Raw genomic sequence first — 56,307 nt, 5'->3', positions numbered from 1 at the left:
CCCTAATGCAATCCTGATGCGAGGGGTGCTACGCTGTCTGCATCATGGACCGACAACCGATTCCTGCCTCATCCTTCGCTAGGCGTTGGGGTGTGGTCTGCGCGCTGCTCTCGCTGGCCACGGTTGCCGGTCTGTTGCTGGAGCCGTACATCTCGCTGACCAGCCAGGCCATGATCTATGTCCTGGTCGTGGTGTTGGCCTCCTACAAGCTGGAATGGATCGAGTCGGCGGTCTGTGCGGTCGGGGCGGTCACAGCCCTGAACTTCTTCTTCGTACCACCGCGCTGGACGTTTGAGGTCGAGAGCCAGGAGCACTTCATCGCGCTGACCACCATGCTGGTGGTCGCCCTGGTCATCAGCCGCCTGGCCAGCGGGCTGCGGCGCGAGACCGAGATTGCCCGCCTGAACGAGCGGCGTGCGCGGCAACTGCAGACGCTGGCCGCCGAGCTGTCCGATGCCACCACGCCCCAGCAGGTGTTGGCATTGGGCCGCGCAGCCTTGGCGGCCGCTTTTGCAGGGCCTAACACGCTGGTGCTGGCAGACGACGCCGAAGCCCTGGTGGCCGAAGGGCCTGCGCCTGCCGTGCTCGACGGCATGCGCTGTTGCATGAACGAAGACGCGGTGCTGGGCCCGGGCACCGGGCGCTGGCCCGGCCTGGACGCCTGGTACCTGCCCCTGGGCCGCAAGGGGCAGATGTCGGGGGCCGCCTGTGTCCGCCCGGCGCTGGCCACGGATGAAGAGGGACGGGAGCATGCGCAGGCGCTGTGTGCCCTGCTGGCGCAAGCGCTGTGGCGTCTGAAGCTGGCCGCGTCCATGCTGGCGGCGCAAGGCGAGGTGCAGCGCCAGCAGTTGCAAAGCACGCTGCTGGCCGCCATCTCGCATGACCTGCGCACACCGCTGTCGGTCATCCTGGGTGCGGCCTCGTCGTTGCAGTCGCAGCGCGACAAGCTGAGTGCCGCCGAGCAGCAACGCCTGCTGGCCATTCTCGTCAGCGAGGCGTCCTACCTTGCCACGGTGACCGAGAACACCTTGCAGCTGGTGCGCCTGGAGAGCCCCGGGCTGGTCCTGCAGCGTGACTGGGAATCGATGGAGGAAATCATCGGCACTGTCCTGGCGCTTGTGCGCCAGAGCGACCCCGGCCGACGCATCAAGTCCAGGGTGGCCGAAGGCCTGCCGCTGGTCAAGGCCGATCCGGTGTTGTTGTCGCAGTTGCTGGGCAATCTGCTGGACAACGCGCTGAAATACAGCGATGGCGAGATCGACCTGACGGCCAGCGCCAGCCCGCAGGCCATCGAAGTGTGCGTGGCGGACCGCGGGCCCGGCATCCCCGAGGCCGAGCAGCAGTCGGTTTTCCAGCCCTACAGCCGCGGCGACCGGGCCGGGCACCACGGCGCAGGGCTGGGCCTGGCGGTGTGCCGCGCCGTGGCCCAGGCGCATGGCGGCCAGCTGGTGCTCAGGCCGCGTGCCGGCGGCGGCAGCCTCTTTTGCCTGACGCTGCCGCTGGATGAGGCGCCACCGTCGATGGAGGAGGTGTTGCCATGAGCCCCGCCCGGCCGTCCGAAGGGGCTCGCACCGCAGTGCGCTGCACGGAGGTGTTCATGAATCCCGCCCGGCCGTCCGAAGGGGCTCGCACCGCAGTGCGCTGCACGGAGGTGTTGCCATGACCTTGCGTGTCCTGGTGGTCGAGGACGACCGTGAGATCCGCGCGCTGATCCAGGCGACCCTGAGCGTCGAAGGCTTCGAGGTGCAGACCGCGGTCACGCTGAGCGAGGCCATGGCGCTGCTGCAGCACAGCCCGCCCGATGTCATCGTGCTCGACCTGGGCCTGCCTGACGGCGAAGGCCTGCAGCTGGTGCACGCGGTGCGCCGGCAACTGAACGTGCCCATCATCGTGGTCTCGGCACGCCACCAGGAGGCGCAGAAGATCCAGCTGCTTGATGCCGGGGCCGACGACTACCTGACCAAACCCTTCAACGTGGGGGAACTGCTGGCCCGCATCCGGGTGGCGCTGCGCCACCGCGGCACGGCGCTGGCGGCCGCCGTGACGGAGCATGCGCTGGACGACTTGCGCATCGATCTGGCGACACACGCGGTGCAGCGCAACGGCGAGCCGGTGCACCTCACGCCCACCGAGTTCAAGCTGCTGGCGCGCCTGGTGCGCAGCGCCGGCAAGGTGGTGACCCACCGGCAACTGCTGGCCGATGTGTGGGGCCCCGAGTACACCGAGCACACGCACTACCTGCGCCTGTACATGGCGCAGCTGCGCGCCAAGATCGAGCGCGACCCGGCCGAGCCGCGCCACCTGCTGACCGAGACCGGGGTCGGCTACCGGCTGGCGGTGGAGTGACCCGGACCATCCTTATGCGTTCCTGATGCAAGGCGCGTGACAGTGCGGCCATCGTCACTTTGAACGCTTTGCGATGGACACGACACACGACAAGGAAAAACTCGCGGTACTGGCGCTGGGCGCGCTGGGGGTGGTGTACGGCGACATTGGCACCAGCCCGCTGTACACCATGAAGGAAATCTTCGGTGCCGCGGGCGTGCCGCTGGACACACCCCATGTCATCGGCGCCGTCTCGGTGATCCTCTGGGGACTGTTGGCCATTGTCACCCTGAAGTACGTGATGCTGATCCTGCGCGCCAGCAACCGTGGCGAAGGCGGCATCCTGGCGCTGACGGCGCTGGCCGCCCAGGCGGCGGGCAAGACGCCGGGGCGGCGCATTGCGCTGCTGCTGACCGGCGTTTCGGGGGCGGCCCTGTTTTATGGCGACAGCGTCATCACGCCGGCCATCTCCGTCCTGAGTGCGGTCGAGGGGCTGGAGGTGGTGACGCCGGCGCTCAAGCCCTACGTGCTGCCGGTGTCGGCCGCGGTGCTGGTCGGCCTGTTCATGGTGCAGCGTTTCGGCACTGGCCTGGTCGGCCGGCTGTTCGGCCCCGTCATCATGCTGTGGTTTGCGGTGCTGGCCCTGACCGGTCTGCTGGAGATCGTGCGCGAGCCCGCCATTCTGGCGGCCCTGAACCCGCTGCATGCGCTGGCCTTCCTGCGGGCGCAGGGCTGGCACGTGTTCGTGGCGGTGGGGGCCATCGTGCTGGCCTTCACCGGCGCCGAGGCGCTGTATGCCGACATGGGGCACTTCGGCAAGCGCCCGGTGCAACTGGCCTGGCTGGGCTACGTGCTGCCGGCGCTGGCGATCAACTACATGGGGCAGGGCGCCCTGCTCATGCGCGATCCGAGCGCGGTCGACAACCCGTTCTACCGCATGTTCCCCACCGCCTGGCTGGTGCCGGCCGTGGTGCTGGCCACGCTGGCCACCATCATTGCCTCGCAGGCGGTGATCTCGGGTGCCTATTCGGTCACCAAGCAGGCCATCCAGCTCGGCCTGCTGCCGCGCATGCGCGTGCTGTACACCTCGGCCAAGGAGGTCGGACAGATCTACATGCCGGAGGTCAACTGGCTGCTGCTGACGGCCGTGCTGCTGGCGGTGTTCGGCTTCGGCAGTTCGTCGGCGCTGGCGTCGGCCTACGGCATTGCGGTTACCTTGACCATGTTCATCACCACGCTGCTGACGTTCTTCGTCATCCGCCATGGCTGGGCGTATCCCTTGCCGCTGGCCCTCGCCGCGACGGGGGCTTTCCTGCTGCTGGACGCGGCGCTGGTGGTGTCCTGTGCCATCAAGTTCCTGGAAGGCGGCTGGTTCCCGCTGGCCGCCGGCATTGCCATCTTTGCCGTCATGGCGACCTGGCGGCGCGGCCGCGAACTGCTGATCGAGAACATCCGGCAGGGCGATCCGGAACTGCTGCCCTTCATCACGACCTTGGCTGCCGAGTCCCTGCACCGGGTGCCGCGCACCGCGGTCTACGCAGTGGCCAACCCCGACACCGTGCCGCAGGCGCTGATGCACAACCTCAAGCACAACCAAGTGCTGCATGAACGCAACCTGATTCTCACGGTGGTGTTCCATGACGTGCCGTGGATTGCTGCCGGGGAACAGGTGCAGGTGACCGCCCTGGTACCCGGGTTCTGGAAGGTGCAGGTCAACTACGGCTTCATGAACACGCCCGACATCCCGCAGGCACTCGAACGCTGCCAGGCCCAGGGGCTGCCGATCAACCTGTTCGAAACCTCCTATTTCCTCAGCCGTGAAATCGTGGTGCCGACCCGGGGCACCGGCATGGCCCACTGGCGCGAAGCCCTGTTCTCGCTCATGTCGCGCAACGCCGGCAACGTGGCGGACTTCTTCCGCCTGCCGAACAACTGCGTCATCGAGCTGGGCACACGGGTGCAGATATGAGGTGGTGAGGCGCGGACTTCCTACAATGGCGGCATGTTTTCCTGGTCGCCCCCCTCTGGTCTTCGTGGTTTCCGAGGTCGTCTGACGCTCTGGTTTGGTGGCCTGACGCTGCTGACCTTGCTGAGTGTGGGACTGTATGTCGGACATATGGCAACGCAGCAGCTGGCCGCCGCCAGCGGTGAAGCGCTGCACAGCACGGCTCAGTCGGCGGCCGATCTGCTCGGGGCCAACCTGCGTGAACGCGAGCAGGAAATCATCCTGATGAGCCAGTTGCCCGAATTCACCGGTGGCCATCTGGATCAACCCGAGGTGCTACGCTCACTGGAGCGACGCCAAGCCATGCATGGCGAGTACGCCTGGTTGGGCGTGGCCGATGAGGCCGGCGTGGTGCGCCAGGCCACCGGCGGCATGCTGGTGCAGCAGTCGGTGCTGCAGCGGCCGTGGTTCCAGGCGGCCAGCCGTGGCGTTTACACGGGTGATGTCCACGAAGCCGTCTTACTGGCCAAGCTACTGCCTGGCAATGCCTCCGGTGAGCCGCTGCGCTTCATCGACTTTGCCGCACCGATTCGTGGCGCCGACGGCCGGCTGTTGGGTGTGCTTGGCGCTCACGCTCATTGGAGCTGGGTGGCTCAGACCGTTGAGTCGGTGGTCCAGCACCAGGGGCGGCGACCGGAGGTGGAGGTGCTCATCCTGAACCGTGCCGGTGACATTCTCTATCCGGAACGCTTGGTAGGAACCCTGCGTGTACCCAAGCGAATTACCGCTGATCGCTATTACGACATGGTCCGCTGGCCGGGCGGGATGGAATACCTCACCAGCGAGGTGGCTGTGGCGACCAGGACGGCAAACGATCTGGGCTGGCGGGTCTTGGTTCGTCTGCCAACGCAGATTGCTTTGCAGCCGGTGACCGCACTGCGCCAGCAGTTGCTGGTGCTGGGCCTGCTGGCCGCCCTGTTGTTCGCTTTCGTCGCCTACCGGCTGGCTTCGCGCATGAGCTATCCGATCGAACGCCTGGCGCAGGCCGTACGCCGGGTGGAGATGCGCGAGGGTGTGCCGGACTTTCCTGATGAGCAGGATGCCCGTGAGGTTGCGCAGCTCAGCCAGTCGATCCAGTCCATGACACGATCACTGCTGGCCAAGGAGCAAGAACTGGAGGCGGTCAACGCCTCACTGGAGACCGCCGTCACCCAGCGCACGGAGGCGCTCACGCGCGCCAACGAGGAACTGGCCCGGCTGGCAACGCGCGATCCGCTGACCGGGCTGTACAACCGCCGCCGCTTCGACGAGCGGCTGGATGAGTGTTTCCAGACGTTCCGCCGCACTGGGCGCCCTTTTGCGTTGCTTGCCATGGATGTCGATCTTTTCAAGCGTATCAATGACACCCATGGCCATTCGGCCGGAGACACGGTGTTGCACCAACTGGCACAGTTGCTGAGCGACCAGGTTCGTGCGGCGGACTTTGTGGCACGTTTTGGCGGCGAGGAGTTTGTCGTGCTGCTGCCGGAAACCGGCAAGGTTGTCGATGCCATGACCGTGGCTGAGAAAATCCGCACCGCCGTGGACGCCGCCGTGTTCCCCGCTGTCAGGCAGGTCACAATCAGCATCGGCCTGAGCCTGAGTGACGTATCCGATGCTGATGCCAGTGCCGTGATGCGGCGGGCGGATGATGCGCTTTACCAAGCCAAGGCAGCTGGCCGAAACCGGGTGACAAGTATCGTGCTTGAGTCGCAGAACGACTGATACGTCTGCCTCAGGGAGTCGGGCGTTGCCCAGCTTTCTACAATGGCGGCATGTCCTCTGTTTTGCCGCCCTCCGGTTCCTCTTCCCTGTTTTCCGCCCCTGCCGACTCCCCGTTGATCGCGAGTCTGAATGAGGAGCAGCGTGCCGCCGTCACGCTACCGCCCGAGCATGCGCTGATCCTGGCCGGCGCCGGTTCGGGCAAGACGCGGGTGCTGACCACGCGCATCGCCTGGCTGCTGCAGACCGGGCAGGTGTCGCCCGGCGGTGTGCTGGCGGTGACCTTCACCAACAAGGCGGCACGCGAGATGATGACGCGCCTGCAGGCCATGCTGCCGGTCAATGTGCGCGGCATGTGGATCGGCACCTTCCACGGCCTGTGCAACCGCCTGCTGCGGGCCCACTACAAGGCGGCCAACCTGCCGCAGACTTTCCAGATCCTGGACACGCAGGACCAGCTCAGTGCCATCAAGCGCCTGTGCAAGCAGTTCAATGTGGACGACGAGCGTTTTCCGCCGAAACAGCTGGCCTGGTTCATTGCCGGCTGCAAGGAAGACGGCCTGCGCCCCAACATGGTGGAGGCGCGCGACGAGGACACACGCAAGAAGGTGGAGCTGTACCAGCTGTACGAAGAGCAGTGCCAGCGCGAGGGCGTGGTCGATTTCGGCGAGCTGCTGCTGCGTTCCTACGAACTGCTGCGCGACAACGACCCGGTGCGCGAGCACTACCAGCGGCGCTTTCGCCACATCCTGATCGACGAGTTCCAGGACACCAACAAGCTGCAGTACGCCTGGATCAAGCTGCTGGCGGGGCAGGACGACAGCGGCACGCTGCGCCCGGACGGCGGGGCCGTGCTGGCGGTGGGCGACGACGACCAGAGCATCTACGCCTTCCGCGGGGCGCGGGTGGGCAACATGGCCGACTTCGTGCGCGAGTTCAAGGTGCAGCACCAGATCAAGCTGGAGCAGAACTACCGCAGCTACAGCAACATCCTGGATGCCGCCAACGAGCTCATCAGCCACAATAAGCACCGCCTGGGCAAGAACCTGCGCACTGACCAGGGGCCGGGCGAGCCGGTGCGGGTATACGAGTCCACCAGCGATTTCGCCGAGGCGCAGTGGATGGTGGACGAGATGAAGCAGCTGGTGCGCGAAGGACACGATCGCAAGGAGATTGCCGTGCTGTACCGCTCCAACGCGCAGAGCCGGGTGATCGAGACCGCGCTGTTCAATGCCGCCATCCCCTACAAGGTGTACGGTGGCCTGCGCTTCTTCGAGCGTGCCGAAATCAAGCACGCGCTGGCTTACCTGCGCCTGCTGGAGAACGCGAACGACGACACCAGCTTCCTGCGTGTGGTCAACTTCCCGCCGCGCGGCATCGGCGCGCGCAGCCTGGAGCAGCTGCAGGACGCGGCGCGCGCGGCCGGCTGTTCGCTGCACGATGCGGTGAGCACGGTCAGCGGCAAGGCCGGCGCCAACCTGGGTGCCTTCGTCGCCAAGATCGACGTGCTGCGCGAGCAGACGCAGGGCCTGACGCTGCGCGAGATCATCGAGCTGGTGCTGGAACACAGCGGCCTGGTCGAGCATTACCGGAGCGAGCGCGAAGGCGCCGACCGCATTGAGAACCTGGAAGAACTGGTCAATGCCGCCGAGAGCTTTGTCTCGCTCGAAGGCTTTGGCCGCGATGCCGAGGCGTTGCCGCAGGAAAACGCCGCACCAACGCCCACTGAGCCTGGCGCACCCGACGAGACCGGCGAGGTCATGTCGCCCTTGGCCGCCTTCCTCACCCACGCCGCGCTGGAGGCCGGTGACAACCAGGCGCAAGACGGGCAGGACGCGATCCAGCTGATGACGGTGCACGCCAGCAAGGGGCTGGAGTTCAACTGCGTTTTCATCACCGGGCTGGAGGAAGGCCTTTTCCCGCATGAGAACTCGATGAGCGACTTCGACGGGCTGGAGGAAGAACGGCGCCTTATGTACGTCGCCATCACGCGTGCGCGCCAGCGCCTGTACCTGAGCCACTCGCAGACGCGCATGCTGCATGGCCAGACGCGCTACAACATCCGCAGCCGCTTTTTCGACGAATTGCCGGAAGAGGCGCTGAAGTGGATCACGCCGAAGCACCAAGGCTTTGGCTCCGGTTTCGAGGGTGCTATCAATTCAGGAGCTGGTCGCGCAGCGTGGTCGGGGGTTAGAGGTAAATTTGGCTCTGATTTTTCGGGCAGCCGCAGCTCGCCAGAGCCGGTGTCGAAGGCCAGCGAGAGCACGGGCCTGAAGGTCGGCATGAAGGTGTTCCACACCAAGTTTGGCGAAGGCACGGTGATGACGCTCGAAGGCGCGGGTGACGACGCCCGGGCCCAGGTCAACTTCCCGCGCCACGGCGTCAAGTGGCTGGCGCTGTCGGTGGCCAAACTGACGCCGGTGCCCTGAGGCACACGCGGGTTTGCGTCCTCAGACGCCGGAGGGGCTGGTTTCAGCCTCGTCGGTGACGAAGCTGTCGCGGAAGCTGAAATAGATCGAGCAGAAGAACATGGCGGCCAGCAGCAGGGAGGCCGGGAACATCAGCATGCCCATCAGCTCGGGCTGGCCCAGGGCCATGCTCAGCACCAGCAGCACGGCGCCGACGAGCGAGAAGACGCCCAGCCAGCCGAGCAGGAAAAGCGTCATGGCGCCGAAGTTGCGCAGACAGGCCACACCGCTGAAAAACAGGCTTTTCACCGGCGAGACGCCATGCCAGTGCACCAGCGCCGGGGCGTGCCAGAACAGCAGCGACAGCGGCAGGTACAGCGCCATGGCCGCCCACATGGCGTTCTGGAACGCCGGGCTTTCCACCATCTCGCGTGTGAGCGAACCGCCTACCAGATACAGGCGGGCGAAGTCACCGCCGTCGAACAGGGCCGAGAGGCCCAGCACCGCCAGAAAACCCAGCGCATAGATCACACCCAGCACCGTCATGGCACGCGCTTGCTGGCGGCCGGCCCGGAAGGCGCTGACCAGGATGGACGGCATGGGGAACTTGCCTTGGGCCGCCTCACGCGTGGCCGCCATCAGCCCCAGGGTGGCCGCCGGCAGCAGGCCCAGGGCCAGGGCGTTGCCGAGGTAGGGCACCAGGCTGGCCACCGACATGACGGTGATGAACAGGAAGAACAGACCCGAGAGCGCCAGCGGCTGTTGCCAGAAGGTGCGCAGGCCGGCCTTGACCCAGAGCCAACCGGTACGCGCAGGGACGATGTTGAGTTTCATGCCGCTTGCAGCACCGGGCCGGTCAGAAAGTCGGCCGCATGCACCGGTTGCTCAATGCGCTGGCGCAGCACGCGCTCGAAATGCGCCGGGTCATGCGGCTGCAGCATCGAGGCTTCGCGCGGCAGGTGGAAGTCCCACAGGCGCGAGGTCCAGAAGCGCAGGGCACCGGCGCGCAGCATGGCGGGCATCAGCTCCCGCTCTGCGGCGCTGAACGGCCGCACGGCGGCATAGGCCTGCAGGAAGGCCGCGGTGCGTTCGGCATCGGTTTCGCCAGTGGCCAGGTCAATGCACCAGTCGTTCAGGCACACCGCGACGTCGAACAGCCAGCTGTCGACGCCGGCAAAGTAGAAGTCGAAGAAGCCGGTCAGCTCGGGCGCCTCGGCCGGGCCGTCGAACATCACGTTGTCGCGGAACAGGTCGGCATGGATGGGGCCGCGCGGCAGGGCGCCGTACACCGGCTGCGCCGCCACATGGTTCTGGTAGGCCAGCTCGCTGCGGATCAGTGTGGCCTGCTCGGGCGTCAGGTGCGGCAGCACCACCGGCACGGTTTCGTTCCACCAGGCCAGGCCACGCAGATTGGGCTGCTGGCGGTCGTAGTCGCGTCCGGCCAGGTGCATCCTGGCCAGCATGTCGCCCACGGCCGCGCAGTGCGCCGGGGTGGGCGACAACTCGCTCTTGCCACGCAGGCGGTTGACCACCGCTGCCGGCTTGCCCTTCAGCGTGTGCAGGATGTCGCCGTCACGGTCGGCGGCCGGGTCGGGCACCGGGATGCCCTTGAGCGCCAGATGCTTCATCAGGCGCAGGTAGAAGGGCAGCTGCTCGAAGCTCAGGCGCTCGAACAGGGTCAGCACATAGGCGCCCTGGTCGGTGGTGACGAAGTAGTTGGTGTTCTCGATGCCGCTCTGGATGCCGCGCAGATCCTGCAGCTGGCCCAGGTTCAGTGCTTGCAGCAGGGCGCCGGCCTCATCGAATGAGACTTCCGTGAAAACCGCCATGGATCAGAAACTCTTGATTTTCCAGCCACCCGAGCCGCCGGCGCCGCGTTCGCGGTCGGCTGCGGCCGGATTGCGGTTGTTGCTTTCCGGTCCCACCTCATAGGCCGGGGCATCACCCTTGGGCTTGACGGTGATGCTCTTGGTTTCACCGCCCACGCGCAGCTCGTCAATGCGCGAGCCGGCATCCTCGTGGCGGATGTTCTCGACGCGCGGTTCGGTCCGCTCGGCCTTGTCGGCCTGTTCGGCGGGGCTCGGGGTGGCAGTTTGAGCCTGAACCAGACCGGTAGCCAGGCAGACCAGAAGAAGGGGGAGGTGGGCGGCGCGCATCCGGCCATTGTAAAACGTCCGGTGCCCCGGCCATCACGGGCACAATTGGCCTTATGAACGAGATTCCGAGCGAGAAGAAAACCCTGCTGCTGGTCGACGGTTCCAGCTACCTGTACCGCGCCTTCCACGCCATGCCGGACCTGCGCGCCGTGCCGGGCGACCCGACCAGCGCGCCCACCGGGGCCATCCGCGGCATGATCAACATGCTGCAAAGCCTGCGCAAGGAGGTGCACGCCGAGTACGCGGCCTGCGTGTTCGACGCCAAGGGGCCGACTTTCCGCGATGCGATCTACCCCGATTACAAGGCGCACCGTTCGCCGATGCCGGACGACCTGCGGGCCCAGATCGAGCCGATCCACGAGGTGGTGCGCCTGATGGGCTGGAAGGTGCTGGATGTGCCGGGGGTGGAGGCCGACGACGTGATCGGCACCCTGGCCGTCACCGCCGCGCAGCAAGGCATTGAGGTCATCATCAGCAGCGGCGACAAGGACCTGGCGCAGCTGGTCAACCCACACATCACCATCATCGACACCATGAACGGCAAGCGGCGCGACGTGGCCGGCGTGGAAGCCGAGTTCGGTGTGCCGCCGCACCTGATGATCGACTTCCAGACCCTGGTCGGCGACGTCATTGACAACGTGCCGGGCGTGGCCAAGGTCGGCCCCAAGACCGCCGCCAAGTGGCTGCAGGAATACGGCTCGCTCGAAGGCGTGGTGGCCAACGCCGATGCCATCAAGGGCGTGGCCGGCGAGAACCTGAAAAAGGCGCTGGACTGGCTGCCGACCGGCCGCCAGCTGCTGACCATCAAGACCGACTGCGATCTCAATGGCTGGGTGCCGGACCTGCCTGCTATCGATTCGATAGCTATCGGCGCAGAAGATACGGCGTCTTTGCGCGATTTTTATGAGAAGTACGGCTTCAAGGGCCTGGCCAGGGCACTGGGCGGCGACGTGCCGGCACCGGCGCCACGCAAGGCGAAGAGCGCCGAGCCGGGCCTGTTTGACGAGCCGGAGGAGCCGGTGGTTGCGACGGCGTCCAAGGTCAGTTCGGTGTCCTACGAAACCATTCTGGATTGGGAGGCATTCAACCGTTGGCTGGCGCGCATCGAGGCGGCCGAGCTGGTGGCGCTGGACACCGAGACCACCTCGCTGGACGAGATGGTGGCCGAGATCGTCGGCCTGTCCTTCAGCATCCAGCCGGGTGAGGCGATCTACATCCCGCTGGCGCACAACTATGCCGATGTGCCGGCGCAGTTGCCGCGCGACGAGGTGCTGGCGCGGCTCAAGCCCTGGCTGGAAAACCCGGCGGCCAAGAAGCTCGGCCAGCACATCAAGTACGACCGCCATGTGTTTGCCAACCACGGCATCGAGGTGCAGGGTTACGCGCACGACACCATGCTGCAAAGTTATGTGCTGGAAGTGCACAAGCCGCACGGCCTGGCCAGCTTGGCCGAGAGGCACCTCGGGCGCAGCGGAATCAACTACGAAGACCTGTGTGGCAAGGGCGCGCACCAGATTCCGTTCAGCCAGGTGGACATCGCCCGCGCGGCCGAATACTCGTGCGAAGACTCCGACCAGACGCTGGACGTGCACGGGGTGCTGTGGCCGCAGCTGCAGGCCGATGAGAAACTGAAGTTCATCTACGAACTGGAGATCGCCAGCTCCGAGGCACTGTACCGCATCGAGCGCAACGGCGTGCTGATCGACGGCCCCACGCTGGCGGCGCAGAGCCACGAGCTGGGCCAGCGCATCCTGCAGCTGGAGCAGGAGGCACACGAGCTGGCCGGGCAACCGTTCAACCTGAGTTCGCCGAAGCAGATCGGCGAGATCTTTTTCACCAAGCTCGGCCTGCCAGTGGTGAAGAAAACCGCCACCGGGGCGCCCAGCACCGACGAAGAGGTGCTGGAGAAACTGGCGGAGGACTTCCCGCTGCCGGCCAAGATCCTGGAGCACCGCGGCCTGTCCAAGCTCAAGGGCACCTACACCGACAAGCTGGCGCAGATGGCCAACCCGCGTACCGGCCGTGTGCACACGCACTACGCGCAGGCGGTGGCGGTGACAGGGCGCCTCTCCAGCAACGACCCGAACCTGCAGAACATCCCGATCCGAACGCCGGAAGGCCGGCGCGTGCGCGAGGCCTTTGTTGCGCCGCCCGGCTGCGTGATTGCCAGCGCCGACTACTCGCAGATCGAGCTGCGCATCATGGCGCACATCAGCGGCGACGCCGCGCTGCTGCTGGCCTTCCATGACGGCATGGACGTGCACCGCGCCACCGCGGCCGAGGTGTTCGGCATTCCGACCAGCGCCGTCTCCAGCGAGCAGCGGCGTTACGCCAAGGTCATCAACTTCGGCCTGATCTACGGCATGAGCGCCTATGGCCTGGCCAAGAGCCTGGGCATCGACAATACGGCGGCCAAGAACTACATCGAGCGCTACTTCCAGCGTTTCTCCGGCGTCAAGCAGTACATGGACGACACGCGCGCCAGCGCCAAGGCCAAGGGGTATGTGGAAACCGTGTTCGGCCGCCGGCTTTACCTGCCGGAGATCAACTCACCCAACGGCCCGCGCCGCAGCGGTGCCGAGCGCGCCGCCATCAACGCGCCCATGCAGGGCACGGCGGCCGATCTGATCAAGCTCAGCATGGTCAAGGTTCAGGAAGTGCTGGATGCCGAGCAGCGTGGCACCAAGATCATCATGCAGGTGCACGACGAACTGGTGTTCGAGGTGCCCGAGGCCGAGGTGGACTGGGTTCGCCATGAAGTCCCGCGCCTGATGGCGGGTGTGGCGCACCTCAAGGTGCCGCTGCTGGCCGAGGTGGGCGTGGGGCCGAACTGGGATAAGGCGCATTGACATGCGCGTGGGCCAAGGCGCACCAAGCGCCTTGGCACCATCCGGTGCAGGCCATGCCCCGGATGGTGTGGGTGTGACCCGAACCGGGGCGGTGCTTACTGCTTGCCGGGGTCCTTGAAGTTGGGTACCTCGTCGAACTCAACATTTTGCAGCTTGCCGCCGACCCTTTCCACTTTGCGGATGTAGATGGTCTGGATGATGTCGCGGGTCTGGGGGTCGATGCTGATGGGGCCGCGCGGGCTGGTCCAGCTCATCCCCTTGGCGGCGGCGACGAACTTGTCGCCGCTGGCGTCGCCACCGGTTTTCTCCAGTGTCTTGGCAATCAGCTGCATGCCGTCGTAGCCGCTGACCGACATGAAGTTCGGGCGGTAGCCAGGATAGGCCTTGTAGTAGGCCTGGACGTAGGCCTTGTTCTCAGGCGAGTTGTGTGCTTCCGAGTAATGGAAGGAGTTCACCACGCCCAGCGCGTTGTTGCCCATGGCGTCGATCAGGTCTTCAGAGGTCAGATCGCCGGTGGCGATGATGCGGATGCCGGCTTTCCCCATGCCGCGCTCTTCGAAGCCCTTCATGAAGGCAATGGTCTGTTCGCCCGGGGGCAGGAACAGGAACACGGCTTCGGGTTTGGCATCCCTGATCCGCTGCAGGAAAGGCGCGAAGTCCGGGTTCTTGACCGGTGTGCGGACCTCGCCGATGACTTCACCGCCGGCGGCCGTGAACGTTTTCTTGAACTGCGCTTCGGCATCATGCCCGGGCCCGAAGTCGGCCACCAGCGTGTAGACCTTCTTGATCTTGTTCTGGGCGGCCCAGCTGGCAATCGGGGCGGTGTCCTGGGGCAGGGTGTGCGAGACCCGCAGGATGTAGTCGGACTTGGTGGTGATCGAGGACGTGGCCGCGTTCATGATGATCATGGGGGTCTTGGCCTGGGTCGCAATCGGTGCGACCGCGAAGGCCGAGGGTGTCAGGCCGAAGCCGGCGAGCACGTCGACCTTGTCCTTGACGATCAACTCCTGCGCGGCACGCTTGCTGATTTCCGGTGCTACGCCGGTGTCGTCCTTGATGATGAGTTCGACCTTGCGGCCGGAGAAGACGCCGCCGGTCTGCTGGAGGTAGAGGCGCGCACCGTTCTCGATGTGTTTGCCGTAGGACGAGAACGGCCCCGACATCGGCAGCACCAGCCCGACCTTCAGGGGTTCGGCTGCCACGGCCAGGGTGGCCGTCAGGCTCAAGGTGCAGGCAGCCAGGACGGCTGACCAGCGTGCGAGGTTCTTGGGTTTCATGATTTGTCTCCTTCTTGCTTGCGGTTGCCGGCGGAGCAGGATTACCCCGCCAGCTGAAAACACGGCTGATGTTTTTTCACTGCGCGTCCGGCTGCTGCAGCGGTGCGGCGCGCCGGAAGGCCTCCAGTTCTGCACAGGCCTGGTCGACGGCCACGATATTCGGGTACGGTGCCAGGTCCACCTTGAAGCGGCGGGCGCTTTCCACTTGTGGGATCAGGTAGACATCGGCCACGGTGGGTGTCTCCCCAAAGCTGTAGCGGCCCCGTGTCTTGTCGGCGGCCAGCAGCGCCTCGTAGGCCTCCAAGCCGGCGCTGATCCAGGTGGCGCACCAGGCGTTCACGGCCGCCTCATCACAGCCAAGTTGCTTGCGCAGGTATTCCAGGATGCGGCGGTTGTTGATGGGGTGGATGTCGCAGCCCACGATGGCTGCCAGCGCGCGCACGTGCGCGCGTGCTTCGGGGTCGGCAGGCAGCAGCGCCGGCGTGGGATGGCGCTCCTCCAGCCATTCGATGATGGCGGGGGACTGGATCAACACCGGCCCGGGTTGGCCCGCAGCGCCCGGCAGCGCCAGGGCAGGCACCAGGCCCTGGGGATTGAGCGTCTTGAATTCGGCCTTCAGGTGCTGTTCGGTGCGCAGGTCCACTGGCACATACTCGGTCTGCAGGCCCTTGAGGTTCAGCGCAATGCGAAGCCGGTGCGAGGTGCCGCTGCGAAAGAAGTTGTAGAGCTTCATGGCCGCCTCTCTCACGCAGCAGGACCGACGTTGAGTGCGATCTCGCCTACGCCTTCGACATGGCCAGTGATGCGGTCGCCGCTGACGACCGGGCCGACGCCTTCGGGGGTGCCGGTGTAAATCAGGTCGCCGGGTTGCAGGTGGTAGAACAAGGACAGATCGGCAATGAGTTCACGGATGTTCCAGATCAGCTTGTTCAGGTCCGACTTCTGCTTGACCTGCCCATTGACGCTGAGTTCGATCTCGCCCTGCTCCAGCACCACACCGGGCATCGGCATGATCTCGGAGCAGACCGAGGACTCTTCGACGTCCTTTCCCAGGTCCCACGGGCGGCCCTGGTCGCGCGCCACCAGCTGCAGGTCGCGGCGTGTCATGTCCAGGCCGCAGGCGTAGCCGTAGATGAGCTGGTGCGCCGCTTCGGCCTTGACGCGAAAGCCCGGTGCACCGATGGCCAGCACCAGTTCCATTTCAAACTGGTAGTTGCTGGTCTCCGGGGGGTAAGCCACGGTGGCACCGGATGCCACCAGCGTGGACGGAGTCTTGGTGAAATAGAACGGGCGAGCGCTCGTCTTGTCCACCGGGCGCCCCATCTCAACGGCGTGCGCATGGTAGTTGCGGCCGACGAAAAACAGGCGGTTGACGGGCAGGCGTTCGGACTGGCCGCGCACGGGTAACGAGGGGGGGCGGGCGGGGTCCAGAGGTAGGTCGGGTTCATGGCGGGTCTGTTTTCAAAAGGGGGGCCTGCGGTCTGGTCGGCAAGATGGCTGCCAGCGTCTCAGCCCCGGTTCTCGAACACGCCGAGCTTTTGATGCAAGGGCGTTTCGTCGGCGATGAACAGGAAGGCCGGCTGCTCGGCCGACAGGTTGCGCAGCGTCACGGCCGTGTAGCCGGGGGCGCAGCAGGTGTCGGCCTCGTTCAGGGTGAAGGTGCTGTCCTCGATCCGGGCTTCCGCCCGGCCTTCGATCTGGTGGAAGACCATGGCCGGCGAGCGCGCGGGCAGGCGCAGCGTCTGGCCGGGGCGCAGCATCAGGGCGTAGAAGCCCAGGATGTTCTGCGCCGCCTGGCCCGTCTCCGGGTTGACGTAGCTCACCTGCACGGCTTCCTGGTCCGGGCGGTCCGCGGCCAGCGCGACCAGGGCCGCACGTGCGTCGACCCACGGGTAGCGCAGCATCGGATAGGCCTTGTGGCTGCGCTCGAACACCGGCGTCGGCATCACGCCGCCACTGCGGTAGGCCTGCTCGCCATGGCCGGGCTGGACCGGCTGGCGCTGCCCTTCGATGGCGTACGAGGTCTCGGTGTAGTAGACCAGCGGCAGGTCCAGCACATCGAGCCAGACCACCGGTTCCGTGCCGTCGTGGCCGTGTTCGTGCCACAGGCCGGTGGGGGTCAGGATCAGGTCGCCGCGGCGCATGGGGCATTTCTCGCCATCGACCGTGGTGTAGGCGCCTTCGCCCTCCACGATCATGCGCACCGCATTCGGCGTGTGCCGATGGGACGGCGCCCATTCGCCGGGCAGCAGCAGTTGCATGCCCAGGTACATGGCGGCGCTGGCCTGCATCTTCTCCAGGCCGTGGCCGGGGTTGGCCAGCACCAGCACGCGGCGTTCGGCCTTCTCCATCGGGGTCAGCTCGCCTGCGCGCAGCAGCAGAGGGCGCAGCAACTGGTAGGACCAGCAGGTGGGCCGGGTCTTGCGCGTCGGTACCTTGGGCGGCAACACGGCACGCAGGCTGGGCCACAGCGGCACCAGGTTGAGTTGGGTCAGCTCGTCGCGGTAGTCTTGCGGCAGGTCTTCGAGTCGGCCGAGTTCGTGGCTCATGTTCATGTCCTGAAGTGGGGGCGGTGTGGGGGCTGAGGCGGTGGACACTGCAGCGCCGGTTGTGCCGGGTCACTGGCGTCGCTCCTTTGAGCAGGAACTCTCAGGCTGCTTGGTTAGTGGGTGTTATTGGGGCAAGACAGCGTTGCCCAGGTTCCCACCGTTCAACCCGTTCACCCATGTTTTCACCGGCGACGAGAACGGTGCTTGGTGGTTGTCCGGAAAGGGGCACGGCGAAGTCCTTGAATTCAAGCGGTCTGAATAAGAAGCATGCATATGGTACGTATGCTTACTATCAGTGTAGATTTAGAATCCATCCGATCAACCCCGTAAAAACCCTAGCGCTGTCACGATGAGTCGTTCGAACGTCGAACTGGAAAACCTGCCCGGCTTCCATATCCGCCGCCTGCAGCAGATTGCTGTCGCTGTTTTCCTGGAAGAGACGCAAGCCTTTGGCGTGACGCCGGTTCAATACGCGGCCATGGCGGCCATTCAGCGTCAGCCGGGTGTTGACCAGCGCACGCTGGCACGCAGCATCGGCTTTGATGCCGCCACCATCGGCAGCGTGATCGACCGGCTGGAGGTGCGCGGGCTGATGCAGCGCCAAGCCAATCCGGACGATCGGCGCGCCCGCCTGTTGACCTTGACCCCTGACGGCACCAGGCTGCTGCGCAAGATTGAACCCAGCATGCTGCGCGCCCAGGAGCGCATGCTGGAACCCTTGCCCGCAGGGCAGCGCGGCCTGTTCATGGCGATGTTGCGCCAGCTGGTGGAAGGCAACAACGACTTGAGCCGTGCGCCTAGCGCAACCGTGGCGCCTCCCGCCGCCACGACGCGAGAGGTGGCTCCAACAACCCGGAAAAAACCTTCCGGTACCGCACCCGGCAAGCCCGCCCGAGCGGCGGCTCGGGCCGCGTAGCCGGTCGCCATGCGCGCAAGACAACCGCCGCCGGCGGGTGTCTGTCAGGCCACGTCCAGCAGCCGCACCTTCACGCTCTTGCCTTTGACCTTGCCGGCATTGAGCCGGGCCGCGGCTTCGCGGGCGACGCGGCGATCCACCGCGACAAAGGTGCAGAACTCGGTGACGTTGATCTTGCCGATCTGCTCGCGCGTGTAGCCGGCCTCACCCGTCAGGGCGCCCAGCACGTCGCCGGCGCGGATCTTCTCCTTGCGCCCGCCCAGGATCTGCAGCGTCATCATGGGCGGCAGCAGCGGCTCCTGGCTGGCCGGGGTGAGCTCGTCGAGCTTGTGCCAGACCGATGCCTGCTGCTGGTATTGGTCGATCTTGCCGACATACCCCATCTCGTCCATGCTGGCCAGGCTCAGGGCCAGGCCGGTTTCACCGGCGCGGCCGGTGCGGCCGATGCGGTGCACGTGCACTTCGGGGTCGGGTGAGATGTCGACGTTGATCACCGCTTCCAGCTGCGTGATGTCCAGCCCGCGCGATGCGACGTCGGTGGCCACCAGCACCGAACAGCTGCGGTTGGCGAACTGCGCCAGCACCTGGTCACGTTCGCGCTGCTCCAGCTCGCCGTACAGCGCCAGCGCACTGAAGCCCTGTGCCTGCAGCAGCTCCACCAGTTCCTTGCAGCGCTGCTTGGTATTGCAGAAGGCCAGGGTGCTGACCGGGCGGAAGTGCTGCAGGAGCTGCGCCACGGCCTGCAGCCGGTTGGCGCGCGTGACTTCGTAAAAGCGCTGCTCGATCAGCGAGGCGTTGTGCTGCGCCTCGACCTTCACCTGCTGCGGCTCGCGCAGGAATTGTTTGGCGATCTTGTCGATGCCTTCCGGGTAAGTGGCCGAGAACAGCAGCGTTTGCCGCTCGGGCGGGCACTGGCGTGCCACGGTGGCAATGTCGTCGAAAAAGCCCATGTCGAGCATGCGGTCGGCCTCGTCGAGCACCAGCGTGTTGAGCGCCGACAGGTCCAGCGTGCCGCGTTGCAGGTGGTCCATGATGCGGCCCGGCGTGCCCACCGCGATGTGAGCACCGTGCTCCAGCGAGGCGTTCTGCATGCGCATCGGCACGCCGCCACACAGGGTGACGATCTTGATGTTGTCCTGGGCCCGTGCCAGGCGGCGCAACTCCACCGTCACCTGGTCGGCCAGTTCGCGCGTGGGGCACAGCACCAGCGCCTGCACCGCAAAACGGCGCGGGTTCAGGTTGGCCAGCACCGCCAGCGCAAAGGCGGCGGTCTTGCCGCTGCCGGTCTTGGCCTGGGCGATCAGATCCTTACCCAGCAGGGCAATCGGCAGGCTGGCGGCCTGGATCGGGGTCATCTCGGTGTAGCCCAGCTGTCGCAGGTTGTCGAGCATGGCGGGGCTCAGAGGCAGGGTGCTGAAGCTGGCTTGGGGGGAGGCCGCCGTGCGGGACGGCTGGCCGGGTGTGGGGGTGGTCATGCCCCGATTATCCGGACTCGCTGTCGGTGCCCCGGTTGTGGGTGATTACGGCGGGCGTGTGCAGCGCTCCGGCCTTGCCCCTAGACTCGCTACTTCCGCCAAACCAGAACCAGGAGCAACAGATGATGAACCGCGACCTCAAGACCGAATTCAATGCCCTGCTGCCGGGCAAGAGCACCGAAGCGGGCGCCACACGCCGTACCGCGCTCAAGACCGCGCTGGGCGTGGGTTATGCCGCCTCGGTCATGCCCATCATGGCGCAGACGGCCATCAAGACACCGACCGACGGCTTGACGGCAGGCGAGGTGAGCATTGACGTCAAGGGCTTCAAGATGCCGGCCTACCGTGCCATGCCGGCGGGCAAGAAAAACCTGCCGGTGGTGCTGGTGCTGTCGGAAATCTTCGGCGTGCACGAGCACATTGCCGACGTGGCCAACCGCTTTGCCCGCGCCGGTTACCTGGCCATTGCCCCCGAGTTGTTCGTGCGCCAGGGCGATGCGCAAAGCTACGGCGAGATGGCCAAGCTGATCGCCGAAGTCATCTCGAAGGTGCCGGACGCCCAGGTGATGGGCGACCTCGATGCCACCGTGGCCTGGGCTGGCGCCAACGGCGGCGACCTGGCGCGCGTGGGCATCACCGGTTTCTGCTGGGGTGGCCGACAGACCTGGCTCTACGCCGCGCACAGCAAACACATCAAGGCCGGTGTGGCCTGGTATGGTCGCCTCGTCGGCGACCGCACGGAGCTGACACCGAAGAACCCGATCGACATCGCCGGCCAGCTCCATGGTCAGGTGCTGGGGCTGTACGGCGGCGCCGACACCGGCATTCCGCTCGACAGCGTGGAGAAGATGAAGGCCGCGCTGGCCACCGGCAACGCAAGTTCGAAGGCCTCGCAGTTCGTGGTCTACCCGGAGGCGCCGCACGCTTTCCATGCCGACTACCGGCCCAGCTACCGCAAGGAAGCCGCGGAAGACGGCTGGAAGCGTTGCCTGGCCTGGTTCAAGCAGCACGGCGTGGCCTGAGTCTTGCGTGGTGTCCGACCATGCACCGGCAATCAGCCGCCTGCGGGCGGCTTTTTTGACCGCGCCCGGGCCGCGCCCTGAATTGGATGCGAAAATCGGCCCCTACCCTTGATGAAAAAGCGCAAGCAGCTATGGTTTTGATAGCAATTCTGGCCGGTACCCTGGCCGCCGGCATCGGCAGCGTGTGGCTGGCCGCGGCCCTGAGTTTCGGCGTGCTGTCACGCTACACCCAGCACATGCTGAGCCTGGCCGCGGGGGCCTTGATGGGCACCGCCTTTTTGCACCTGCTGCCCGAAGCCTTCGAGAGCGAGGTCGCGCCGCACCGCCTGTTCATGACGCTGCTGGTCGGCCTGGTGTTCTTCTTCCTGCTCGACAAGGCCGAACTCTGGCACCATGGCCATGAACACCACCACGCGGCGGACAACGGACATGAGCATGACCATGAACACGCGGCACATCACCCGCATGGCCACGGCCATGTGCACACCTCGGGCGGCTGGACCGTGCTGGCCGGCGACAGCGTGCACTGTTTCGGCGACGGCATCCTGATCGCCTCCGCCTTCATCGCCGACCTGCGCCTGGGTGTGGTTGCGGCCCTGGCCGTGCTGGCGCACGAGGTGCCACACCACATGGGTGACCTGCTGGTGCTGCGGCAAAGCACGGGCGACCGCAAGGCTGCGCTGCTCAAGGTCACGCTGGCCGGCGCCATCACGGCACTGGGCGGGCTGATCGGCTACTGGCTGGTGGACCAGCTGCACGATTACCTGACCTACTTCCTGGTGGTGGCCTCCAGCAGCTTCATCTACGTGGCGCTGGCCGACCTGATTCCGCAACTGCAAAAGCGCCTGAGTCTGCGCGAGACGCTGGCCCAGATCGCCTGGCTGCTGGTGGGCATCGGGCTGGTGACGCTGGTCAGCAGCGTGGCGCACGGGCACTGAGCGCATCCCCTGGCCCGCCGGCGCAAGAGGCCGGAAACCTGCAATCCCACGCCTGGGTGTCCGTGCAGGCCGGGTGGTGTGCCTTGGCACAAACCTCTGTTGCACGGCTTTACAGAAGATTTACCGGATGGTCAGTATCCGGTCAACCTGTTGCCATTAAGTTTCATCTCCGTATGAAACTGATTTATGTGGTGCGTCGTTTTGGCCCGGTGGGTGGCATGGAACGCTATGTCTGGGAAACGGCGTGCGAGATGCGCCTGCTGGGGCATGAGGTCAAGGTCCTGTGTGAAACACGTGAGGCCGAACCGCCGCCCGGCATGGTCGTGCATGAATTGGGAACATCGCCGGCGCGTCCCCGCTGGAAAGCGCTCTGGCGCTTTGGCAACAAGGTGGCGCATTGGCTGGAGGCGCATCCGCACCCCGGCTGGTTGATCCACAGCCATGAGCGATTGGGGTGCCATCACATCACGACCTACCACGGCCAGCCCTTTGCCACGGTGTTCGAGAAGCACTGGACCCGCTGGTTGTCCCTGCGGGTCGTGATGCAGCTGTACATGGAACGGCGCGAGCTGGCCAGGGCCCAATGGATCGTTCCGGTGTCCCAGCTCAACCGGCAGCAACTGGCGCATTACTACCCGAAGTTCGCCCACAAGCTGACGCAAGCAATCGAACCCGGTGTTGCCGGCAGTACGCATCGTTTGCCACACAGCGTGCCTGGTGATGGCGGTGTGGTCGGCTTTGTCGGCAAGGAGTGGCAGCGCAAGGGCCTGGAGTTTGCGGTCGCCGTGGTCGAGCGCTTGCGCCGGTGGCGGCCCCATCTGGTTTTCATGGTGCTGGGGCCGGTGGCGGCCGAAGTGCAGCCGCTGTTTGCCCATTGGCAGGAGGGGTATGAACTGATGGGGTGGTCGCTTCCGGACTACGCCCGCTTTGACGTCCTGCTGCATCCGGCCAAAGCCGAACCGTATGGCATGGTCATTGCCGAAGCCATGGCGGCCCAGGTACCGGTGGTGGTGTCGAACCACTGTGGTGCCGCTGCCCATGTCAAGCCGGAGGCCGGCGCGGTGCTGGCATTGACCGATCCGGTCGATGCCTGGGCCGCGGCCATTGAGCAGCAACTAGAGCGGCAGACCTCGGTGCCTTCTTTTGTGCGGACCTGGCGCCAGGTCGCCCAGGCGTACGAAACCCTCTACCAGTCAACGGGCGGCGAGGTTGGGGCCAGCCCGTTCAAGGCGCCAGGCGATCGCGCCGATTCGGGGTCGGTCCCGGTCTTGCATTCAAGGCCGTAGGCCTCACCTGTCGCTGGCATAAAGGAGTTTAGGCGTGGATGATGTGATCCGGGGTTTATTCAAGCTGTTGCTGCGGGCCGTCCTGCTGATGATGGGGCTGGTGTTTCTGGCCAGTCTGGCGGTGGCGGCCGTGCTGGTAGGGGCCTTGTGGCTGGTGCGCGCCTTGTGGGCGCGCCTGACGGGTCGACCGGTGCAGCCGCTGGCGTTCACGCTCATCCGCCGTGCCCAGTGGGCGCGGTTTTATCGCCCGGGCAGCGCGGCGCGTGCCGATGACGCAGAGGTGATCGATGTGCCGTCACGGCAGGTGTCTCCCGCGCCCGAACCGCCGGGCCGGCTCGACCACTGAGCCGAGCCCGGCCTAGCGTAGCGTCAAGCGCGGTAGGGGCTGTTGGCCTCAGCGTGCCGCCGTGCCGCGCAGCTGCTGCACGTCCAGCGCACTCACCGGTGCGGCCTGGTTGCCCCATTGCGTGCGGATGTAGGTCAGCAGGGTGGCCACATCGCTGTCGCTGAGCTGGAGCACGAAGGGCGGCATGCCGAAGGGGCGTGGGTGGCCCGCGGTGGCCGGCGCAAAGCCGCCGTTCAGCACGATCTGCACCAGGTTGGCCGGTGAGGCCAGGGTGACAGCGCGGTTGCCTGCCAGCGGCGGGTAGGCCAGGCGGCCATCGGTGCCGCGGCGGCCTTCGCCGTGTTCGCCGTGGCATTGCGCACAGCGCTTGTCATAAAGCTGTTCGCCCGCGCCCTTCAGGCGCGCGCTGGGCGCTGCCGCGGTGCTGGCCACCGGTGTTTCGGTGCGGGGCAGTTGCTTCAGGTACAGCGCCATGGCGCGCAGGTCGGCGGCGCTCCAGTGCTGCGTGCTGTGCTGCACCACCTCGGCCATGGGACCAGTCACCAGGGCATTGCCGGCACGGCCGCTCTGGAACAGCGCCACGATGTCGTCCAGCGTCCAGTCCTGCACGCCAGCTTCGGTCGGGTTGGTCAGCGAGGGCGCATACCAGTTCTGCACCGGGATCAGGCCGCCTGCGAGGTCCAGCATGTTGCTGCTGGCGCCCAGCGCATTGCGCGGCGCATGGCAGGCGCTGCAGTGCCCGAGACCGCGCACCAGGTAGGCGCCGCGTTGCACCTCCAGGTTGCTGTCATTCGCTGCCGCTGGCGCGGCGGCACCTTCCTCGAAATACAGGGCGCGCCAGACTTTGAGCGCAGCCTGGGTGTTGTAGGGCCAGTCGAGCTGGTGCGCCGGGGCAGGCGTCGCATCCGGCGGCAGGCTGCGCAGGTAGGCGTAGAGCGCGTCGCTGTCGGTGCGCGTGATGTGGGTGGTGTTGTTGTAGGGGAAGGCCGGGTACAGCCAGCGCCCGTCGCGCGACTGGCCGTGGTGCAGCGCGCGCCAGAAGTCGTCCGCGCTCCAGGCGCCCAGGCCGGCGGGGCTGGGCGTGAGGTTGCTGCTGAAGACGGTGCCGAACGGCGTGGCGATGCCGCGTCCGCCGGCGTAAGGCACGCCGCCGCGCGCGGTGTGGCAGACCTGACAGTTGCCCAGCGTGGCCAGGTAGCGCCCACGCTCGACCGTGGCGGTGTCGGTTGCCGGGTTGGTGGCTGAAGCCTTCACGGCCAGCGGCGCTGTTGGCCACATCAGCCAAGCGAGCACGCTGCCGAGCAGCAGGAGCAGGGCCAGCACGGGCAGCAGCCGGCCTTGATGGGCATGGCGCCCGGTGGGGTGTTTGCGTGCGTTCATGGCCGGCCTCCTGTGGCTGCGGCGGCTGAGGGCGCATAAGCGCTGCCGCATTCCAGGGGCAAAGGCGCCGGCAGCGCCCGGGCCGGTTTGGGATTGGCCGGCAGCGGCTGGCTGGCCAGCCAGCCGCTCACCGCCGACACGTCGCTGTCGCTCAAGCGCCGGGCGATGCTGGCCATGCAGTCTGGGGTATGGGCGCGACGTTGGCCGCTGCGCCAGGCGCCCATCTGCGAATTCAGGTAGTCGCGCGGCAGGCCCAGCAAGCCGGGAATGCCAGGTTGCACGCCGGTCAAGGCGCTGCCGTGGCATTGCACGCAGGCCGGCACCTGGCGGGTGGCATCGCCTTGCAAGGCCAGTTGCCGGCCGCGTTGGAGTTCCTGTGCCGTGGCCGAGACCGGGCTGGGGGCGGGGTAGGGCAGGTCCAGAGTTGCAAAGTGTTCGGCCATTTCGCGCAGGTAGCTGTCGCTCAAGGGTTCCACCATGTGCGTCATCAGGCGGTAGCTGCGGCGGCCCTCGCGGAAATGCAGCAGCTGGTTGTACAGATAACCCGCCGGCTTGCCGGCGATGCGGGGGTAGTAGCCATCGGGTGCTGCGCGGCCTTGGGCGCCGTGGCATGCCGTGCAGGCCAGGGTGCGCTGGGCGATCGTGTCTTCAAACGCGGGCGGGGCGGCCAGGGTAGGCAGCGCCAGCCAGCCAGCCAGCGCACTGAAGAGTGTGCCCAGCAGGCGGCGGTAACGGGTGCGGAACATGGTGATGAGGGACATCAGAAAAACAAAAATCAAATGGGTGATGCATCGGCGCGGACGGTGACACAACCTGGGCTCATTCCGGCGCGAGCCACTGGGGATTGAAGACCACCTCCCAGAGATGGCCGTCGGGGTCCTGGAAGTAACCGGCATAACCGCCCCAGAAAGTGGCCTGCGCCGGCTTGACGATGAGCGCTCCCGCCGCCTGCGCCTGCGCCATGACGGCATCGACTTCCGCCTCGGAGGCAACGTTGTGCCCGAGGCTGAGTTCGGTCGGGCTGGGCGTACCCAAAGGCAGACCGGTATCCCGCGCCAGGCTCTTGCGTGGCCAGAGCGCGAGTTTCAGGCCGGCTTGCAGGTCGATGAAGACCACCGCACCCTGTTCGAACTCGGTTCCGACGATGCCTTCGGTCGGCAGACCCAGGCCATCGCGGTAGAAACGCAGTGCGCGTGTCAGGTCGTCGACGCCGAGGGTGATGACGGTGATGCGTGGTTGCATGGTGTTGTGTCCGGCTCAGCCTTGCGCCATCGGCCGGGCCGGGTCGCTGCACCACTCGCTCCAGCTGCCGGCATACAGGGCGCCACGGCCCAGGCCGGCCACTTCCATCGCCAGCAGATTGGGCACGGCGCTGACCCCGCTGCCGCAGTGGTGCACCACACTGGCCGGGTCGCGTCCGGCGAGCAAGGCCGTGAATTCGGCGCGCAGTTCCTCGGCCGGCTTGAACCTGCCGTCGGGGCCGAGGTTCAGATTGAACGGACGGTTCAGGGCGCCGGGGATATGGCCGGCCACCGGGTCGAGCGGTTCCACCTCGCCGCGGAAGCGCGGCGTGCCACGCGCATCCACCAAGGTCTGGGTCGGCCGGCCGAGTTGCTGCAGCACCGTGTCGGTGGTGGCGAGTTGCGCCTTGGGTGTGCTGGCGTGAAAGGCCGATGCCACGCGCGGCAGGGCGGTGCCGGTCTCGATGGCACCGTTGGCAGCCTCCCACGCCTGCAGGCCGCCGTCGAGCACCGCCACTGCCTCATGGCCAACCCACTTGAGCATCCACCACAGCCGGCCGCAGTAGTTGGCGCCCTGGCGGTCATACACCACGGCCTGCATGTCGGCTGTGAAACCGAGGCTGGCCAGCCAGGCAGCGAAGGCCTCGCGCGTCGGCAGCGGGTGACGCCCGCCGTTGACCGCGTCAGCAGGATGCTTGGCGCTGAGGTGGCGGTCCAGGTCGGCACGCTGCGCGCCGGCAATGTGCGCGCGCAGGTACTGCTGTTCGCCTTCGGTGGGCTGCATCAGCTCGAAGCTGCAGTCGAACACCATCAGAGGCTTGCTACTTTGTTGCAGGGTCAGCAGTTGCTCGGCAGTGATCAGGGTGGCGTACATGAAGAATCCTTGCGGAAAGTCAGGGGGACTTTCGCGGACTGCCTGGCGGAAAAAATGGCTTCAACCCAAGGCACCCGCGGAACCGGCTTTGCCGGGCCGCTGGGTGCGCCCCCTGGAAGGGGGGATGCGAGCCACACGCAGTGGGCGAGAGTCGGGGGTGATCTTAATGCTCTTCCGCCGGCGTATCCGGGATGGCACGTTCACGCAGGAAGGTGGCGGCCACGCCGCTGGTGACGATGAGGCCGATGCCCAACCAGCCGGAAAGCGGAATCTGGTCGCCGAACAGCAGCAGGCTGTAGAGCGCGGCAAACACGATGCCCGAGTACTGCAGGCTGGCCACCACCAGGGTGTGGCCGCGGCTGTAGGCGCGCGTCATGCACCACTGGCCGAGCGAGGCCAGCACGCCGATGGGGATCAGCCAGACGGCGGCCTGCCAGGTGATCTGCGACCAGGGCGTGAAGCCGGCAAACAGCGTGCCCACCGCGCCGGTGGCCGTGGTGCCGACGGCGAAATAAAACACCGTGCGACCCACCGGTTCGCCCGCGCGGCCCAACGCCGTGACCTGCATGTAGGCCAGCGCCGCACTCATGCCCGAGAGCAGGCCGATCAGGCCGGCAAACAGCTGGTTCTGGTCGATGGTGGGGCGCAGTGTCAGCACCACACCGGCAAAACCCAGCAGCACGGTGGCCAGCAGCGGCCCCTGGCGCTCGGCCTTGCCGTAGAGCAGGGCGCCGCCGATGATGAAGGCCGCCACCCAGATGCCGCTCATGTAGTTCAATGTCATGGCCGTGGCCAGCGGCAGGTGGGCGATGGCGTAGAACCAGGCCGTCAGGGCCGCACCGCCGACCACCGTGCGCCAGGCGTGCATGAAAGGCACCGGCGTGCGCAGCGCCACACCGCCAGTGCGCAGCACGGCTGCCATGAAGGCGATGCTGATGAGGCCGCGGTAGAACACCAGCTCGAAGGTGTTGAAGGAGGCCGAGGCCAGCTTGACCCCCACGCCCATGGTGGCAAAGAAAAAGGCGCCGAGGACCATCCAGAGTGCTTGCATGACTCAATCTTGAAGAGGCGGGTGGGAGTCACCCGTGTTGTGGCGGATCAGCCGCATGGGGCGGCTGTCTGACGTGCAGGGTGTCAGTACGGCTGCCATTTTAGGATTCACCTTGACGGGGCAGGCTGTTGGCGTGAAATGATTCGAGCGCTGCCAGCGCCGAGCGGATCAGGGGTGACAGGGCCGGGTCGCTGGCCAGGGCTTCGGCATTCAGCTCGCAGGCCGTGACCGGGATGCGCAGGCAGGCCTCGGGGATGAGCTGTGCGTTCATCGTGCGCAGGATCTCGCGCAGGGCGTCGTCGGCGTGCTGGGCGCGGTGCGACGGATTGAGCACGGCAACGGGTTTGTCGGTGAACGGGACGAGGCCGACCAGCCAGTCGAGCGTATTCTTGATCGTGCCGGTGACACCGTGGGCGTATTCCGGGCTGGCGATGACCAGTGCATCCGCCTGGGTGACCGCGCTCCACAGGGCTTGCACGGGGCTGGGGGCGCAGGGCTCGAGATCAGGGTTGAACAGCGGCAACTCACCCAGGCCGGTGAAGAGGGTGAAGTCCAGCCTGCCCGGGGCCAGGGTGCGCATGGCCTGCAACAGGGCCAGGCTTCTCGACTGTTGCCGCAGGCTGCCGCACAGGGCGAGCACATGCATGCCGGATGCCCGCGTGGACGGACTCACATCCCCATCTGCCGCCGGTACCACTCGTGGAAGTGCTGCATGCCGTCTTCCATCGGGCTCTGGTAGGGGCCGACTTCGTTGTCACCGCGGTCGAACAGGGCACGGCGGCCGGCGTCCATGCGTTCGCCGATTTCGTCGTCCTCGATGCAGGTTTCCATGTAGGCCGCCTGCTGGGCTTCGACGAACTCGCGCTCGAAGGCGGTGATCTCTTCCGGGTAGTAGAACTCCACCATGTTGAGCGTCTTGGTGGTGCTGATGGGGTGCAGCGTGGAGACAGTCAGCACGTGCGGGTACCACTCGACCATGATGTGCGGGTAATAGGTCAGCCAGATGGCGCCGCGCTCGGGCAGTTGGCCGTTGCGGTACTTCAGCAGGGCGTCGTGCCAGCGTTGGTAGACCTTGGAGCCGGGACGGCCGAAGGCACTGGACACGCCCACGGTCTGCACCGAGTAGTTGTCCTTGAATTCCCAGTTCAGGTCGTCGCAGGTGACGAAGTGGCCCAGGCCAGGGTGGAAGGGGCCGACGTGGTAGTCCTCCAGATAGACCTCGATGAAGGTCTTCCAGTTGTAGTTGCACTCGTGAAGTTCGACGCGGTCGAGCGTGAAGCCGGTGAAGTCGAGTTCGGCGCGCGGCCCCATGCCAGCCAGGTCGGTCTCGATGTCGCGGCCGTTGTCCTCGAACAGCAGGCCATTCCACTCGCGCAGCTTGTAGTTGTTCAGGTTCAGGCAGGGGTCGTGCGCAAAATGCGGTGCGCCGATGAGCTGCCCCTGGGCCGAGTAGGTCCAGCGGTGCAAGGGGCTCACGATGTTGCCGCCGGCGCTGCCCGACTGGGTGTGGTTGAGCGAACCACGGCCCTTGAGCATCACCGCCTGGCGATGCCGGCAGACGTTGGAGATCAATTCCACGCCGGTAGGCGTGCGCACCAGGGCACGGCCCTCGTTCTCCTGCGGCAGGGCATAGTAGTCGCCCACCTCGGGAACACTGGCGGCGTGCCCCACATAGCGGGGCCCGCGCTGAAAAATCTGTGCCATCTCGCGCTGGAACAGCGCCTCGTCAAAGTAGCTTGAAACTGGTAGTTGGCTGTGCGCCTGCTGCAGTTGAAGACTTAAATCAGACATGGGTGACCTGACCTAAAGACTCCCCACAGGGAGGTACGCCCTCGGGCGTGAAAAACGGAAATGGCCTTGCCGATGCGGCAGGCCGGGGGAGGACCTGGGATTGTACCCCGGGGCTGCTGCACGCCACACCGAAGGGTTGATTCCGTATGCCCGTTGCCGGATTTCGAGGACTTTTACAGGTCCGCTGACCCGGGCGGGCAGGTGGCAGCCTAAAATTGCAGGTTTTCACCCCTCTCGCTTCCATGCCCAAGGCCACCCCTTCCTCGTCCGCATCCAGCCTGCCCGCCAGCTACGAGGCTGCACTCGCAGAACTCGAGCAACTGGTCAGTCGGCTCGAATCCGGCGACATGCCGCTGGAACAGCTGCTGTCGGGCTACCAGCGCGGCGCGGAACTGCTGAAGTACTGCCGCGACAAGCTCGAAGCGGTGGAGGCCCAAATCAAGGTGCTGGACGAAGGCACGCTCAAGACATGGACACCCGAGTGACTCAGCTGGCTGAATTGGATCTGCGCGCCTGGAGCGCCGAGCGGCTGGGCCGCGTCGAACTGGCACTTTCGACTTGGGTGGCATCCGATGCCCCGGCCGGCCTGGGACAGGCGATGCGCTACGCCGTGCTGGATGGCGGCAAGCGTCTGCGCCCGCTGCTGGTACTGGCTGCCGCCGAGGCGGTGGGCGGCAACATGCAGGCCGCGCTGCGCGCCGCCTGCGCGGTGGAGCTGATCCATGCCTATTCGCTGGTGCATGACGACATGCCTTGCATGGACAACGACGTGCTGCGCCGCGGCAAGCCGACCGTGCATGTGCAGTACGGCGAGGCCAGTGCCTTGCTGGCCGGCGACGCGCTGCAGGCGCTGGCCTTCGAGTTGCTCACGCCGGACGACGGCAGCGTGCCCGAGGCCATGCAGGCCCAGCTGTGCCGGCTGCTGGCGCGCGCGGCCGGCAGCGCCGGCATGGCCGGCGGCCAGGCCATTGACCTGGCCAGCGTCGGCGTCAGGCTGGACGAGGCGCAACTGCGTGAGATGCACCGCCTGAAGACGGGCGCCCTGCTGCAGGGCAGCGTGCTGATGGGGGCAAGTTGCGGTGCCTTGACGACCGCTGAACGCGATGCCCTGTCGACCTATGGCGCCGCCATCGGCCTGGCCTTCCAGGTGGTGGACGACATCCTCGACGTGACGGCCGACTCCGCTACCCTGGGCAAGACCGCCGGCAAGGATGCCGAGCAGGACAAGCCGACCTATGTCTCCATCCTCGGGCTGGAGCGCTCGCAGCGTTATGCGCAGGAGCTGCTGGCACAGGCGTTGGCAGCACTTGATGCCAGCGGCCTGGCCGACACGCGCGCGCTGCGTGCCTTGGCCGACATGGTGGTCAACCGTGCCAGTTGAGTATCAAATCGGCATCAAGCCCTTGTCAATATTGCGCAACCAGCTATCAAAAACATAGCGTATGTCGAACACCACCTATCCCTTGCTGCAGACCGTCAACGATCCGGCGGATCTGCGCAAGCTTTCGCGTCTCCAGTTGCGCACGCTGGCGGATGAACTGCGCGCCTACCTGCTGGAGAGTGTGGCCAAAACCGGCGGCCACCTCAGTTCCAACCTCGGCACGGTGGAGCTCACCGTGGCGCTGCATTACGTCTTCAATACACCGCATGACCGCCTGGTGTGGGACGTGGGCCACCAGACCTACCCGCACAAGATCCTGACCGGTCGGCGTGAACGCATGGCCTCGCTGCGCCAGCTCGGTGGCCTCTCGGGCTTCCCGCAGCGCACCGAAAGCGAATACGACGCCTTCGGCACCGCCCACTCCAGCACATCGATCTCCGCCGCCTTGGGCATGGCGTTGGCGGCGCGGCAAAAGGGCGAAGACCGCCATGCCATCGCCGTCATCGGCGACGGTGCCATGACGGCCGGCATGGCCTTTGAGGCGCTCAACCACGGCGGCGTGGAAGACTGCCGCTTGCTGGTCATCCTGAATGACAACGACATGAGCATCAGCCCGCCGGTGGGGGCGCTCAACCGCTACCTGGCGCAGTTGATGAGCGGCCAGTTCTATGCCGCCGCCAAGAACGTTGGCAAGACGGTGCTCAAGGGCGCGCCGCCGCTGTTCGAGCTGGCCAAGCGCATCGAGGAGCACGCCAAGGGCATGGTGGTGCCGGCGACTCTGTTCGAGAAGTTCGGCTTCAACTACATCGGCCCGATCGACGGCCACGACCTCGAATCGCTCATTCCCACGCTGGAGAACATCAAGCACCTCAAGGGGCCGCAGTTCCTGCACGTGGTCACGAAGAAGGGCCAGGGCTACAAGCTGGCCGAGGCCGACCCGGTGGCCTACCACGGCCCGGGCAAGTTCGACCCGGCGGTCGGTCTGCAGAAACCGGCCACGCCGCCGAAACAGACCTTTACCCAGGTGTTTGGCCACTGGCTGTGCGACATGGCTGAGAAGGATCCGCGCCTGGTTGGCATCACGCCGGCCATGCGCGAGGGTTCCGGCATGGTGGAGTTCCACCAGCGTTTCCCCGATCGTTATTACGACGTCGGCATCGCCGAGCAGCACGCGGTCACGTTCGCCGCCGGCCTGGCCTGCGAAGGGCTGAAGCCGGTGGTGGCGATCTACTCCACCTTCCTGCAGCGCGCCTACGACCAGCTGATCCACGACGTGGCGCTGCAGAACCTGCCGGTGGTGTTCGCGCTCGACCGTGCGGGCCTGGTCGGCGCCGACGGGGCCACACACGCCGGTGCCTACGACATTCCCTACCTGCGCTGCATTCCGAATGTGAGCGTGGCCTGCCCGGCCGATGAGCGCGAGTGCCGTCAGCTGTTGAGTACCGCCTTCGAGCAGAACCACCCGGTGGCGGTGCGTTACCCGCGCGGTGCGGGTGTCGGTGTCGCCCCCGAGGCCGGCTTGTCAGGCTTGCCGTTTGCCAAGGGTGAGGTCCGGCGTCAGGGCAAAGGCATTGCCATCCTGGCCTTCGGCACGCTGCTTTACCCCGCGCTGGACGTGGCCGAGAAGCTCGGCGCCACTGTGGTCAACATGCGTTGGGTCAAGCCGCTCGATACCGAGTTGCTGCTTCAGGTAGCGGCCGAACACGAGGCACTGGTCAGCGTGGAAGAGGGCGCTGTCATGGGTGGCGCCGGCAGTGCGGTGAGTGAGGCCCTGCAGGCTGCAGGGGTACTCAAGCCGCTGCTGCAACTGGGGCTGCCCGATGTCTTCATCGAGCACGGCGACCCGGCCAAGCTGCTGAGTTTGCAGGGGCTGGATGCCGCGGGCATGCAGGCCAGCATCGAGAAGCGTTTCCCTGATCTGGTGGCGCAGGCACGCCCTGCGTTCAAGGTCGTGGCCTAGGGATAACCATTGCCGTCCATCAGCCTGAACACACCTGTTTCGGTTTAGACTTCGCAGCCTGTACTCCGTGCGTTCATGAGACGCATGGTCAGTTTTTCAACCCAAAATCTGGAGATCGCCCCATGGATCGTCGTTCCATCATCAAGCAGGCCGGTATTGCTGGCGTGCTCGCCGCCGGTGTCGCCCCTGCCGTGCATGCTCAAGCTGCCGTGCGTTGGCGCCTTGCTTCGAGCTTCCCCAAGTCGCTTGCGACTATCTTCGGCAGCGCTGAAATGCTGGCCAAGACCGTCAAGGCCATGTCGGGCGGCAAGTTCGAAATCTCGGTTCACCCGGCCGGCGAGTTGATGCCCGCTTTCGGCGTGGTGGATGCGCTGCAGGGCGACACGATCGAAATGGCGCAGTCTGCGTCCTACTACTTCACGGGCAAGGATCCCATTTTTGCCTTCAGCTGCGCCGTGCCCTTTGGCCTGACCGCACGCCAGAATGAAGCCTGGAAGCAATACGGCAATGGCCGCAAGTTGCTGGACGCCTTCTTTGCCAAGTACAACTTCCGTACCGCCACCGCAGGCAACACCGGCACCCAGATGGGTGGCTGGTACCGCAAGGAGATCAAGTCCGTGGCCGACCTCAAGGGCCTGAAGATGCGCCTGGGCGGCGGCCTGTTCGGCGAAGCCATGGCCAAGCTGGGCGTGGTGGCGCAGAACATGCCTGCCGGTGACGTGTACCAGGCACTGGAAAAAGGCACGCTGGACGCGAGCGAGTTTGTCGGCCCGTACGACGACCAGAAACTGGGCTTCAACAAGGTGGCTCCGTTCTACTACTACCCCGGCTGGTGGGAAGGCGGCGCCGACCTCGAGTTCTTCATCAACAACAAGGCCTATGCCAAGCTGTCGGATGAGAACAAGGCCATCCTCGACGCTGCAACCGTTGTGGCAGCACGCGACATGACCGCCAAGTACGATGCCTGGAACCCGATCGCCCTCAAGCAACTGGTGGCTGAAAAGACCCAGCTCAAGGCCTTCCCGAAGGCTGTGATGGACGCCGGCTTCAAGGCCTCGATGGAAGTGTTCGCCGAGCACGAAGCCAAGTCGCCCGAGTTCAAGAAGATCCACCAGGACATGCGTGCGTTCCAGCGCGACCAGATCCTGTGGAACCGCTTCTCCGAATTCCCGTTCAACCAGTACATGAACGCGGTGAAGATCTAAATCTTCCCGCACCTGCCACGCTGTGGCAGGCACAAAAAAGCCGCGCAATGCGCGGCTTTTTTTCATGGGTCTGGCAGCGTGGCTCTCTGCAGCTGGCACGCGCGGTGTCGGTCCGCCGTGCCAGCGTGCCGTCCCGCTATTTCTTCTTGTCGGCCTTGAGGGCGTCCTGCATGGCCTTGAGCGGATCGTCTTCAGTGCTTGCACCGGCAGCTTCCGGTGCGGGGGCTGTTGCGTCCGGTTTTTCATCGGCACCATAACCTGGATCTGCGTTGTCGTTGCTGTCTTCTGTGGACAGACTGTCGCGCATCTGGTCGCTGATGCTCTCCATGTTGACTTCCACTTTCTTGTCCAGGCTGCCGGTCACCAGCTGCGGGAAGGCGATCAGGATGCCGACCATGGTCAGCTGGATGATCAGGAAGGGAATGGCGCCCTTGTAGATCTGCATGGTGGTCACCGGCTCCATGACCTTCTTGGTCACGCGATCCACATAGGGTTTTTCCGGCGCGACCGAGCGCAGGAAGAACAATGCGAAGCCGAACGGCGGGTGCATGAACGAAGTCTGCATGTTGACGGCCAGCAGCACGCCGAACCAGATCAGGTCGATGCCCAGTTTCTCGGCCACCGGCGCCAGCAGCGGCACCACGATGAACGACAGCTCGAAGTAGTCGAGGAAGAACGCCAGGAAGAAGATCATGACGTTGACCAGGATCAGGAAGCCGACCTGACCGCCGGGCAGATTGGCCATCAGGTGTTCCACCCACTTCGGGCCGTCCGCGGCCTGGAACACCAGGCTGAACACGGTCGCGCCGATCAGGATGAACATCACGAAGCTGGCCAGCTTGGTGGTCGATGCCAGGGCCTGCTTGAGCAGCTTGAGGTCCAGACGCTTGCGCATCCAGCCCATGATCAGCGCACCCAGGGCGCCCATGGCGCCGCCTTCGGTCGGTGTGGCCACGCCCAGGAAGATGGTGCCCAGCACCAGGAAGATCAGCAGCAGCGGCGGAATCAGCACGAACGTCACGCGTTCCGCCAGACGCGACAGCAGGCCCAGCTTGGTGGCGCGATTCACCAGCGCGATGATGAGTGCCAGGAAGACGCCGCCGCACATGGCGACCACGATCTTCTCGTCCGTGGCAACGAAGCTCACTTCTTCGCCCAGCCACCAGGTGTGCACCGCTTCCATGTTGCGTGCGAGGAAGACCGACACCGTGGCCGACAGCGCGGTCAGCACAGCCAGCGAGGTGTAGCCGCTGCTGCCATCGGCTTCGCGGAACGTGCGTGCCTCGGGCGGCAGAGCCGGTACGCGCTCCGGCTTGAAGACGGCCAGGAACAGGACATAGGCGACATACAGGCCCATCAGCATGAAGCCGGGGATGAAGGCACCCTTGTACATGTCACCCACGCTGCGGCCGAGCTGGTCGGCCATGATGATCAGCACCAGCGAGGGCGGGATGATCTGTGCCAAGGTACCGGAGGCAGCGATCACGCCGCTGGTCAGGCGCCGGTCATAGCCGTAGCGCAGCATGATGGGCAGGGAGATCAGACCCATGGAGATGACGGAAGCCGCCACCACGCCGGTGGTGGCCGCCAGCAGCGCGCCGACGAAGACCACCGCCAGTGCCAGACCGCCACGCATCGGGCCAAAGACCTGACCGACGGTTTCAAGCAAGTCCTCGGCCATGCCGCTGCGTTCAAGTACCAGCCCCATCAAGGTGAAGAAGGGCACGGCCAGCAGGGTGTAGTTGGCCATGATGCCGATCAGGCGCTGTGGCAGCCAGGCCATCACGGAAGAGGGAAACACGCCGAGCTCGATGCCGATGAAACTGAAGAACAGGCCGCAGGCACCAAGGCTGAATGCCACCGGGAAGCCCAGCAGCAAGAACATGATCAGCCCCGCGAACATGATCGGGGCGAAATTGGTGGTGATGAATTCCATATTGAGTAGCTCCAGCCGCTTAGCGTTGGGGGGCAGCGCCGGTCGCGGGGCTGGCTTCAAAGTTTTCGGCGGCGGCCTGGGCACGCAGGGCTTCGGCCAGTTCCTCCTCGGCCGATTTGTCGCTCAGGCGGCCCATCGGGTCAGGTCCCTGACCGCGCAGGAAGGCGATGCGCTTGATCAGTTCCGACCAGCCCTGCAGCAGTAGCAAAACAAAACCGAAAGGCAGCGCCGCCCAGACCGGCCAGCGGATCAGACCGCCGGGGTTGGGTGATGTTTCGCCGGTCTGGAACATCTGGATCACCAGCGGAATGCCGAGGTAGAGGACCACGAGGCACAGCGGTGTCAGGAAGAAAGCAAAACCGATGATGTCGATCCACACCTGCGCGCGCTTGGGCAGGCGGCTGTTCAGCACGTCGATGCGCACATGTTCGCGGTGCAGCAGGGTGTAGCCGGCCGCGGCCAGGAACGACCAGGCGAACAGGTACCACTGTGCTTCGAGGTAGGCATTGGAGCTGGTGTCGAAGACCTTGCGCACGATGGCGTTGAGGGCACTGATGGTGGTGGCTGCAAAGATGAGCCAGATCACGTATTTGCCGACTTGGGCGTTCAGCCAGTCCACGGCATTGGAGAACTTCAGTAAAGCGCGCATTGAGTTGGTCCCATGGCATGCAAAAGGAGGAGGGTGTCTGAAGACACGATTGACAGATAAAGAAACACGCAGCAGTTGCCTACTAGCAAGTGCTGCGTGTCAAATTATTGGCAGGTGCGAAATTGTAGGGCGCCTCGCCCGGAGGAGGGTCGGGTGAGAAATAGGGGTAAATACGTACATCATCTTGGCGGGAAATCACCCGGAACCGGCGCACCGATAAATAATGGTGCGCATGAGCACCGTCCCTTTGTCTGCCAGGCCAGGCACCATCGATTCACCGGCCATGCGGCAGGCGGGGCGCGACCTGCTGTCCCTGGCCCTGATGGATGCGCGCAACCACACGCTGCACCTGATCTCGCAGTACGAGCAGGCACTTGGTGCCGAGGGCTTTCGCGTGCCGTTGCGGGCCGAACTCAACCCGCCTTTGTGGGAACTCGGCCATATCGGCTGGTTCCAGGAGCGCTGGATCGGCCGTAACCTGCAGCGCCACCAGGGGCCGCGCTGTGACCCGCAGGCAACCCAACTGGCCTCGCTGCTTCCTTATGCCGATCGGTGGTGGGACTCCAGCCGGGTGCCGCACGACAGCCGCTGGCAGCTGGCGTTGCCTTCCTTGGGCGAACTCAAGGACTACCTGCTGGCAACGCTGGAGTCCACCCTCGACCTGCTGGCCAAGACGCCGGATGAGGATGATGCGCTTTATTTCTACCGCCTGGCCTTGTTTCACGAAGACATGCACGGTGAGGCCTTCATCTACATGGCCCAGACACTGGGCCTGCCGCTGGCGTTGACCTTGCCGGCCCCGTCGCCGGCGCGTGAACCCTTGTGGGTACCGGCCGCACGCTGGCGCCTCGGGCTCGATGCTGGCAACGGCTTTACCTTCGACAACGAACGCCCGGCACATGAGGTGGCGGTGCCGGAATTCGAGATCGATGCCCAGCCTGTCAGCTGGATGCAGTACGTCGAATTCGTGGCCGACGGCGGCTACGACCGGCCGGAATTCTGGCAGCCGGCCGGTTGGGACTGGCTGCAGGAGAAAGCGCGCGGCGAGGGCCGGCGTGCGCCGCGCCATGTGGAGCAGATCGGGGTGGCCCGTTCGGAGGGACGGGGCGGCGGCCAGGGCGCAGTACTGCAGACCCTGTTCGGCCAGACCCAGCGCCGCGCGGGTGACCAGCCAGCCATGCACCTGAGCTGGTGGGAGGCTGATGCCTGGTGCCGCTGGGCCGGCCGGCGACTGCCAACCGAGGTGGAGTGGGAACTGGCAGCCCACAGCGCAGCGCGGCTCGGTTTCCGCTGGGGCATGGTGTGGGAATGGACTGCCAGCAGCTTCTTCGGCTACCCCGGCTTTGCCGCGGATCCTTACCGCGACTACTCCGAACCCTGGTTCGGCACGCACAAGGTGCTGCGCGGGGCCTCGTTTGCGACGCGTGCCCGGCTGAAGTCGCCGAAGTACCGCAACTACTATTTGCCGGGGCGCGACGACATCTTCTGCGGTTTCCGCTCCTGCACCCTCTGAGAGGCCGGCTTCGGTCTGGCACCGGACGGCGACTTCTCGGTCCGGTAGTTCCACCACGGTAGCGTGCGGCGCAGCGACAGCACCTGACCGGCCTGATCGGCCAGGTGGTAGCCTGGCAACTGGTGCAGCACCTCCTGCCAACCCTGGCTTTGCAGCACGCTGCACAAGGCCTGCACCGCGGGTTCGTCCAAAGCCGACTTGAGGCAGACCAGGTGGTAGTTCTCCTCCACCAGCGGCACGAAGTCCAGACCGCGAGTCCGCGCGGCAGCCTCAATGCCGAGGCCTGCATCGGCCTGGCCGGCCGCCACGGCCTGGGCCACGGCGGTGTGCGAGGGCTCGGTATGGTCGTAACCCTTGATCTTGCTGGCGCTGATGCCAGCCTGGGCCAGCAGCTCGTCGAACAGCACGCGTGTGCCCGTGCCCAGGGCACGGTTCACGAATCGTGCACCGCTGCGCGGCAGGTCGTGCAGGGAGCGCAGGCCGATTGGATTGCCTTTGGCCACCATCAGGCCCTGGCTGCGTTTCGCGAAGCCGATGATCTTGTGCAGGCCGGGTTTGAGCAGCGGTTTGTAGGTGTGCTCGGCCAGTGAACCCTGGCCCGGCTGGTGCAGCGTATGAAAGCCCGCCATCACGCAGCGGCCCTCGTTGAGGGCGCGAATGGCGTCCACGCTGCCGGTGAAGCGCACATCCAGATGCAGCTGGTGCTGGCTGGCGGCATGCATGCGCAGGGCGCTCAGGGCATCGTCGTGGCTGGCGTACAGCGTCACCACATGCACCGAGTCGTCGAAAGCCACGGCAAAGGCGCGCTCCAGGTCGGCACGCAAGGCTTCGATCTGCGGCGACAAGCGTGCCTGTGCCTGTCGTTCGGCCCACAACAGCTTGTTGCCAAATTCGGTCAGCCGGGCCGACTGGCCTTTTTCCCAGACGATGAGCTCATGTCCCAGCTCACCTTCCCAGCGCTTGAGCTCGCCCCAGACGTGACGGTACGACAGCTGCAGCGTGCGCGCAGCACCCGAGATCGAACCGGACTCCTGCACGGCGTACAGCAGATCGAACAGCGGGTTGCGGATCAATCCCGCGCGGTCCTGTGGCTGGGAGCCGAATGTGTAGTGGAATTGCAACCTATGCACGGCGGTTCATATCGTGGGGAATTGATCGAGTCCGTACGATAACCCAGCCATGTCGACATTCACCGAAAGCGCGGTCACAGCGCTGCAACTCATCACCTCCCTCGATCCCGTCCTGCTGGCCATCGTCGGCCGCTCGCTTGCTGTCAGTGCCACCGCCTGCGCGCTGGCCTGCAGCGCGGGCTTGGTGCTCGGCGCCTGGCTTGGTGTGGCCCGCTTCGCCGGGCGCAATGCCATCCTGACTCTGCTCAACACATTGCTGGCCATCCCCTCGGTGGTGGTCGGCTTGGTGGTTTATCTGCTGCTGTCGCGTTCCGGGCCGCTGGGGCATCTGGGCTGGCTGTTCAATTTCCAGGCCATGGTGCTGGCACAGGCCGTGCTGGTGCTGCCAATGGCCACCGCCTTGACGCGCCAGGTCATCGAGGATGCGGAAAACCAGCATGGCGAGCAACTGCGTTCGCTCGGGGCCGGCTCCTTGCTGCGCAGCCTGCTGCTGGCCTGGGACGAGCGCTATGCCTTGCTCACCATGCTGATGGCTTCCTTCGGCCGCGCCATCTCGGAGGTTGGTGCGGTGATGATCGTTGGAGGCAACATCGATGGTTTCACCCGCGTCATGACCACCGCCATTGCGCTGGAAACGAGCAAGGGCGACTTGCCGCTGGCGTTGGCACTGGGTCTTCTGCTGCTGGGCGTGGTGCTGATGCTCAATACCCTGATTTCCCTGGTGCGGCGCTGGCGGGAACGCGTTGAAGGCCATGCCAACGGCATCGCGGCGGGCGTGGAGGCCGTGGCATGACCGCCATTTTTGATTTGCAATCGGCCGGTGTGTCGTTTGGTCCGGTGCATGCGCTGGTGGATGTGACGCTGCGCATCGGGCATGGCGAGTCGGTGGCGCTGGTGGGGGCCAACGGCAGTGGCAAGAGCACGCTGCTGCGCCTGCTGCACGGCTTGCAGCGGCCTACGGCCGGCCAGTGCGTCAGCCATGCGGCTGCGCGGCAGGCCATGCTGTTTCAGCGGCCCTTCATGCTGCGCACCTCGGCGCGCAACAACGTGGCGCTAGCCCTGTGGCTGCGCGGCACGCCTTGGCAGGTCGCCAAGGACAAGGCGTTGGAGGCACTTGAACGCGTCGAACTGGCCGACAAGGCGGGCCGACCGGCACGCACACTGTCCGGCGGTCAGCAGCAGCGCCTGGCCATGGCGCGCGCCTGGGCTCTGCAGCCCGATGTGCTGATGCTCGACGAGCCCACCGCCAGCCTTGACCCGCACGCCAAGCGCGAGGTGGAGCAGCTGATGGCGGAATTCGCCAGTGGCGCCCAGCGCCAGGACGGCCGCCCGGTGACCGTGATCTTCGCCAGCCACAACCTGGGCCAGGTCAAGCGCCTGGCCACCCGGGTGATCTACCTGGAGCAGGGGCGGGTGCAGGCCGACCTGCCGGTGCAGGCGTTTTTCGATATCGAGCGGCTGCGTGCCGTCTCGTCAACTGCCCATTTATTCGTCAAAGGAGAACAGGTATGAGCGCTTTCAAATCTTCATGGTCTTTTGGGGCTTCCACCCTCGTCAAGGCTGCGCTAGCAGCTACGATTTCGATAGCATCTCTGGCGGTGTCGGCTCAGACCATCGTCATGTCGTCGACCACCTCCACCGAGCAGTCGGGCCTGTTCTCCTACCTGCTGCCCGAATTCAAGAAGGCCAGCGGCATCGACATCAAGGTGGTGGCCCTGGGCACCGGCCAGGCGCTGGACATGGCGCGCCGCGGTGATGCCGACGTGGTGTTCGTGCACGATCAGGTGGCAGAAGAGAAATTCGTCGCCGAGGGCTTTGGCCTCAAGCGCCTGCCCGTCATGTACAACGACTTCGTGCTGATCGGCCCCAAGGCTGATCCGCTGGGTACCAAAGGCAATGACATCGCGGTGGCACTGAAGAAGATCAGTGCGACCAATGGCTCCTTCATCTCGCGCGGTGACAAGAGCGGCACGCATGCCGCCGAACTGCGCTTCTGGAAGCTGGCCGATCTGGCCGATAAAAAAGGCAGCGGCTACAAGGAATGCGGCTGCGGCATGGGCCCGGCGCTCAACATTGCCGCCAGCAGCGGCGCCTACGTGCTGGCCGACCGCGGAACCTGGCTCAACTTCAAGAACCGTGCTGACCTGGCGGTGCTGGTGGAAGGCGACAAGCGTCTGTTCAATCAATACGGCGTGATGGTGGTCAACCCGGCCAGGCACCCGCAGGTCAAACTGGCCGAGGCGCAGAAGTTCGTTGACTGGGTGGTTTCGCCCGCCGGCCAGAACGCCATTGCCGCCTACAAGATCGGCGGCGAGCAGCTGTTCTTCCCCAACGCCGCCAGGTAGATAAAACATGCCGTCGGTCTGCCTGAGCCGCTGGCCTGACCGGCTGGGCAGTACCATCGCGGCATGCTGAAAACGACATGCCGACCGGGAGCAAGGGCTTGAACGACAAGTCGGGTCAGCGCACGTCGCCAGGCAGCCACTTATCGGGTGCCGTGCTGCAGGCCGAGAACCAGCGCCTGCGCGCCCAGCTCGACGCCATGATGCGCGAGGCACGCCTCAACCAGGAAAAGATGAGGCGCTTCGACCTGCTGGAGCGCAAGGTGATTGGTGCGGCCAGCCTGGCTGAACTGATCCGGACGCTGCTGCAGGATTACAGGACGTTGTTCGAACTTGACACGGTCTCCCTCGTGCTGGTGGACCCGCAGCACGAGGTGGCTCAGATCCTGGCCAGCCAGGCGGCCAGCGTGCCGGAGGATGGACTGATCTTTCTGGACAGCGACCAAGCCCTGCAGGCGCTGTACGCCCACGCGGGCCGGCCCATCCTGACCCCCAACGGGCCAGCCCACACCTTCCTCTTCGAGACCGAAGTGCCGGGGGTGGTCTCGCTCGCCTTGCTGCCCCTGGTGCACCACGGCCGTTTCATCGGCAGCCTGAACCTGGGCAGCAAGGACCGCCAACGTTTCCTGTCCGGCAGCAGCACCGATTTTCTGGAGCGGCTGGCCGCGCTGGTGGCCGTGTGCCTGGACAGTGCCCTGGCCACCGAGCGCCTCAAGCTCGCAGGGCTGACCGACGCCCTCACTGGTGTGCACAACCGCCGTTATTTCGAATCGCGTTGCCTGGAAGAGGTGGTTGCGGCGCGCCGCAGCGGCGCACCGCTGGTCTGCATGTTTCTGGATGTGGACCACTTCAAGAAGCTCAACGACACGCTGGGGCACCAGGCCGGTGATGAAGTGCTCGGTTACGTGGCCCGGCTGATCAAGGCGCAACTGCGCGGCAGCGATGTGGTGGCGCGCTACGGTGGCGAGGAGTTCGTGGTGCTGCTGCCCGCAACGCCGTTGCAGGCCGGACTGGAAACGGCAGAACGCATCCGGCGCATCGTGGCGGCCCAAAGCGTACCGGCCAAGACGCAAGAGACCATCCGCGTGACGGTCTCCCTCGGCGTTTCGATGCTGGACACCACCGCGACGGCCGAGGAGCCTTCTGCTCTCGTGGCCGACATGGTGTCACGGGCCGACAAGGCCCTGTACGAAGCCAAGGCCACGGGACGCAATCGCGTGATGTCGACACCCGAAGCCTGACACCACGCTGCAGTAGCCTCAGTCCCGCGCCGGCAGCAGTGTGCCTTCGCACACGCCAAAGCCGATGCGTGCAGCCCCGGCCTGGCTGCAGTGGCCGCGCAGCAGCACGGTGTCACCGTCCTGCAAGAAGGTGCGCGTCTCGCCATGGGGCAGGCTGATGGGATGCTTGCCACCGGCAGTCAGCTCCAGCAGGGCGCCGGCCTGCTCCAGTGTTGGCCCCGACAGTGTGCCGCTGCCAAACAGATCACCCGGCTGCAGGTTGCAGCCGTTGACGGTGTGGTGCGTCACCAGTTGGGCCATGGTCCAGTAGGCGTGGCGGTAGCTGGTCTGCACCAGGCGGTGTGGCGCCAGGCCGGCCTGTTTCATCTTTGGGGTCTGGATCAGCACTTCGAGCTGGATGTCCAAGGCGCCATGCTCACGGTTGGCTTGGGAGTCCAGGTAGGGCAGGGGCTGCGGGTCTTCGGCCGGGCGGAACGGCGCGGTGCGGTACGGTGCCAGCGCTTCGAGTGTCACCACCCAGGGCGAGACGGTGGTGGCGAAGTTCTTCGCCAGAAACGGCCCCAGCGGCTGGTATTCCCAGGCCTGGATGTCGCGCGCCGACCAGTCGTTGAGTAGGCACAGGCCGAACACATGGTCCTCGGCCTGCAGCATTGGAATGGGCTCGCCCAGAGCATTGCCCTGGCCGATGAAGATGCCCAGTTCCAGCTCGATGTCCATGCGCTGGCTGGGCGCCAGCGCCGGGGCCGCGGCGCCGGGCGCCATCAGTTGCCCCTTGGGCCGGTGAAACGCCTGGCCCGACACGCCAATGCTGGAACTGCGGCCGTGGTAGCCGATGGGCACCCACTTGTAGTTGGGCAGCAGCGGGTTGTCGGGGCGGAACAGCTTGCCGACATTGGTGGCGTGGTAGACCGAGGTGTAGAAGTCGGTGTAGTCGCCTATGCGGGCCGGCAAGGTGTATTCCACCTGCGCTTGCGGCAGCAACGCAGCCTGCAAGGTGGCTTGCAAGGGTGAGCCTTCGCGCAGCGCGCGCGACAGTGCCAGACGCAGGGCCGACCAGACGGCCGGGCCCTGGGCCATCAGCCCGTTCAGGGCCGGTTGCGCCAGGGCGGCAGTGACGCTGGCGTCCAGCCCCAGGGCTGCGCACACCGCGGGCTGGCCCAGGTCCAGCACCTGGTCGCCAATCGCTACGCCGACCCGAAACGCCTCCTGGCTGCCCCGGCGCCGGAAGGCGGCAAAGGGCAGGTTCTGGACGGGGAAGTCGCTGGCTGCATCATTGGCCGAGGCGACCCAGCTGCGCAGAGCCGGATCGTGTGTCTCGTTGATCATGCCTTGCCGTCCTCGAACTCCAGCGAGTGCATCCACGCGGCGTGTTTCGGCGCGCGTTTGGTCTGACTCCATTCATTGAGCATGTCCCACTTCACGGCTGCGGCGCGGGCCACCAGCTCAGGCGTGCTGGTGTCCACGGCCAGTTCCAGGCGGTGGCCGTTGGGATCGAAGAAATAGATCGACTTGAACAGCGTGTGGTCGGTGATGCCCACCACTTCAATGCCATCGGCCTGCAGCCGCGCCTTGACCTGCTCCAGCACATCCAGCGACTCGACTTCGAACGCGATGTGCTGCACCCAGGCGGGGGTGTTGGTGTCGCGGCCCATCTCGGGCTGCAGTGGCAGCTCGAAGAAGGCCAGCACATTGCCGGCACCGGCGTCCAGGAAGATGTGCATGTAGGGGTCATGCGCCTTGGTGGAGGGCACCAGGTCTTCGGCAAAGGCGAGCTGGAAGTCCATGTTGAGGTACTTGCTGTACCACTCGACGGTCTGCTTGGCGTCCTTGCAGCGGTAGGCCACGTGGTGAATTTTCTTGATCTTCATGTCTTTCTCCTGATGTGTGTTGTAGGGAGCGTGAGGGGCACTGCCGCTCAGAGCTCAAGGATCAGTTTCATGCCCGCCGCCCTGGAGCAGCAGGCCATCATCTTGTTGTTCGCTTCGCGTTCGGAGCGTGTCAGCACCACGTCCCGGTGGTCCACCTGGCCCGATAGCACCTTGACCTCACAAGAGCCGCACAGGCCTTCGCCGCAATCGCTCTGGATGTCGATGTTGGCAGAGCGCAGGGCCGTCAGCAAGGTCTGGTTGGCGGGTACCTTGACGAGCAGGCCCGAGTCCTTGAGTTCAACCTCAAAGGCATGTTCCTTCTCGGGGTCGAGGGTACTGCGTGTGGACTGGAAGTGTTCAACCCGCAGTGCATCTTCCGGCCATTTTTCGCAGCAGCTTTCCAGCGATTCGAGCATCCGCACCGGGCCGCAGGCGTAGACCTGCGTCCCTTCCTGCGGCTGGCCCAGCAAGCGGCCGAAATCATTGCGCTGACCTTCATCCTTGGCGTAGACCTGCAGCCGTGTGCCGTGCAGTTGGGACAACTCATCCAGGAAAGCCATGGTGTCGCGCGAACGCCCGCTGTAATGCAGCTCGTAGTCGATGCCAAGTTCCTTGGCTCTGCGCGCCATCGTGGCAACCGGGGTGATGCCGATGCCGCCCGCAATGAAGATGGCCTTCTTTGTGCTTTCATCAAAGCGGAAATGGTTGCGCGGGCCGCGGATCTTGAGCTTGTCACCGCGCTGGAGGTCCTCATGCAGCCAGCGCGAGCCGCCCCGGCTGTCTGGGTCCTTGAGCACGGCGATCTCCAGCACGCTGCTGTCAGCCGGGTCGCCGCACAGCGAGTACTGGCGCGACAGATCAGGCGTACCGCACTCGACGTCGATGTGCGAGCCCGGCGTCCAGCGCGGCATGGCGCTGCCGTCGGGCGACTTCAGCCGCAGGTGCAGGATGTCGGTCGCCACCTGGCGCACCTCGTCCACGACGACGGTCCGGCTGATTGCATGCCGGGACGGCTCGCCCATGCGGACGGTGGCCTGCTGCTGAAGGATGGCCGGCTGAACACGTTCCGGGTTCAGCGTCGGGTCCCACTCCACCCAGAGGTGCTCGGGGCCGCGGAAGGAGGTATTGGGCACATAGGTGAATTTCTGCGGTGACAGGCGCATGTGCGGCAGGCGCTTGGTGAGCTCCTCCAGGAAGATCTGCAGCTCCAGGCGCGCCAGGTTCTTGCCCATGCACTGGTGCGAGCCATAACCAAAGGTCAGGTGCTCGCTCGAGTTGTCGCGGCGGATGTCGAAGAGGTCCGGGTCTTCAAAGTGGCGCCCGTCATGGTTGGCGGATGACATCACGATCAGCAGCCGGCTGCCGGCGCTGATGTCGATGTCGCCAATGCGCGTGTCCTTGGTGGCAAGCCGTCGCCAGGCGGCCACCGAGCCGTTGTAGCGGATGCATTCCTCCACTGCGTTGGGAATCAAACCGGGGTCTTCGCAGATGTCCCGCCAGGCGCTCGGGTGTTGCAACAGCAGCTTGACGGCATTGGCCGTGGCGTTGGCTGTGGTCTCGTGCGCGGCCACGATGCCGGCCATCATCATCGAATGCAGGTACGAGTCCGTGACGACGTCCGGGTACTCAGCCTGCTTGCGGATGCCGTAGCGCATCCAGCCCGGGCCACTGGGGTCTTTGCGCATCTTGTCGAGGATCTTGCCGGCCAGCTGCCAGAAGTTGCCGACCGCGTGCGCGACCTTGATCTGCTCCTCCGGCTTCGGCCGGCCCCAGGTGTTGACGGTGTGGGCAATCGAATACTGCCGCAGCGTGTCCATGTCTTCCTCAGGCACGCCCAGGAAGTGCAGGGCGATGGTGAGCGGAACCTCCCACAGCATCTGGTCGACCAGGTCGGCCTTGCCGTCGTTGATGAAGCGGTCGACGTATTCCCGCGTCACCTGGCGCACCATGGGCTCATGGTGCTTGAGTGCTTCGGGGGTGAACGGCTCCATGAGCACACGGCGCCGCGCCATGTGGGCCGGCTCGTCCTCGTTCACCAGCGTGCGGTTCATCGCGTAGTTGTAGGACGCGAGAACGTCGTTGGCCTCCTGGCTTGTGGGGGTGATCTTTTCCAGCGCGATCGAGGGGCTGAACGTGATGTTGTCGCGGAAGATTGCCTTGATGTCGTCGTAGCGTGTCACGACCCAGTAACCCAGTTTGGGGCTGTAGAAGACCGGCTCCTGCTCCCGTGCCCAGCGCACGTACTCGGGCGGGTCCTGCTGGTAGGCGTCCTCGAACGGATCGAATTCGGCCGCGCGCTGGCTGATGGGGCAGCCATTGGGCGCCTGCAAGCCGGTCAAGGCCTTGTGGTCAATGGGGCAGCCCGGCTTGATAGCCGCAGCACTGGAAGAGTTCATGGTTCACCTCGTTGTGGCATGACCGCGCCCCAGATTCCCTGAGTTGGGTCAAACTTCGTATTGCGTAATTATGATACGCAATGCGTAATGTTGGTGACTGGGGTTATCCCTAGACCAAGCGCCGAGGTGTGGGCGAGAGTGGGCGTGCGGCATCAGCGCTGTGGCCGCACTGGAAGAGGCCCCGTGCCGGGGGAGCGGCGTGGTCTCACCCGTCATGGGTGAGGCTCGCTGGAAGGAGGGAAATCGAAGCGGCCCCGCCTGTTGCGGGGCCGTGTGGCGCGCGCGTCAGGCCACCGTGTCAGCGGCCGTCAAAGCCCAGTGCGGCGCTGATGGCCGCAGCCTCGCGCATGACCTGTTTGGCAATCACACCATCGGCGCGGGCGTCAAAACCGCCCGTGGCACCCAGCGCCGTGAGCACGGCGCTGGTGCGTCCCGTGTAGTCGAACACCGGTGCGGCCACCGCGCTGATGCCTCGCAGCAGCGTGTCATGCACCACGGCGCAACCATGGGCGCGAACCGTCTTGCGCAGATGGTCGATCGGTTGCTTGGTGGAGAGCGAGGCCCGCTGCTCCTTGGTTGCCCGGCTGTATTCCTCGTCGGCCTGGTGACGCACCTTGGCATCGTCCAGGTAGCTCAGAAACACCTGCCCGGTGGCCGACCAGAGCAGGGGCAAAGTGGAGCCTGCCCGTACATTGATGGTGATGGGCAGGCCGGGTTCTTCAAAGCGCAGCACTGTCGGGCCCTTGTTGCCCATGATGGCGAGGAAACAAGTCACTTCCAGTTGCTCGCGCAAGCGCACCAGGGCTGACTCCCCCAGGCGAATGGGGTCGCATTGCCGGATGGCCGCCAGACCGATCTGAATGGCCTCACGGCCGAGGAAATAACGTTGCGTTGTCGGATCCTGCTCCACCACGCCTTCCTGGATCAGGCTGGCCATGTAGCGGTGCACTTTGGCGGTGCTCTCGCCAACCTCCGAGGCAACCAGCGTCAGGCTGGCGGTGCCTCCCAGGCGGCTCAGGGCCTTCAGGATGCCCATGCCCATCTCTGCGGATTGAACCCGTTGTCGGCGTTCCAGCGGCGGTTTGGTGGTTTTTTTCTGGGTCACTTTCCGGTTTTCTCCAATGGCGCGAACGATAGCACGCGAGGTCATTGTCTTGAGGCGCAAGCTGACTGTGCAAAGGCCGATTGCAACAGCCCTCAGTGAATACCCTTGGTCGATATTACGCTTTGCGCAGCTATATTACGCAAATGTAAGCTTCATTGATCTTGCGCAAAGCTTGGCTTTTTCGTGCGACGAAATGGTTGGCTTCTTGACCTGCCGCAGACCTTGGCTTTGGATAAATCATTTCTTGATAGAGGAGTTCAACTTGAAATTACGACTTGCTGCCTGCCTGATGGCATTGCCTCTGTTGGTGGGGGTGTCCGTTGCCCACGCGCAGTCCTACCCCGCCAAGCCCATCCGTTGGCTGGTGCCTTACCCGGCCGGTGGCGGCTCCGACTTCCTGGCGCGTACCATCGGCCAACAGCTGTCGACCCAGATCGGGCAACCCGTTCTGATCGACAACAAGCCGGGCGGCAACACCGCCATCGCCGCCTCCGAGACGGCCCGCTCCGCGCCCGATGGTTACACCATCCTGTCTGCCGACAACGGCACCATGGTCTTCAACTCCGCCCTGTATTCCAAGCTGTCCTACAGCCCGGAGAAAGACCTCACCCCCGTGACGCTGATGGGCCGTTTCCCCATGATCCTGGTGGTCGGTCCGGACTCCGACGCCAAGGACGCCAAGGACTTCATCGCCAAGGCCAAGGCCAATCCCGGCAAGGTGAGCTTTGGTTCCGCCGGAGCAGGCAGCCCGCACCACCTGGCCATGGAACTCCTGAAAGTCACCGCCGGTCTGCACATGGTCCACATTCCCTACCGCGGCGCGGCGCCTGCCTTGTCCGATCTGGCCGGCGGCCAGATTCCGGCCATGATGGTCGACATGGCGGCCGGCGCGGCCTTCATCAAGTCCGGCAAGATCCGGCCCCTCGCTGTGGCCAATGCCACGCGCCTGGCTCAGTTGCCCGACGTGCCGACTTTCGCCGAGCTGGGTTACAAGAGCGTCGACGCCGCTGCCCTGGTTGGCATCGTGGCACCCGCCGGTACGGCACCGGCCGTTGTGAATGCACTGCAGAAACAGGTGGCCACGGCCATCAACCAGCCCGCCGTGAAGCAGCGCTTGGTGGACTTCGGTGTGGAGCCCGTCGGCAACACACCGCAACAGTACGCTGACCTGCTGCGCAGCGAAGTCGTGCGCTGGCACAAGCTGATCAAGGACCAGAAGATTTCGCTCGATTGAGCATGCCGCTGAGTCTCTTCGCATGAGCAGCGCGGCGTAAGCCGCGCAGAAACAAAAAGCCACGCATGAATAAAGCGTGGCTTTTTTCATGCGCGGTCTGCACCCCGGGCGTGAAGCAATGCCCGCCAAGGCCGCACAGGCCTGATGCCTACGCCGCCGGTTTCTTCAGATCGAAGTGGCCATGTGCCACTGTGAGGCCGTTGATCAGCAGCTCCACCTGATGCCGTCCCGCGTAGTGGGTGCGGGTCGTGAAGTCCGCGATAGTCTGGCGCTTGCTGAGCGTCACTTCCGCCTGGCCGTCCAGTTCCAGCGTGCGCAGCTTGAAGACCTTGCGGCTGCTGTCGCCGTTCTTCTTCACGTAGTGGATGGCGTAGTCGATCACCAGCCGCTGCGGCTGGCGCGCCGTGGACACGAGCGTCGCGTCCAGCTGCAGTGTTTGCCCCAAGCGCAAGGCGGTGGGGGACACCTCAAAAGAAGCCAGTTGCACCTTGGCGCCCAGCGTGGCCCCCACGAGCTGGAGCGCGCGAGGGTGGCCGGCCTTGATGAGGTTGCGCAGCGCGTGTTTGGCGATCCACTTTGTCTCGGCCTGCTGCGTGGGCCAGCCTTCCAGCAGAGCCAGCACCCAGTCGGGGTGGTCCTTACTGATGTCGTTGAGGTGGTTGGCCACCGAGCGGCGCACGTAGTCACTCGGGTCCACCTTGAGTTTTTCCAGGATGGGGCGTGTGCGCTGCGGTTCGGCCACCAGCAGGGGCAGGCGCCGGGCCCAGGGCAGGCGGGGGCGTGTGCCTTCGCTGGCCAGGCGGCGCACATGCTCGTTGTCGTCTTCGGCCCAGCGGGCGGCCACGGCCAGTACGGCATCGGGGTCCTGCGCAATGAAGGGGCGCAGCGCAAACTCGGCGCTGCTGTAAGGCGTGAGCTCGTGCAGTGCTTCCAGCGAGAGCTCGAAATGATCCAGCCCGTGCCGGCCCACGAACTCGGGCAACACCATGTCGGCGAAACCGCCGGGCAACAGCGGTGCCATGCGGCGAACGGCTTTGAGCGCGCGGGGGTAATCGGCCGGCAGGTGCGCGCGCAGGCTGTCCGCCGCGCGGCTCATGCGCTGCATGATGGAAAGCTCGTCCAGCCCTTCGCACGCCATGGCCAGATAGGCCCGCTGGTCAAACGCCGGGTGCACCTGTGCCGCCACACGGCCGATGTGGGCCAGAACCTTGGCATTCAGCAGTTCTTTCAGCAGTGGGGCGGATTCTTTGTCTTGTGCCATGGTGCCCAAGCGTAGCGCTTTGAATTCTTGCCGCTGTAGACAGACGCGAGGCCTCGGGCTTCTGGCCCGGCGTCTCATGCCTGAAAGGCGAACTTCTTTTCCCGAATCAGCGAGATGCAGGCATCCACAACCGCGGGCTCGTACAGCCGGCCCTTGTGCGCTTCAAGTTCGGCCAAGGCGGCTTCCACACCCAGCGAGGCCCGGTATGGCCGGTGCGACGACATCGCCTCCACCACATCAGAAACCGCAATCACCTTGGCGCCCAGAAGGATCTGATCGCCCAGGAGACCCTTGGGGTAGCCGGAGCCATCCAGCCGCTCGTGATGCTGGTAAATCATCTCTGCGATGGGCCAGGGGAAGTCGATGCCTTTGAGGATGTCATAGCCGGCCTGGGGATGGTTCTGCACAATTTCCCGCTCGATGCTGTTCAGGCTGCCCGGCCGGGTCAGTATTTCAGCGGGGATCTGGATGTCGCCGATGTCGTGGACCGATGCGGCCAGGTAGATGCCCTGCGCCTCATCCTCCGGCAGCCCCAGTTCCTGCGCAATGGCCTCGGCCAGTTGCGCCACGCGCCGCTGGTGGCCGGCGGTGTAGGGCGCGCGAATCTCCACGGTGGAAGCCATGGCTTCGATGGTCTTCTTCATGCTTTGCAGCAGCTTGTCCATCGACTGTTTCTGCATCTGGCTGACCACCAGGGCCCGTTCCGTCTTCAGCCTTTCGTTCTTCTCCCGAATCAGTTCCAGGCTGCGTGAGGTCAGGTTCTCGTACATGCTCAGCACCGTCTCGACGAAGGTCTGCATGATCCCGGTCATTTCCTCGTCGGCGCGCGCTTTGGCGGCTTGCAGGCCGAGCCCCTCGTCCAGGGCGCGCAGGGTCTTGGCCATCCGGCGGTCGTTGTCGAGGATGTGGAACACCAGCCAGTTGACCAGGAACTTCAGCGTTTCCTCCAGCACCTTTTCGTAAGAAGCGTCCGTCAGCTTGTTCTGGATCTCTTGCGCCTTGGGCAGAAAAGAATCATGGGCGCGCTTGTGCGCCGTGTACCAGGGGTCGTTCTGAAAGCGGGGTTGCCAGATCTGCTCTTCCGCCTTGAAGTGGTAGTCCGCATACGCCACCAGCTCCCCGAACACCTCGGCCATCTGGATGTTGCTGGAACCATGCGACAGATGGGAGGCCAGCTTGTTGATCAGGTGCACCAACTGCTGATGCTGCTCGTCGACCAGCGCAATGCCGGTTGCAAAATTGTCATTCCAGGGGAATACCTCGAACTGGTATTTCTCGGTATGGGCCTGGATCTGATTTGTCGGTGAGTCGTTTGACACGGTCATTCCTTCTGCCCGTCAATGGTTTCGGTTCATTCTACGCACGAGGGGCCTTGGTGGGGGCTGGCTGACATGGCGCAGTCGCAGATGCCTTACAGTGTCGCCACGCGTTTGCCAGGCCCGGGCCTGGACGCAAGAACCGAAGACCTTTTTTCCATGACTTCTCAAAACAAAGAACAAGATCTTGTCCTCATCGCCGGCGGCGGCATCGGCGGCCTGACACTGGCCCTCACCCTGCACCAGATCGGCGTGCCCTGCCGTGTGTATGAGGCCGTGCCCGAGCTGCAGCCCCTGGGCGTGGGCATCAACTTGCAGCCCAACGCCGTGCGCGAGTTGTATGACCTGGGCATTGGTGCCGACCTGCTCGACACCATTGGCATCCAGGCCAAGGAATGGGCCCTGGTGGGGCGCAACGGCAACGACGTCTATGCCGAGCCGCGCGGTCTGCTGGCCGGCTACAAGTGGCCGCAGTACGCGGTGTACCGCGGCAAGCTGCAGATGCTGTTGTTGGATGAGGTCAAACGCCGCCTGGGGCCGGACGCCGTGCAACTGGGCAACCGCGTGGCGGGCTACCGCAACGAGGCGCAGGGTGTCACAGCCATCCTTGAAACGGGCAACGGCGTGCAACGCGAAGTGCAGGGCCGGCTGCTCATTGCAGCCGACGGCCTGCACTCCGCCGTGCGCGCGCAGATGCACCCCACGCAGCCGCCCATCCAGTGGGGCGGCGCCATCATGTGGCGCGGCACCACGCCGGGTGTGGCCAGCCGCACCGGTTCTTCCTTCGTCGGCCTGGGCTCGCTCAAACACCGCGTGGTGGTGTACCCGCTCACCCCGCCAGACCCGGCCACCGGTCTGTCCATCCTGAACTGGATTGCCGAGATCACCGTGGACAACTCTGGCGGTTGGCCGCAGGGCGACTGGAACCGCCGCGTGAAGGTGGAGGACTTCATCCACCACTTCGAGGGCTGGAACTACGACTGGCTGGACGTGCCCGCCATGCTGCGCGGCGCCAAGGAAGTGTTTGAGTACCCCATGATCGACCGCGACCCGGTGCCCACCTGGGTGGACGGCCGCGTGGCCCTGCTGGGTGACGCCGCGCACGTGATGTACCCCGTGGGCTCGGCCGGCGCCAGCCAGGCCATTGTGGACACGCGCGTGCTGGGTGCCGCCATGGTGCAGCACGGCGTGAACGCGCAGGCCCTGCAGGCCTACGACCAGAAGCTGTGCAAGGACATCTCGGCCCTGGTGCTGCGCAACCGCGGCGCCGGCCCCTTCGCCATCCTGGGCCTGGTGGACGAACGCTGTGGCGGCGTGTTCGACAACATCGACGACGTCATCCCCAAGGCCGAGCGCGACGAGTTCATGGCCCGCTACAAACAGGCGGCGGGCTTCGCCATCGAGGCGTTGAATGCGGCCCCGTCCACCATTACGCCGGGCGCGCGCGTTCGTCCGGCCTGAAGCCCACCGGGGCATCAGGCGGCAACGCTCGCGTCTGTTTCGTCTTCGATGACGTAGCACCCGCGGCCCTGCGACTTGGCCCTGTACATCAGGTGGTCGGCTTTGAGCAGCAGGCCGTCCGGTGAACTGCCGGCGTTGCCGATGACGCAGCCGATGGAGACACCAAGCTGGCACAGGGTTCCGGCAACACGGAATGGCTCCCGCAACGTGGCAATGATCTCCTGGGCCACCCGTTCTGTCGCCTGATAAGTCGGTTCGGAGACGTTGTCCAGCAGCACCACAAACTCGTCGCCGCCAAGGCGCGCCACCGAGTCCGTGCCGCGCACGATCGCCGTCAGCCGGCGTGCCACCTCCTGCAGGACCTTGTCGCCAGCCTCGTGCCCCAGGGAGTCGTTGATGGGTTTGAACAGGTCAAGGTCAAGGAACAGCAGGGCCACCGCTGTCTGGTGGCGCGTGGCATGGGCCAATGCCTGGCGCACGCGGTCAGCGAGCAGGGTGCGGTTGGGCAGGCCCGTCAGTGCATCATGCTGGGCCGCGTCGGCGAGCGCATGGTTCTGCTAGTTGAGTTTGGCAAGCAGGCGGTTGAAGGCCGCAATCAGCGTGCCCACTTCATCCTGGCCGTGCACAGGCAGGGGCTGCATCGGTGCCTGCCCCAGCGTCATTTTTTCGGCCTGCGCGGTGGCGCGGAGCAAGGGACGTAGCAGGTAGTAGAGCACCGCCACGAAGGTCGTCAGAAAAAATGCCGCTGACAGGAAGGCATTGCGGAACATGAAAGCTTTGGCATGGTCAACCGTGACCAATGCTTCCGAGGTGGGGATGCGTGCCACCACGAACCAGCCGGTGCTGGGCACTGTGACCATGGCCGAAATCTCTTCGATGCCCTGCGCATTCACCGTCACCCCGGTGCCGCGGTAGCCTGCCATGGCCTTGTCGTGCAGCAGGTTGACGCCTTCCGGTGGCGTGGGTTTGAGCACCATGCTGGGGTGCGAGGCGGCGATGAACAGCCTCTCTTGCGGCGAGATCAGCAAAAAGCCGCCACTGCTCTGACCAATCCGGCTGCTCATGAGGTTGCCCAGGAAGTCCGGATCAGACAGGAACGTCAGGCCGATCAGCAGCGTGGCCGGGCGTCCTTTTTGACCGGGGATCCGCACCATCATCGGCATGACCGGTTGCGCCGGGTTGGCTGTCAGGACCGGCCGGCCCACGTACACCTCTCCGTGACGCAGGGTTCGCAAAGCATCGTCGGTGATCAGGGAGTGCGCGTCGCTCAGGGGCCAGGTGCGAGATGCGGGGAGTGCCTTGCCTTGTTCATCTGTCACCAGCAGGCCAGCGGAAAATAGGGTTTGCCCGGTCTGGATGGATGTGATCCAGTGCGCCAGATCAGTGGGGCGCTGCAAGGCTTCAGGCGGCAAGGCGGTTGCCAGTTGCCTCAGAAAATCCTGGCGTTGGGTGATCTTGTGGTTGATGTCCTTCGCCGCGTAATTGGCTAGCGACAACTGCTGTTGCGCGACGACCTGGGTGATGTCATCACGCAGGAAGCGGGTGAGAATGAAGTAGCGGCCGACCAAGGAGATGACGATCAATGCAAGTCCGAGCATCAACAGCCGAATGAAGATGCTCTGGAAGAAAGTCCGTCGCGACATGAAAAGCATCATAGGCAAGCGGGGCGGAAGTTCCGGTGATCGTCCGCATGGCGGACTGCCCCTTCAATTCGAAGGGGCGTCAAACAATGACTCCCTGTGCTTTGCAACTTGACAGTATGCACAACATTTTTTGCTTATCTATGAACATCATTGCATACATTTTCAAAACGAATGAATGCATGTCACGAATCAATTTGACCCAATCTTGATTCGAGACTGACACTCCGCCTCGTCAGACGTGTCCATTTCGCGGACGCGTCGTTGTAAAAGCGAGGCAGACATGAGCACCACAACAGGCCAGGCCCAGCACACCATTCGCCGGGTGCTGGATGAGAAGCGCGATATGCCGGGGGCACTGCTCCCCATCCTCCACACCATTCAGGACGCTTTGGGCCACGTGCCGCCCGAGGCCGTGCCCGAGATTGCCGAGGCGCTGAACCTCTCGCGCGCCGAGGTGCACGGCGTCATCACCTACTACCACCACTTCCGCAGCGAGGCGCCGCAGGGCGCTGTGGTGCAGGTTTGCCGGGCCGAGGCCTGCCAAGCCTGCGGGTCGGACGCACTGTGGGAGCACGCCAGCCAGAAGACCGCAGGCCAGCACGTGACGCTGGAGCCGGTCTACTGCCTGGGCCTGTGTGCCGCGGCCCCGTCCATGAGCATCAACGACAAGCCCTATGCCCGCGTGAGCCCGAGCAAGTTTGACCACTTGCTGGCACAGCTGAAGGAGGCCGCATGAACCGTATCAAGATCTATGTGCCGCGCGACTCTGCGGCCCTGGCGCTGGGCGCCGACGAGGTGGCCGCGGTGATGGCGTTGCAGGCACACCAGCGTGGCCTGAGCATCGAGCTGGTGCGCAACGGCTCGCGTGGCCTGCTCTGGCTAGAGCCGCTGGTGGAAGTGGAAACCCCGGCCGGCCGCATGGCCTACGGGCCCGTGGCGCCAGAAGATGTGGCCAGCCTGTTCGAGGCCGGTTTTCACGCCGGCGGCCAGCACCCGCTGAGCCAGGGGCGCACGGCAGACATTGACTTCTTGCGCAAGCAAGAACGGCTGACCTTTGCGCGCATGGGCATCACCGA

Annotated in this window: 48 protein-coding genes and 2 pseudogenes (1 of these 50 running past the window's edge); 24 read left to right on the top strand and 26 right to left on the bottom strand. The window is 65.2% G+C overall.

The window, feature by feature from the left end:
• The first annotated feature begins 44 nt into the window (after positions 1 to 44).
• The 5 genes from CDE01S_RS02895 (at position 45) to CDE01S_RS02875 (ending at position 8,460) form a co-directional block, all read left to right on the top strand.
• On the top strand, positions 45 to 1,541 hold the full coding sequence (locus CDE01S_RS02895; protein ID WP_066703472.1) for a DUF4118 domain-containing protein: 1,497 nt from the start codon (positions 45 to 47) through the stop codon (positions 1,539 to 1,541).
• A 118-nt stretch (positions 1,542 to 1,659) separates the two neighbouring features.
• Positions 1,660 to 2,346 (top strand): response regulator, encoded by a 687-nt coding sequence (locus CDE01S_RS02890; RefSeq protein WP_066703470.1) that lies wholly within the window; start codon positions 1,660 to 1,662, stop codon positions 2,344 to 2,346.
• Between the two features lie 73 nt (positions 2,347 to 2,419).
• Positions 2,420 to 4,294 (top strand): potassium transporter Kup, encoded by a 1,875-nt coding sequence (locus CDE01S_RS02885; protein ID WP_066703468.1) that lies wholly within the window; start codon positions 2,420 to 2,422, stop codon positions 4,292 to 4,294.
• A gap of 33 nt (positions 4,295 to 4,327) precedes the next feature.
• Positions 4,328 to 6,034, top strand: coding sequence for a diguanylate cyclase (locus tag CDE01S_RS02880; protein WP_066703459.1), 1,707 nt, complete (start codon positions 4,328 to 4,330; stop codon positions 6,032 to 6,034).
• Between the two features lie 50 nt (positions 6,035 to 6,084).
• On the top strand, positions 6,085 to 8,460 hold the full coding sequence (locus CDE01S_RS02875; protein ID WP_066703456.1) for a UvrD-helicase domain-containing protein: 2,376 nt from the start codon (positions 6,085 to 6,087) through the stop codon (positions 8,458 to 8,460).
• A 21-nt stretch (positions 8,461 to 8,481) separates the two neighbouring features.
• Here the strand turns inward: CDE01S_RS02875 and CDE01S_RS02870 are convergent, their stop codons facing one another.
• From CDE01S_RS02870 to CDE01S_RS02860, 3 genes are read right to left on the bottom strand one after another with little or no spacing between them, the layout of a single operon-like run.
• The gene (locus tag CDE01S_RS02870) at positions 8,482 to 9,273 is read right to left on the bottom strand and encodes a BPSS1780 family membrane protein (protein ID WP_066703453.1); all 792 of its coding nucleotides are present in this window, start codon (positions 9,271 to 9,273) and stop codon (positions 8,482 to 8,484) included.
• The gene (locus tag CDE01S_RS02865; protein WP_066703451.1) at positions 9,270 to 10,268 is read right to left on the bottom strand and encodes a homoserine kinase; all 999 of its coding nucleotides are present in this window, start codon (positions 10,266 to 10,268) and stop codon (positions 9,270 to 9,272) included. Before CDE01S_RS02865 ends, CDE01S_RS02870 begins: the two co-directional genes overlap by 4 nt.
• Before the next feature lie 3 nt (positions 10,269 to 10,271).
• Positions 10,272 to 10,595, bottom strand: coding sequence for a hypothetical protein (locus tag CDE01S_RS02860; protein WP_066703449.1), 324 nt, complete (start codon positions 10,593 to 10,595; stop codon positions 10,272 to 10,274).
• A 53-nt stretch (positions 10,596 to 10,648) separates the two neighbouring features.
• On the opposite strand from CDE01S_RS02860, the gene polA reads away from it, so the two are divergent.
• Positions 10,649 to 13,444, top strand: coding sequence for a DNA polymerase I (gene polA / locus CDE01S_RS02855; protein WP_066703446.1), 2,796 nt, complete (start codon positions 10,649 to 10,651; stop codon positions 13,442 to 13,444).
• 95 nt (positions 13,445 to 13,539) lie between these two features.
• Here polA and CDE01S_RS02850 read toward each other — a convergent pair whose 3' ends face one another.
• From CDE01S_RS02850 to CDE01S_RS02835, 4 genes and pseudogenes are all read right to left on the bottom strand, one after another.
• Positions 13,540 to 14,721 carry an ABC transporter substrate-binding protein gene (locus CDE01S_RS02850; RefSeq protein WP_066703443.1) on the bottom strand — a complete coding sequence of 394 codons (1,182 nt, stop codon included), beginning with the start codon at positions 14,719 to 14,721 and terminating at the stop codon, positions 13,540 to 13,542.
• A 76-nt stretch (positions 14,722 to 14,797) separates the two neighbouring features.
• Positions 14,798 to 15,454, bottom strand: a complete 657-nt coding sequence (maiA, locus tag CDE01S_RS02845; protein WP_066703441.1) for a maleylacetoacetate isomerase — start codon at positions 15,452 to 15,454, stop codon at positions 14,798 to 14,800.
• An 11-nt stretch (positions 15,455 to 15,465) separates the two neighbouring features.
• Positions 15,466 to 16,169: pseudogene (locus tag CDE01S_RS02840) on the bottom strand (fumarylacetoacetate hydrolase family protein).
• A 60-nt stretch (positions 16,170 to 16,229) separates the two neighbouring features.
• On the bottom strand, positions 16,230 to 17,270 hold the full coding sequence (locus CDE01S_RS02835; protein WP_066703438.1) for a cupin domain-containing protein: 1,041 nt from the start codon (positions 17,268 to 17,270) through the stop codon (positions 16,230 to 16,232).
• Between the two features lie 349 nt (positions 17,271 to 17,619).
• Here CDE01S_RS02835 and CDE01S_RS02830 point away from each other — a divergent pair, with 349 nt between their 5' ends.
• Positions 17,620 to 18,186 (top strand): MarR family winged helix-turn-helix transcriptional regulator, encoded by a 567-nt coding sequence (locus CDE01S_RS02830; protein ID WP_084382655.1) that lies wholly within the window; start codon positions 17,620 to 17,622, stop codon positions 18,184 to 18,186.
• Between the two features lie 44 nt (positions 18,187 to 18,230).
• On the opposite strand, the gene dbpA is transcribed toward CDE01S_RS02830, so the two are convergent.
• On the bottom strand, positions 18,231 to 19,661 hold the full coding sequence (gene dbpA, locus CDE01S_RS02825) for an ATP-dependent RNA helicase DbpA (RefSeq protein ID WP_066703435.1): 1,431 nt from the start codon (positions 19,659 to 19,661) through the stop codon (positions 18,231 to 18,233).
• Positions 19,662 to 19,783: 122 nt separating this feature from the next.
• Between dbpA and CDE01S_RS02820 the strand changes: the two genes are divergently transcribed.
• The 4 genes from CDE01S_RS02820 (at position 19,784) to CDE01S_RS02805 (ending at position 23,253) form a co-directional block, all read left to right on the top strand.
• Positions 19,784 to 20,683 (top strand): dienelactone hydrolase family protein, encoded by a 900-nt coding sequence (locus CDE01S_RS02820; protein WP_066703433.1) that lies wholly within the window; start codon positions 19,784 to 19,786, stop codon positions 20,681 to 20,683.
• A gap of 131 nt (positions 20,684 to 20,814) precedes the next feature.
• Positions 20,815 to 21,621, top strand: a complete 807-nt coding sequence (locus tag CDE01S_RS02815; protein WP_066703431.1) for a ZIP family metal transporter — start codon at positions 20,815 to 20,817, stop codon at positions 21,619 to 21,621.
• Between the two features lie 173 nt (positions 21,622 to 21,794).
• On the top strand, positions 21,795 to 22,907 hold the full coding sequence (locus CDE01S_RS02810) for a glycosyltransferase family 4 protein (protein ID WP_084382654.1): 1,113 nt from the start codon (positions 21,795 to 21,797) through the stop codon (positions 22,905 to 22,907).
• A gap of 34 nt (positions 22,908 to 22,941) precedes the next feature.
• A complete protein-coding gene (locus CDE01S_RS02805) occupies positions 22,942 to 23,253 on the top strand; it encodes a hypothetical protein (protein ID WP_066703429.1) in 312 nt (103 codons plus the stop codon).
• Positions 23,254 to 23,301: 48 nt separating this feature from the next.
• Here CDE01S_RS02805 and CDE01S_RS02800 read toward each other — a convergent pair whose 3' ends face one another.
• From CDE01S_RS02800 to CDE01S_RS02770, 7 genes are all read right to left on the bottom strand, one after another.
• Positions 23,302 to 24,633: a cytochrome c gene (locus tag CDE01S_RS02800; RefSeq protein WP_084382653.1), complete on the bottom strand. Its 1,332-nt coding sequence runs from the start codon at positions 24,631 to 24,633 to the stop codon at positions 23,302 to 23,304.
• A complete protein-coding gene (locus tag CDE01S_RS02795) occupies positions 24,630 to 25,394 on the bottom strand; it encodes a c-type cytochrome (protein WP_245636090.1) in 765 nt (254 codons plus the stop codon). The genes CDE01S_RS02800 and CDE01S_RS02795 overlap by 4 nt, the downstream gene beginning before the upstream one ends.
• A 58-nt stretch (positions 25,395 to 25,452) precedes the next feature.
• Positions 25,453 to 25,875, bottom strand: a complete 423-nt coding sequence (locus CDE01S_RS02790; protein ID WP_066703427.1) for a VOC family protein — start codon at positions 25,873 to 25,875, stop codon at positions 25,453 to 25,455.
• A gap of 15 nt (positions 25,876 to 25,890) precedes the next feature.
• Positions 25,891 to 26,748, bottom strand: a complete 858-nt coding sequence (locus CDE01S_RS02785) for a sulfurtransferase (RefSeq protein ID WP_066703425.1) — start codon at positions 26,746 to 26,748, stop codon at positions 25,891 to 25,893.
• 163 nt (positions 26,749 to 26,911) lie between these two features.
• Positions 26,912 to 27,799, bottom strand: coding sequence for a DMT family transporter (locus CDE01S_RS02780; protein WP_066703423.1), 888 nt, complete (start codon positions 27,797 to 27,799; stop codon positions 26,912 to 26,914).
• A gap of 100 nt (positions 27,800 to 27,899) precedes the next feature.
• The gene (locus CDE01S_RS02775) at positions 27,900 to 28,445 is read right to left on the bottom strand and encodes an NADPH-dependent FMN reductase (protein WP_066703420.1); all 546 of its coding nucleotides are present in this window, start codon (positions 28,443 to 28,445) and stop codon (positions 27,900 to 27,902) included.
• Between the two features lie 23 nt (positions 28,446 to 28,468).
• The gene (locus CDE01S_RS02770) at positions 28,469 to 29,590 is read right to left on the bottom strand and encodes an aromatic ring-hydroxylating oxygenase subunit alpha (RefSeq protein ID WP_066703417.1); all 1,122 of its coding nucleotides are present in this window, start codon (positions 29,588 to 29,590) and stop codon (positions 28,469 to 28,471) included.
• A 242-nt stretch (positions 29,591 to 29,832) separates the two neighbouring features.
• On the opposite strand from CDE01S_RS02770, the gene CDE01S_RS02765 reads away from it, so the two are divergent.
• The 4 genes from CDE01S_RS02765 (at position 29,833) to CDE01S_RS02750 (ending at position 34,136) form a co-directional block, all read left to right on the top strand.
• Entirely contained in the window at positions 29,833 to 30,075 is a 243-nt protein-coding gene (locus CDE01S_RS02765; protein ID WP_066703414.1) for an exodeoxyribonuclease VII small subunit, read from the top strand.
• Positions 30,060 to 30,971 carry a polyprenyl synthetase family protein gene (locus CDE01S_RS02760; protein WP_066703411.1) on the top strand — a complete coding sequence of 304 codons (912 nt, stop codon included), beginning with the start codon at positions 30,060 to 30,062 and terminating at the stop codon, positions 30,969 to 30,971. Before CDE01S_RS02765 ends, CDE01S_RS02760 begins: the two co-directional genes overlap by 16 nt.
• 61 nt (positions 30,972 to 31,032) lie before the next feature.
• Entirely contained in the window at positions 31,033 to 32,931 is a 1,899-nt protein-coding gene (gene dxs / locus CDE01S_RS02755; protein WP_066703408.1) for a 1-deoxy-D-xylulose-5-phosphate synthase, read from the top strand.
• A 122-nt stretch (positions 32,932 to 33,053) separates the two neighbouring features.
• The gene (locus CDE01S_RS02750; protein WP_066703405.1) at positions 33,054 to 34,136 is read left to right on the top strand and encodes a TRAP transporter substrate-binding protein; all 1,083 of its coding nucleotides are present in this window, start codon (positions 33,054 to 33,056) and stop codon (positions 34,134 to 34,136) included.
• Between the two features lie 136 nt (positions 34,137 to 34,272).
• Here CDE01S_RS02750 and CDE01S_RS02745 read toward each other — a convergent pair whose 3' ends face one another.
• Both CDE01S_RS02745 and CDE01S_RS02740 read right to left on the bottom strand, forming a co-directional pair.
• The gene (locus CDE01S_RS02745) at positions 34,273 to 36,072 is read right to left on the bottom strand and encodes a TRAP transporter large permease (protein WP_066703402.1); all 1,800 of its coding nucleotides are present in this window, start codon (positions 36,070 to 36,072) and stop codon (positions 34,273 to 34,275) included.
• Positions 36,073 to 36,091: 19 nt separating this feature from the next.
• Complete coding sequence (locus CDE01S_RS02740) at positions 36,092 to 36,721, bottom strand: TRAP transporter small permease subunit (protein ID WP_066703398.1); 630 nt, start codon at positions 36,719 to 36,721, stop codon at positions 36,092 to 36,094.
• A gap of 223 nt (positions 36,722 to 36,944) precedes the next feature.
• Here CDE01S_RS02740 and senA point away from each other — a divergent pair, with 223 nt between their 5' ends.
• Positions 36,945 to 38,234 (top strand): selenoneine synthase SenA, encoded by a 1,290-nt coding sequence (gene senA / locus CDE01S_RS02735; protein WP_066703396.1) that lies wholly within the window; start codon positions 36,945 to 36,947, stop codon positions 38,232 to 38,234.
• Here senA and CDE01S_RS02730 read toward each other — a convergent pair.
• Positions 38,180 to 39,364, bottom strand: coding sequence for a substrate-binding domain-containing protein (locus tag CDE01S_RS02730; RefSeq protein WP_066703393.1), 1,185 nt, complete (start codon positions 39,362 to 39,364; stop codon positions 38,180 to 38,182). The genes senA and CDE01S_RS02730 overlap by 55 nt on opposite strands.
• Before the next feature lie 49 nt (positions 39,365 to 39,413).
• Between CDE01S_RS02730 and CDE01S_RS02725 the strand changes: the two genes are divergently transcribed.
• The 4 genes from CDE01S_RS02725 (at position 39,414) to CDE01S_RS02710 (ending at position 42,947) form a co-directional block, all read left to right on the top strand.
• Positions 39,414 to 40,157 carry an ABC transporter permease gene (locus CDE01S_RS02725; RefSeq protein WP_066703390.1) on the top strand — a complete coding sequence of 248 codons (744 nt, stop codon included), beginning with the start codon at positions 39,414 to 39,416 and terminating at the stop codon, positions 40,155 to 40,157.
• Positions 40,154 to 40,876, top strand: a complete 723-nt coding sequence (locus CDE01S_RS02720) for an ABC transporter ATP-binding protein (protein ID WP_066703387.1) — start codon at positions 40,154 to 40,156, stop codon at positions 40,874 to 40,876. Before CDE01S_RS02725 ends, CDE01S_RS02720 begins: the two co-directional genes overlap by 4 nt.
• A complete protein-coding gene (locus CDE01S_RS02715; RefSeq protein WP_066703384.1) occupies positions 40,873 to 41,709 on the top strand; it encodes an ABC transporter substrate-binding protein in 837 nt (278 codons plus the stop codon). Before CDE01S_RS02720 ends, CDE01S_RS02715 begins: the two co-directional genes overlap by 4 nt.
• Positions 41,710 to 41,786: 77 nt before the next feature.
• Positions 41,787 to 42,947 carry a GGDEF domain-containing protein gene (locus tag CDE01S_RS02710; protein ID WP_066703381.1) on the top strand — a complete coding sequence of 387 codons (1,161 nt, stop codon included), beginning with the start codon at positions 41,787 to 41,789 and terminating at the stop codon, positions 42,945 to 42,947.
• Between the two features lie 18 nt (positions 42,948 to 42,965).
• Here CDE01S_RS02710 and fahA read toward each other — a convergent pair whose 3' ends face one another.
• From fahA to CDE01S_RS02690, 4 genes are all read right to left on the bottom strand, one after another.
• Positions 42,966 to 44,273: a fumarylacetoacetase gene (gene fahA / locus CDE01S_RS02705; RefSeq protein ID WP_066703378.1), complete on the bottom strand. Its 1,308-nt coding sequence runs from the start codon at positions 44,271 to 44,273 to the stop codon at positions 42,966 to 42,968.
• A complete protein-coding gene (locus CDE01S_RS02700; RefSeq protein ID WP_066703375.1) occupies positions 44,270 to 44,815 on the bottom strand; it encodes a VOC family protein in 546 nt (181 codons plus the stop codon). Before CDE01S_RS02700 ends, fahA begins: the two co-directional genes overlap by 4 nt.
• A gap of 47 nt (positions 44,816 to 44,862) precedes the next feature.
• Positions 44,863 to 47,211: a cytochrome P450/oxidoreductase gene (locus tag CDE01S_RS02695; RefSeq protein ID WP_066703372.1), complete on the bottom strand. Its 2,349-nt coding sequence runs from the start codon at positions 47,209 to 47,211 to the stop codon at positions 44,863 to 44,865.
• Positions 47,212 to 47,509: 298 nt separating this feature from the next.
• Complete coding sequence (locus CDE01S_RS02690) at positions 47,510 to 48,316, bottom strand: IclR family transcriptional regulator (RefSeq protein ID WP_066703369.1); 807 nt, start codon at positions 48,314 to 48,316, stop codon at positions 47,510 to 47,512.
• Between the two features lie 289 nt (positions 48,317 to 48,605).
• On the opposite strand from CDE01S_RS02690, the gene CDE01S_RS02685 reads away from it, so the two are divergent.
• Positions 48,606 to 49,550: a Bug family tripartite tricarboxylate transporter substrate binding protein gene (locus CDE01S_RS02685; RefSeq protein WP_066703366.1), complete on the top strand. Its 945-nt coding sequence runs from the start codon at positions 48,606 to 48,608 to the stop codon at positions 49,548 to 49,550.
• Between the two features lie 148 nt (positions 49,551 to 49,698).
• Here CDE01S_RS02685 and CDE01S_RS02680 read toward each other — a convergent pair whose 3' ends face one another.
• Both CDE01S_RS02680 and CDE01S_RS02675 read right to left on the bottom strand, forming a co-directional pair.
• On the bottom strand, positions 49,699 to 50,811 hold the full coding sequence (locus CDE01S_RS02680; protein WP_066703496.1) for a DNA alkylation repair protein: 1,113 nt from the start codon (positions 50,809 to 50,811) through the stop codon (positions 49,699 to 49,701).
• 74 nt (positions 50,812 to 50,885) lie between these two features.
• Positions 50,886 to 52,130 carry a bacteriohemerythrin gene (locus tag CDE01S_RS02675; RefSeq protein ID WP_169802231.1) on the bottom strand — a complete coding sequence of 415 codons (1,245 nt, stop codon included), beginning with the start codon at positions 52,128 to 52,130 and terminating at the stop codon, positions 50,886 to 50,888.
• A 156-nt stretch (positions 52,131 to 52,286) separates the two neighbouring features.
• Here CDE01S_RS02675 and CDE01S_RS02670 point away from each other — a divergent pair, with 156 nt between their 5' ends.
• Positions 52,287 to 53,588, top strand: coding sequence for a flavin-dependent oxidoreductase (locus tag CDE01S_RS02670; protein WP_066703488.1), 1,302 nt, complete (start codon positions 52,287 to 52,289; stop codon positions 53,586 to 53,588).
• A 14-nt stretch (positions 53,589 to 53,602) separates the two neighbouring features.
• Here the strand turns inward: CDE01S_RS02670 and CDE01S_RS02665 are convergent.
• Positions 53,603 to 54,118, bottom strand: a pseudogene (locus CDE01S_RS02665) (diguanylate cyclase domain-containing protein); the annotation flags it as partial.
• 27 nt (positions 54,119 to 54,145) lie between these two features.
• The gene (locus tag CDE01S_RS02660; RefSeq protein ID WP_169802230.1) at positions 54,146 to 55,231 is read right to left on the bottom strand and encodes a sensor histidine kinase; all 1,086 of its coding nucleotides are present in this window, start codon (positions 55,229 to 55,231) and stop codon (positions 54,146 to 54,148) included.
• A gap of 280 nt (positions 55,232 to 55,511) precedes the next feature.
• Between CDE01S_RS02660 and CDE01S_RS02655 the strand changes: the two genes are divergently transcribed.
• Complete coding sequence (locus CDE01S_RS02655; RefSeq protein ID WP_066703340.1) at positions 55,512 to 55,967, top strand: NAD(P)H-dependent oxidoreductase subunit E; 456 nt, start codon at positions 55,512 to 55,514, stop codon at positions 55,965 to 55,967.
• Positions 55,964 to 56,307: the 5' portion of a formate dehydrogenase beta subunit gene (locus CDE01S_RS02650; protein WP_066703337.1), read on the top strand. 1,222 nt of this gene lie beyond the right edge of the window; only the first 344 of its 1,566 coding nucleotides appear in the window; it begins with the start codon at positions 55,964 to 55,966; its stop codon lies beyond the right edge, outside the window. Before CDE01S_RS02655 ends, CDE01S_RS02650 begins: the two co-directional genes overlap by 4 nt.

This window comes from Curvibacter delicatus NBRC 14919 (assembly GCF_001592265.1).
GTDB lineage: Bacteria > Pseudomonadota > Gammaproteobacteria > Burkholderiales > Burkholderiaceae_C > Hylemonella > Hylemonella delicata.
This window is presented reverse-complemented; position numbering and strand designations above follow the sequence as displayed.

Coding starts and splice junctions, on each gene's coding strand:
- CDE01S_RS02895 (WP_066703472.1), top strand. CDS start 45: ATGGACCGACAACCGATTCCTGCCTCATCCTTCGCTAGGCGTTGGGGT.
- CDE01S_RS02890 (WP_066703470.1), top strand. CDS start 1,660: ATGACCTTGCGTGTCCTGGTGGTCGAGGACGACCGTGAGATCCGCGCG.
- CDE01S_RS02885 (WP_066703468.1), top strand. CDS start 2,420: ATGGACACGACACACGACAAGGAAAAACTCGCGGTACTGGCGCTGGGC.
- CDE01S_RS02880 (WP_066703459.1), top strand. CDS start 4,328: ATGTTTTCCTGGTCGCCCCCCTCTGGTCTTCGTGGTTTCCGAGGTCGT.
- CDE01S_RS02875 (WP_066703456.1), top strand. CDS start 6,085: ATGTCCTCTGTTTTGCCGCCCTCCGGTTCCTCTTCCCTGTTTTCCGCC.
- CDE01S_RS02870 (WP_066703453.1), bottom strand. CDS start 9,273: ATGAAACTCAACATCGTCCCTGCGCGTACCGGTTGGCTCTGGGTCAAG.
- CDE01S_RS02865 (WP_066703451.1), bottom strand. CDS start 10,268: ATGGCGGTTTTCACGGAAGTCTCATTCGATGAGGCCGGCGCCCTGCTG.
- CDE01S_RS02860 (WP_066703449.1), bottom strand. CDS start 10,595: ATGCGCGCCGCCCACCTCCCCCTTCTTCTGGTCTGCCTGGCTACCGGT.
- polA (WP_066703446.1), top strand. CDS start 10,649: ATGAACGAGATTCCGAGCGAGAAGAAAACCCTGCTGCTGGTCGACGGT.
- CDE01S_RS02850 (WP_066703443.1), bottom strand. CDS start 14,721: ATGAAACCCAAGAACCTCGCACGCTGGTCAGCCGTCCTGGCTGCCTGC.
- maiA (WP_066703441.1), bottom strand. CDS start 15,454: ATGAAGCTCTACAACTTCTTTCGCAGCGGCACCTCGCACCGGCTTCGC.
- CDE01S_RS02835 (WP_066703438.1), bottom strand. CDS start 17,270: ATGAGCCACGAACTCGGCCGACTCGAAGACCTGCCGCAAGACTACCGC.
- CDE01S_RS02830 (WP_084382655.1), top strand. CDS start 17,620: ATGAGTCGTTCGAACGTCGAACTGGAAAACCTGCCCGGCTTCCATATC.
- dbpA (WP_066703435.1), bottom strand. CDS start 19,661: ATGACCACCCCCACACCCGGCCAGCCGTCCCGCACGGCGGCCTCCCCC.
- CDE01S_RS02820 (WP_066703433.1), top strand. CDS start 19,784: ATGATGAACCGCGACCTCAAGACCGAATTCAATGCCCTGCTGCCGGGC.
- CDE01S_RS02815 (WP_066703431.1), top strand. CDS start 20,815: ATGGTTTTGATAGCAATTCTGGCCGGTACCCTGGCCGCCGGCATCGGC.
- CDE01S_RS02810 (WP_084382654.1), top strand. CDS start 21,795: ATGAAACTGATTTATGTGGTGCGTCGTTTTGGCCCGGTGGGTGGCATG.
- CDE01S_RS02800 (WP_084382653.1), bottom strand. CDS start 24,633: ATGAACGCACGCAAACACCCCACCGGGCGCCATGCCCATCAAGGCCGG.
- CDE01S_RS02795 (WP_245636090.1), bottom strand. CDS start 25,394: ATGTCCCTCATCACCATGTTCCGCACCCGTTACCGCCGCCTGCTGGGC.
- CDE01S_RS02790 (WP_066703427.1), bottom strand. CDS start 25,875: ATGCAACCACGCATCACCGTCATCACCCTCGGCGTCGACGACCTGACA.
- CDE01S_RS02785 (WP_066703425.1), bottom strand. CDS start 26,748: ATGTACGCCACCCTGATCACTGCCGAGCAACTGCTGACCCTGCAACAA.
- CDE01S_RS02780 (WP_066703423.1), bottom strand. CDS start 27,799: ATGCAAGCACTCTGGATGGTCCTCGGCGCCTTTTTCTTTGCCACCATG.
- CDE01S_RS02775 (WP_066703420.1), bottom strand. CDS start 28,445: ATGCATGTGCTCGCCCTGTGCGGCAGCCTGCGGCAACAGTCGAGAAGC.
- CDE01S_RS02770 (WP_066703417.1), bottom strand. CDS start 29,590: ATGTCTGATTTAAGTCTTCAACTGCAGCAGGCGCACAGCCAACTACCA.
- CDE01S_RS02765 (WP_066703414.1), top strand. CDS start 29,833: ATGCCCAAGGCCACCCCTTCCTCGTCCGCATCCAGCCTGCCCGCCAGC.
- CDE01S_RS02760 (WP_066703411.1), top strand. CDS start 30,060: ATGGACACCCGAGTGACTCAGCTGGCTGAATTGGATCTGCGCGCCTGG.
- dxs (WP_066703408.1), top strand. CDS start 31,033: ATGTCGAACACCACCTATCCCTTGCTGCAGACCGTCAACGATCCGGCG.
- CDE01S_RS02750 (WP_066703405.1), top strand. CDS start 33,054: ATGGATCGTCGTTCCATCATCAAGCAGGCCGGTATTGCTGGCGTGCTC.
- CDE01S_RS02745 (WP_066703402.1), bottom strand. CDS start 36,072: ATGGAATTCATCACCACCAATTTCGCCCCGATCATGTTCGCGGGGCTG.
- CDE01S_RS02740 (WP_066703398.1), bottom strand. CDS start 36,721: ATGCGCGCTTTACTGAAGTTCTCCAATGCCGTGGACTGGCTGAACGCC.
- senA (WP_066703396.1), top strand. CDS start 36,945: ATGGTGCGCATGAGCACCGTCCCTTTGTCTGCCAGGCCAGGCACCATC.
- CDE01S_RS02725 (WP_066703390.1), top strand. CDS start 39,414: ATGTCGACATTCACCGAAAGCGCGGTCACAGCGCTGCAACTCATCACC.
- CDE01S_RS02720 (WP_066703387.1), top strand. CDS start 40,154: ATGACCGCCATTTTTGATTTGCAATCGGCCGGTGTGTCGTTTGGTCCG.
- CDE01S_RS02715 (WP_066703384.1), top strand. CDS start 40,873: ATGAGCGCTTTCAAATCTTCATGGTCTTTTGGGGCTTCCACCCTCGTC.
- CDE01S_RS02710 (WP_066703381.1), top strand. CDS start 41,787: ATGCCGACCGGGAGCAAGGGCTTGAACGACAAGTCGGGTCAGCGCACG.
- fahA (WP_066703378.1), bottom strand. CDS start 44,273: ATGATCAACGAGACACACGATCCGGCTCTGCGCAGCTGGGTCGCCTCG.
- CDE01S_RS02700 (WP_066703375.1), bottom strand. CDS start 44,815: ATGAAGATCAAGAAAATTCACCACGTGGCCTACCGCTGCAAGGACGCC.
- CDE01S_RS02695 (WP_066703372.1), bottom strand. CDS start 47,211: ATGAACTCTTCCAGTGCTGCGGCTATCAAGCCGGGCTGCCCCATTGAC.
- CDE01S_RS02685 (WP_066703366.1), top strand. CDS start 48,606: ATGGCATTGCCTCTGTTGGTGGGGGTGTCCGTTGCCCACGCGCAGTCC.
- CDE01S_RS02680 (WP_066703496.1), bottom strand. CDS start 50,811: ATGGCACAAGACAAAGAATCCGCCCCACTGCTGAAAGAACTGCTGAAT.
- CDE01S_RS02670 (WP_066703488.1), top strand. CDS start 52,287: ATGACTTCTCAAAACAAAGAACAAGATCTTGTCCTCATCGCCGGCGGC.
- CDE01S_RS02660 (WP_169802230.1), bottom strand. CDS start 55,231: ATGTCGCGACGGACTTTCTTCCAGAGCATCTTCATTCGGCTGTTGATG.
- CDE01S_RS02655 (WP_066703340.1), top strand. CDS start 55,512: ATGAGCACCACAACAGGCCAGGCCCAGCACACCATTCGCCGGGTGCTG.